General features: G+C 59.2%; 49 protein-coding genes, 1 tRNA gene and 2 pseudogenes. 16 read left to right on the top strand and 36 right to left on the bottom strand.

Features of this window, described 5'->3' with window-relative positions:
• Positions 1 to 113 precede the first annotated feature (113 nt).
• The 7 genes from VLA07_RS05780 (at position 114) to cmoB (ending at position 9,830) form a co-directional block, all read left to right on the top strand.
• Positions 114 to 2,525: a glucose/quinate/shikimate family membrane-bound PQQ-dependent dehydrogenase gene (locus VLA07_RS05780; protein WP_333988583.1), complete on the top strand. Its 2,412-nt coding sequence runs from the start codon at positions 114 to 116 to the stop codon at positions 2,523 to 2,525.
• Positions 2,526 to 3,031: 506 nt separating this feature from the next.
• Complete coding sequence (locus VLA07_RS05775; protein ID WP_027612112.1) at positions 3,032 to 3,397, top strand: DUF6124 family protein; 366 nt, start codon at positions 3,032 to 3,034, stop codon at positions 3,395 to 3,397.
• A gap of 826 nt (positions 3,398 to 4,223) precedes the next feature.
• Positions 4,224 to 6,641, top strand: a complete 2,418-nt coding sequence (gene lon / locus VLA07_RS05770; protein WP_027612113.1) for an endopeptidase La — start codon at positions 4,224 to 4,226, stop codon at positions 6,639 to 6,641.
• Between the two features lie 218 nt (positions 6,642 to 6,859).
• The gene (locus VLA07_RS05765; RefSeq protein ID WP_098965453.1) at positions 6,860 to 7,252 is read left to right on the top strand and encodes a protease inhibitor I42 family protein; all 393 of its coding nucleotides are present in this window, start codon (positions 6,860 to 6,862) and stop codon (positions 7,250 to 7,252) included.
• 2 nt (positions 7,253 to 7,254) lie between these two features.
• Positions 7,255 to 7,890 carry a lysoplasmalogenase gene (locus tag VLA07_RS05760; protein ID WP_247268050.1) on the top strand — a complete coding sequence of 212 codons (636 nt, stop codon included), beginning with the start codon at positions 7,255 to 7,257 and terminating at the stop codon, positions 7,888 to 7,890.
• 279 nt (positions 7,891 to 8,169) lie between these two features.
• Entirely contained in the window at positions 8,170 to 8,877 is a 708-nt protein-coding gene (gene cmoA, locus VLA07_RS05755; RefSeq protein ID WP_208101786.1) for a carboxy-S-adenosyl-L-methionine synthase CmoA, read from the top strand.
• On the top strand, positions 8,874 to 9,830 hold the full coding sequence (gene cmoB, locus VLA07_RS05750) for a tRNA 5-methoxyuridine(34)/uridine 5-oxyacetic acid(34) synthase CmoB (protein ID WP_333988582.1): 957 nt from the start codon (positions 8,874 to 8,876) through the stop codon (positions 9,828 to 9,830). Before cmoA ends, cmoB begins: the two co-directional genes overlap by 4 nt.
• 126 nt (positions 9,831 to 9,956) lie before the next feature.
• Here cmoB and tadA read toward each other — a convergent pair whose 3' ends face one another.
• Together tadA and VLA07_RS05740 are read right to left on the bottom strand one after the other, a co-directional pair.
• Positions 9,957 to 10,454, bottom strand: coding sequence for a tRNA adenosine(34) deaminase TadA (gene tadA, locus VLA07_RS05745; RefSeq protein WP_027612119.1), 498 nt, complete (start codon positions 10,452 to 10,454; stop codon positions 9,957 to 9,959).
• Positions 10,454 to 11,830 carry a multicopper oxidase family protein gene (locus VLA07_RS05740; RefSeq protein WP_333988581.1) on the bottom strand — a complete coding sequence of 459 codons (1,377 nt, stop codon included), beginning with the start codon at positions 11,828 to 11,830 and terminating at the stop codon, positions 10,454 to 10,456. Before VLA07_RS05740 ends, tadA begins: the two co-directional genes overlap by 1 nt.
• Before the next feature lie 226 nt (positions 11,831 to 12,056).
• Between VLA07_RS05740 and VLA07_RS05735 the strand changes: the two genes are divergently transcribed.
• Positions 12,057 to 14,996: a membrane-targeted effector domain-containing toxin gene (locus tag VLA07_RS05735; protein ID WP_333988580.1), complete on the top strand. Its 2,940-nt coding sequence runs from the start codon at positions 12,057 to 12,059 to the stop codon at positions 14,994 to 14,996.
• A gap of 82 nt (positions 14,997 to 15,078) precedes the next feature.
• Here the strand turns inward: VLA07_RS05735 and guaA are convergent, their stop codons facing one another.
• From guaA to VLA07_RS05720, 3 genes and pseudogenes are all read right to left on the bottom strand, one after another.
• On the bottom strand, positions 15,079 to 16,656 hold the full coding sequence (gene guaA, locus VLA07_RS05730) for a glutamine-hydrolyzing GMP synthase (protein WP_003227864.1): 1,578 nt from the start codon (positions 16,654 to 16,656) through the stop codon (positions 15,079 to 15,081).
• Between the two features lie 99 nt (positions 16,657 to 16,755).
• Complete coding sequence (guaB, locus tag VLA07_RS05725) at positions 16,756 to 18,225, bottom strand: IMP dehydrogenase (RefSeq protein ID WP_027612123.1); 1,470 nt, start codon at positions 18,223 to 18,225, stop codon at positions 16,756 to 16,758.
• Between the two features lie 116 nt (positions 18,226 to 18,341).
• Positions 18,342 to 18,650 (bottom strand): annotated as a pseudogene (locus VLA07_RS05720) (sugar ABC transporter ATPase); the annotation flags it as partial.
• Positions 18,651 to 18,652: 2 nt separating this feature from the next.
• On the opposite strand from VLA07_RS05720, the pseudogene VLA07_RS05715 reads away from it, so the two are divergent.
• Positions 18,653 to 18,961, top strand: a pseudogene (locus VLA07_RS05715) (TSUP family transporter); the annotation flags it as partial.
• A 187-nt stretch (positions 18,962 to 19,148) separates the two neighbouring features.
• Here VLA07_RS05715 and VLA07_RS05710 read toward each other — a convergent pair.
• Entirely contained in the window at positions 19,149 to 19,922 is a 774-nt protein-coding gene (locus VLA07_RS05710; protein WP_333988579.1) for a sulfite exporter TauE/SafE family protein, read from the bottom strand.
• A gap of 100 nt (positions 19,923 to 20,022) precedes the next feature.
• Between VLA07_RS05710 and VLA07_RS05705 the strand changes: the two genes are divergently transcribed.
• From VLA07_RS05705 to leuA, 4 genes are all read left to right on the top strand, one after another.
• Positions 20,023 to 20,952, top strand: coding sequence for a LysR family transcriptional regulator (locus VLA07_RS05705; protein ID WP_333988578.1), 930 nt, complete (start codon positions 20,023 to 20,025; stop codon positions 20,950 to 20,952).
• 99 nt (positions 20,953 to 21,051) lie between these two features.
• The gene (gene xseA / locus VLA07_RS05700) at positions 21,052 to 22,431 is read left to right on the top strand and encodes an exodeoxyribonuclease VII large subunit (protein ID WP_096795525.1); all 1,380 of its coding nucleotides are present in this window, start codon (positions 21,052 to 21,054) and stop codon (positions 22,429 to 22,431) included.
• A gap of 3 nt (positions 22,432 to 22,434) precedes the next feature.
• Positions 22,435 to 23,259, top strand: a complete 825-nt coding sequence (locus tag VLA07_RS05695; protein ID WP_247268054.1) for a peptidoglycan DD-metalloendopeptidase family protein — start codon at positions 22,435 to 22,437, stop codon at positions 23,257 to 23,259.
• A 464-nt stretch (positions 23,260 to 23,723) separates the two neighbouring features.
• Complete coding sequence (leuA, locus tag VLA07_RS05690; RefSeq protein ID WP_333988577.1) at positions 23,724 to 25,403, top strand: 2-isopropylmalate synthase; 1,680 nt, start codon at positions 23,724 to 23,726, stop codon at positions 25,401 to 25,403.
• Positions 25,404 to 25,557: 154 nt separating this feature from the next.
• Here leuA and VLA07_RS05685 read toward each other — a convergent pair whose 3' ends face one another.
• From VLA07_RS05685 to trmJ, 21 genes are all read right to left on the bottom strand, one after another.
• Complete coding sequence (locus tag VLA07_RS05685) at positions 25,558 to 26,349, bottom strand: amidohydrolase (protein WP_247268055.1); 792 nt, start codon at positions 26,347 to 26,349, stop codon at positions 25,558 to 25,560.
• Positions 26,337 to 27,485 (bottom strand): pyridoxal phosphate-dependent aminotransferase, encoded by a 1,149-nt coding sequence (locus VLA07_RS05680; RefSeq protein WP_333988576.1) that lies wholly within the window; start codon positions 27,483 to 27,485, stop codon positions 26,337 to 26,339. Before VLA07_RS05680 ends, VLA07_RS05685 begins: the two co-directional genes overlap by 13 nt.
• Before the next feature lie 237 nt (positions 27,486 to 27,722).
• Positions 27,723 to 29,195: a ribosome biogenesis GTPase Der gene (gene der, locus VLA07_RS05675; protein WP_041071834.1), complete on the bottom strand. Its 1,473-nt coding sequence runs from the start codon at positions 29,193 to 29,195 to the stop codon at positions 27,723 to 27,725.
• A 212-nt stretch (positions 29,196 to 29,407) separates the two neighbouring features.
• Positions 29,408 to 30,559 (bottom strand): outer membrane protein assembly factor BamB, encoded by a 1,152-nt coding sequence (gene bamB / locus VLA07_RS05670; protein ID WP_095136893.1) that lies wholly within the window; start codon positions 30,557 to 30,559, stop codon positions 29,408 to 29,410.
• The gene (locus VLA07_RS05665; RefSeq protein ID WP_007964436.1) at positions 30,552 to 31,193 is read right to left on the bottom strand and encodes a tetratricopeptide repeat protein; all 642 of its coding nucleotides are present in this window, start codon (positions 31,191 to 31,193) and stop codon (positions 30,552 to 30,554) included. Before VLA07_RS05665 ends, bamB begins: the two co-directional genes overlap by 8 nt.
• A gap of 41 nt (positions 31,194 to 31,234) precedes the next feature.
• Positions 31,235 to 32,524, bottom strand: coding sequence for a histidine--tRNA ligase (gene hisS, locus VLA07_RS05660; protein ID WP_027612134.1), 1,290 nt, complete (start codon positions 32,522 to 32,524; stop codon positions 31,235 to 31,237).
• Positions 32,525 to 32,560: 36 nt separating this feature from the next.
• Entirely contained in the window at positions 32,561 to 33,670 is a 1,110-nt protein-coding gene (gene ispG / locus VLA07_RS05655; protein ID WP_007964434.1) for a flavodoxin-dependent (E)-4-hydroxy-3-methylbut-2-enyl-diphosphate synthase, read from the bottom strand.
• Positions 33,671 to 33,673: 3 nt separating this feature from the next.
• A complete protein-coding gene (locus VLA07_RS05650) occupies positions 33,674 to 34,711 on the bottom strand; it encodes a RodZ family helix-turn-helix domain-containing protein (protein WP_333988575.1) in 1,038 nt (345 codons plus the stop codon).
• The gene (gene pilW, locus VLA07_RS05645; protein WP_007964430.1) at positions 34,711 to 35,469 is read right to left on the bottom strand and encodes a type IV pilus biogenesis/stability protein PilW; all 759 of its coding nucleotides are present in this window, start codon (positions 35,467 to 35,469) and stop codon (positions 34,711 to 34,713) included. The genes VLA07_RS05650 and pilW overlap by 1 nt, the downstream gene beginning before the upstream one ends.
• Positions 35,470 to 35,481: 12 nt before the next feature.
• Positions 35,482 to 36,630 (bottom strand): 23S rRNA (adenine(2503)-C(2))-methyltransferase RlmN, encoded by a 1,149-nt coding sequence (gene rlmN, locus VLA07_RS05640; RefSeq protein ID WP_003227893.1) that lies wholly within the window; start codon positions 36,628 to 36,630, stop codon positions 35,482 to 35,484.
• A 28-nt stretch (positions 36,631 to 36,658) separates the two neighbouring features.
• Positions 36,659 to 37,084, bottom strand: coding sequence for a nucleoside-diphosphate kinase (gene ndk, locus VLA07_RS05635; RefSeq protein WP_007964426.1), 426 nt, complete (start codon positions 37,082 to 37,084; stop codon positions 36,659 to 36,661).
• A gap of 88 nt (positions 37,085 to 37,172) precedes the next feature.
• The gene (gene iscX / locus VLA07_RS05630; protein WP_103367342.1) at positions 37,173 to 37,373 is read right to left on the bottom strand and encodes a Fe-S cluster assembly protein IscX; all 201 of its coding nucleotides are present in this window, start codon (positions 37,371 to 37,373) and stop codon (positions 37,173 to 37,175) included.
• Positions 37,374 to 37,387: 14 nt separating this feature from the next.
• Positions 37,388 to 37,729 (bottom strand): ISC system 2Fe-2S type ferredoxin, encoded by a 342-nt coding sequence (gene fdx / locus VLA07_RS05625; protein WP_007964424.1) that lies wholly within the window; start codon positions 37,727 to 37,729, stop codon positions 37,388 to 37,390.
• Positions 37,729 to 39,594: a Fe-S protein assembly chaperone HscA gene (gene hscA / locus VLA07_RS05620; RefSeq protein ID WP_103367341.1), complete on the bottom strand. Its 1,866-nt coding sequence runs from the start codon at positions 39,592 to 39,594 to the stop codon at positions 37,729 to 37,731. Before hscA ends, fdx begins: the two co-directional genes overlap by 1 nt.
• A 51-nt stretch (positions 39,595 to 39,645) precedes the next feature.
• Positions 39,646 to 40,167: a co-chaperone HscB gene (gene hscB / locus VLA07_RS05615; protein ID WP_003227901.1), complete on the bottom strand. Its 522-nt coding sequence runs from the start codon at positions 40,165 to 40,167 to the stop codon at positions 39,646 to 39,648.
• An 8-nt stretch (positions 40,168 to 40,175) separates the two neighbouring features.
• Positions 40,176 to 40,499, bottom strand: a complete 324-nt coding sequence (gene iscA, locus VLA07_RS05610; protein WP_003227904.1) for an iron-sulfur cluster assembly protein IscA — start codon at positions 40,497 to 40,499, stop codon at positions 40,176 to 40,178.
• A gap of 28 nt (positions 40,500 to 40,527) precedes the next feature.
• Complete coding sequence (gene iscU, locus VLA07_RS05605; RefSeq protein WP_003227907.1) at positions 40,528 to 40,914, bottom strand: Fe-S cluster assembly scaffold IscU; 387 nt, start codon at positions 40,912 to 40,914, stop codon at positions 40,528 to 40,530.
• Positions 40,915 to 40,997: 83 nt separating this feature from the next.
• Positions 40,998 to 42,212, bottom strand: coding sequence for an IscS subfamily cysteine desulfurase (locus VLA07_RS05600; RefSeq protein ID WP_007964423.1), 1,215 nt, complete (start codon positions 42,210 to 42,212; stop codon positions 40,998 to 41,000).
• A 50-nt stretch (positions 42,213 to 42,262) separates the two neighbouring features.
• On the bottom strand, positions 42,263 to 42,754 hold the full coding sequence (iscR, locus tag VLA07_RS05595) for a Fe-S cluster assembly transcriptional regulator IscR (RefSeq protein WP_007956690.1): 492 nt from the start codon (positions 42,752 to 42,754) through the stop codon (positions 42,263 to 42,265).
• Positions 42,755 to 43,003: 249 nt separating this feature from the next.
• On the bottom strand, positions 43,004 to 43,780 hold the full coding sequence (cysE, locus tag VLA07_RS05590) for a serine O-acetyltransferase (RefSeq protein WP_258603539.1): 777 nt from the start codon (positions 43,778 to 43,780) through the stop codon (positions 43,004 to 43,006).
• A gap of 3 nt (positions 43,781 to 43,783) precedes the next feature.
• Positions 43,784 to 44,554, bottom strand: a complete 771-nt coding sequence (gene trmJ, locus VLA07_RS05585) for a tRNA (cytosine(32)/uridine(32)-2'-O)-methyltransferase TrmJ (RefSeq protein WP_330207606.1) — start codon at positions 44,552 to 44,554, stop codon at positions 43,784 to 43,786.
• A gap of 145 nt (positions 44,555 to 44,699) precedes the next feature.
• Here trmJ and suhB point away from each other — a divergent pair, with 145 nt between their 5' ends.
• Positions 44,700 to 45,518, top strand: coding sequence for a type III secretion system regulator SuhB (suhB, locus tag VLA07_RS05580; RefSeq protein ID WP_003227916.1), 819 nt, complete (start codon positions 44,700 to 44,702; stop codon positions 45,516 to 45,518).
• A 245-nt stretch (positions 45,519 to 45,763) separates the two neighbouring features.
• Here the strand turns inward: suhB and VLA07_RS05575 are convergent, their stop codons facing one another.
• From VLA07_RS05575 to queA, 6 genes are all read right to left on the bottom strand, one after another.
• Positions 45,764 to 46,312 (bottom strand): glycine zipper 2TM domain-containing protein, encoded by a 549-nt coding sequence (locus VLA07_RS05575; protein WP_041071808.1) that lies wholly within the window; start codon positions 46,310 to 46,312, stop codon positions 45,764 to 45,766.
• Positions 46,313 to 46,433: 121 nt separating this feature from the next.
• The gene (gene secF / locus VLA07_RS05570; RefSeq protein ID WP_047599292.1) at positions 46,434 to 47,348 is read right to left on the bottom strand and encodes a protein translocase subunit SecF; all 915 of its coding nucleotides are present in this window, start codon (positions 47,346 to 47,348) and stop codon (positions 46,434 to 46,436) included.
• Positions 47,349 to 47,357: 9 nt separating this feature from the next.
• Positions 47,358 to 49,226, bottom strand: coding sequence for a protein translocase subunit SecD (gene secD / locus VLA07_RS05565; RefSeq protein WP_103367340.1), 1,869 nt, complete (start codon positions 49,224 to 49,226; stop codon positions 47,358 to 47,360).
• Between the two features lie 64 nt (positions 49,227 to 49,290).
• On the bottom strand, positions 49,291 to 49,629 hold the full coding sequence (gene yajC, locus VLA07_RS05560; protein ID WP_003227923.1) for a preprotein translocase subunit YajC: 339 nt from the start codon (positions 49,627 to 49,629) through the stop codon (positions 49,291 to 49,293).
• Positions 49,630 to 49,672: 43 nt separating this feature from the next.
• Positions 49,673 to 50,788, bottom strand: a complete 1,116-nt coding sequence (tgt, locus tag VLA07_RS05555) for a tRNA guanosine(34) transglycosylase Tgt (RefSeq protein WP_161794909.1) — start codon at positions 50,786 to 50,788, stop codon at positions 49,673 to 49,675.
• Positions 50,789 to 50,802: 14 nt separating this feature from the next.
• Positions 50,803 to 51,867: a tRNA preQ1(34) S-adenosylmethionine ribosyltransferase-isomerase QueA gene (gene queA / locus VLA07_RS05550; protein WP_333988574.1), complete on the bottom strand. Its 1,065-nt coding sequence runs from the start codon at positions 51,865 to 51,867 to the stop codon at positions 50,803 to 50,805.
• A gap of 108 nt (positions 51,868 to 51,975) precedes the next feature.
• On the opposite strand from queA, the gene VLA07_RS05545 reads away from it, so the two are divergent.
• Positions 51,976 to 52,060, top strand: a tRNA-Leu gene (locus VLA07_RS05545).
• A 110-nt stretch (positions 52,061 to 52,170) separates the two neighbouring features.
• On the opposite strand, the gene VLA07_RS05540 is transcribed toward VLA07_RS05545, so the two are convergent.
• From VLA07_RS05540 to VLA07_RS05530, 3 genes are all read right to left on the bottom strand, one after another.
• Positions 52,171 to 52,464 (bottom strand): hypothetical protein, encoded by a 294-nt coding sequence (locus tag VLA07_RS05540; RefSeq protein ID WP_333988573.1) that lies wholly within the window; start codon positions 52,462 to 52,464, stop codon positions 52,171 to 52,173.
• A gap of 736 nt (positions 52,465 to 53,200) precedes the next feature.
• Positions 53,201 to 53,914: a peptidoglycan recognition protein family protein gene (locus VLA07_RS05535; RefSeq protein WP_333988572.1), complete on the bottom strand. Its 714-nt coding sequence runs from the start codon at positions 53,912 to 53,914 to the stop codon at positions 53,201 to 53,203.
• Positions 53,915 to 53,960: 46 nt separating this feature from the next.
• Positions 53,961 to 54,494, bottom strand: a complete 534-nt coding sequence (locus VLA07_RS05530) for a PAAR domain-containing protein (RefSeq protein ID WP_333988571.1) — start codon at positions 54,492 to 54,494, stop codon at positions 53,961 to 53,963.
• A gap of 396 nt (positions 54,495 to 54,890) precedes the next feature.
• On the opposite strand from VLA07_RS05530, the gene VLA07_RS05525 reads away from it, so the two are divergent.
• The gene (locus VLA07_RS05525) at positions 54,891 to 56,618 is read left to right on the top strand and encodes a hypothetical protein (RefSeq protein ID WP_333988570.1); all 1,728 of its coding nucleotides are present in this window, start codon (positions 54,891 to 54,893) and stop codon (positions 56,616 to 56,618) included.
• The last annotated feature ends 1,053 nt before the right edge of the window (positions 56,619 to 57,671 follow it).

Raw genomic sequence — 57,671 nt, 5'->3', positions numbered from 1 at the left:
TACAGAAGAAATTCGTTAGCTAGACAAGTTTTTATCTGAACCATACCTGCGCCCAATCGTCATCTAGAGTGACTAAAGCGCGGGACTAAATAAACGTCACGGAGAATCACACTATGAGCACCGAAAGTGCTTCGAGTCGGGGCCGTCTGCTACCGAGCCTGCTCGGCATTCTGCTTCTACTGATGGGCCTGGCCATGTTGGCCGGGGGAGTCAAGCTGAGCATGCTCGGCGGCTCGCTGTACTACCTGCTGGCCGGTATCGGCATTGCGCTGAGCGGCATTCTGTTGCTGCTGCGTCGTCGTGCAGCGCTGGGCCTGTACGCCATCGTGCTGTTCGCCAGCACGGTCTGGGCCTTGTGGGAAGTCGGTCTGGACTGGTGGCAACTGGTGCCGCGTCTGGCCCTGTGGTTCGTTCTCGGCATCGTGATGTTGCTGCCGTGGTTCCGTCGTCCCCTGCTGCTCAATGGCCCGGCGCCGATGGGCACGGGTGGCCTGACCGTGGCCGTGGTGCTGGCCGGCGTCACTGCCCTGGCCAGCCTGTTCACCCACCCGGGCGAAACCTTTGGCGAACTGGGCCGCGACACCGCAGACATGACCAGCACCGCGCCGCAAATGCCTGATGGCGACTGGCAGGCCTATGGCCGCACCGAATTCGGTGACCGCTACTCGCCGCTGAAGCAGATCACTCCGGCCAACGTCGGCAAGCTGCAAGAAGCCTGGCGCATCCAGACCGGCGACCTGCCGACTGCGGATGACCCGGTCGAGCTGACCAACGAAAACACCCCGCTCAAAGCCAACGGCATGCTCTATGCCTGCACCGCGCACAGCAAAGTGCTGGCGCTGGATCCGGACACCGGCAAGGAACTGTGGCGCTTCGACCCGCAGATCAAGAGCCCGGAGGGTTTCAAGGGCTTCGCCCACATGACCTGCCGTGGCGTGTCGTACTACGACGAAGCCGCTTACGCCAAGTCTGAGAACGCCGCTTCCGCCGTTATCTCCGAAGCTGGTAAAGCTGTCGCTCAGGCCTGCCCGCGTCGCCTGTACCTGCCAACCGCCGATGCCCGTCTGATCGCTCTGAACGCCGACACCGGCAAGATCTGCGAAGGCTTCGGCAAAAACGGCGTGGTCGACCTGACCCAAGGCATCGGCCCATTCACCGCCGGTGGCTACTACTCCACCTCGCCAGCGGCGATTACCCGTGATCTGGTGATCATGGGCGGTCACGTCACCGACAACGAGTCGACCAACGAGCCATCGGGCGTGATCCGCGCCTTCGACGTGCACGACGGCCACCTCGTGTGGAACTGGGACAGCGACAAGCCGGACGCCACCGAGCCGTTGGCGCCGGGCGAAACTTACAGCCGCAACTCGGCCAACATGTGGTCGCTGGCCAGCGTCGACGAAAAACTCGGCATGGTCTTCCTGCCACTGGGCAACCAGACTCCAGACCAGTGGGGCGCAGACCGCACTCCAGGCGCCGAGAAATTCAGCGCCGGCATCGTTGCCCTCGACCTGGCCACCGGTAAAGTGCGCTGGAACTACCAGTTCACCCACCACGACCTGTGGGACATGGACGTTGGCAGCCAGCCAACCCTGCTCGACATGAAAACCGCCGACGGCGTGAAACCGGCGCTGATCGCCCCGACCAAACAGGGCAGCCTGTACGTCCTCGACCGTCGTGACGGCACGCCGATCATCCCGATCAAGGAAATCCCGGTTCCGCAAGGCGCCGTGAAAGGCGACCACACCGCACCGACCCAGGCCCGTTCGGACCTCAACCTGCTGGCCCCGGAACTGACCGAAAAAGCCATGTGGGGCGCGAGCCCGTTCGACCAGATGCTGTGCCGCATCCAGTTCAAGGAACTGCGCTACGAAGGCCAATACACGCCTCCGTCGGAACAGGGCAGCCTGATCTATCCGGGTAACGTCGGCGTGTTCAACTGGGGCGGCGTCTCGGTCGACCCGGTTCGCCAAATGCTCTTCACCAGCCCGAACTACATGGCCTTCGTTTCGAAAATGGTGCCACGCGAGAAAGTCGCCGCCGGCAGCAAACGCGAGAGCGAAACCGCTGGCGTGCAGCCAAACACCGGCGCGCCATACGCGGTGATCATGCACCCGTTCATGTCGCCACTGGGCGTACCGTGCCAGGCCCCGGCCTGGGGCTACGTTGCCGGTATCGACCTGACCACTGGCAAAGTCGTGTGGAAACGCAAGAACGGCACCAGCCGCGACAGCTCGCCAATCCCGATCGGCTTCACCCTGGGCGTGCCAAGCATGGGCGGCTCGATGGTCACTGCAGGCGGCGTCGGCTTCCTCAGCGGCACCCTCGACCAGTACCTGCGCGCCTACGACGTGAACACCGGTAAAGAACTGTGGAAATCGCGTCTGCCTGCCGGCGGCCAAGCGACCCCGATGACCTACACCGGCAAGGACGGCAAGCAATACGTGCTGCTCGTTGTCGGCGGTCACGGCTCGCTGGGCACCAAGATGGGTGACTATGTGATTGCGTACAAACTGCCGGAATAAGCTTTAGCGGCGGTAAAGGAAAGGCGATGTTCCGTGAGGGGCATCGCCTTTTTTGTGCACATCGATGTTGAATTCACCCCAAACACTGTAGGAGTGAGCCTGCTCGCGATAGCGGTATTTCAGTCAATACTTTCGGTGACTGATTTACCGCTATCGCGAGCAGGCTCACTCCTACAAAGGAAGGTGTTCCTCCTACAGAAGCGCGTTGTGAGCGGGAGATTTCCGACAGGATGCGTCGGTTGTGCCTCGGAAGTCGGGTGGATAGGCTTTGGTGGTCGCTGGAAATTCAGCGGCCGGGCGTCGCGGCCTGATAACTGATGCATAATCGCCAACCTGACAGCATCTCGGATGCCTGTTGGTTGTGTCATGGCGGCTGTGCGCGGGATACCTTCTTTGGGGGTATGCCGATTCCTCAGTTATCGGTCCGCGAACCCGCGTACAGCTGCCACCTCATATTGCGTCGCGGCAATTGAATGTAGCTCCACTTCACCAACTGAGAATTCACCATGATCAAACCCACACCCAATCCCCCCGAAACCTCCCCCTACGAATCTCTCGATTCCAGAAAACTCCACGACGCCGCCGAGCGTGCGCTGGATCACTACCTGAAGCCCTCCGCCGCCGCGGTGAGATTCCACAAACCCAGCAGCATGTTCCAGGTCGCCCCGGACATGGACAACGAAAGCCTGCTGGTCCACGCCTGCGAATCGCTGGCCCAAGCCAGCCTCATGACCAGCGACATCGCCGCGTACATCGACATCCCGCAGCGCCGGACGATACTGGCCATTCAGCAAATCATCATGCTCGCCGAACTGGCGGTGAACCGAGTGCTGGATAATGTGGAAATCACCCAATCTGCGGCACACAGCTGAGCCATAGTGGGAGCGGGCTTGCTCGCGAAAGCGTCAGCACATCCAACACTTGCGGTGACTGACACACCGCTTTCGCGAGCAAGCCCGCTCCCACAGTGGAATTGGTTGAGTCAGTTAGAGATTGGTCGGCTCGTAGGCCGCCATCGCGAGCAGGCTCACTCCTACAGTTGGAATCGGTGTGGTCAGTTGGAGATCGGTCGGCTGTCAGGCCGCCATCGCGAGCAGGCTCACTCCTACAGTTGGAATCGGTGTGGTCAGTTGGAGATCGGTCGGCTGTCAGGCCGCCATCGCCGGCAAGCCAGCTCCCACAGTTTTGATTTGTGTATGCCCCATGCGGCGCAGCCGCCCCACTCAAAACAATGAGCGCAAGCTCGAGTACCGCTCTTGATTTTGATCCACGGGCGACGTCGGAAGGCTGAGTGGAGGGATTGATCCGGGGGTGGGAGCGCAGCGACCGTTTGGCGCAGCCAAACACAGCGAGAGGAGGTGCAGCGAAGCAAACCGGAGGCGCTGCCCCACGGATCAGTCCCGGAGCGAAGGAACCCCGAGCCCCAGCGAGCGGGCCGAACGCAGGAGCAAGCCTTTTCGGTTACCTTTTCGGCGTCTGGAAAAGGTGACTCGCCGTAAGGGCGAAACCGCCAGCCGCCACACCCAAAAAAACGGATATACCCCCAAAACCCCAAGAACCTGGTCGGCCCAAAGGCCGCCAAGCCCAAAGCGTGACGCCTGTCAAAACCCTGAACGCACAAGCAGAAACACCGCCCCCCATTGAAACCACCCAAAGCCTGCCCCATCTAAGACCCATACCCCATTGCGCAGGTGCCCCATGAGCGACCAGCAAGAATTCCCGGACAACCCAGACGACTACACCGAAGCAGAACACATCGAACACACCTCATCCGGCAAAGGCCTGGCCCTGCCCGGCCAGAACCTGCCGGACAAGGTCTACGTCATCCCGATCCACAACCGCCCGTTCTTCCCGGCCCAAGTGCTGCCGGTCATCGTCAACGAAGAACCCTGGGCCGAAACCCTCGATCTGGTGAGCAAATCCGACCACCACTCCCTGGCCCTGTTCTTCATGGACACGCCCCAGGAAGACCCGCGCCACTTCAACACCGGCGCCCTTCCCGAATACGGCACGCTGGTCAAAGTCCATCACGCCAGCCGCGAAAACGGCAAATTGCAGTTCGTCGCCCAAGGCCTGAGCCGCGTGCGCATCAAGACCTGGCTCAAACACCACCGCCCGCCGTACCTGGTCGAAGTCGAATACCCGCACCAGCCGACCGAGCCGACCGACGAGGTCAAGGCCTACGGCATGGCGCTGATCAACGCGATCAAGGAACTGCTGCCGCTCAACCCGCTGTACAGCGAAGAGCTGAAGAACTACCTCAACCGCTTCAGCCCCAACGATCCGTCGCCGCTGACCGACTTCGCCGCCGCCCTCACGTCGGCGACAGGTAATGAGCTGCAGGAAGTGCTCGACTGCGTTCCAATGCTCAAGCGCATGGAAAAAGTCCTGCCGATGCTGCGCAAGGAAGTCGAAGTCGCGCGCCTGCAGAAAGAGATCTCCGCCGAGGTCAATCGCAAGATCGGCGAGCATCAGCGCGAGTTCTTCCTCAAGGAACAACTCAAGGTCATCCAGCAGGAGCTCGGCCTGACCAAGGACGACCGCAGCGCCGACCTCGAACAGTTCGAGCAACGCCTGGAAGGCAAGGTTCTGCCGGCGCAGGTGCAGAAACGCCTCGAAGAGGAAATGAACAAACTGTCGATCCTCGAAACCGGCTCGCCAGAGTACGCGGTCACCCGCAACTACCTCGACTGGGCGACCTCGGTGCCGTGGGGCGTGTACGGCGAGGACAAACTCGATCTCAAGTACGCGCGCAAGGTACTCGACAAACACCACGCCGGCCTCGACGACATCAAGGATCGCATCCTCGAATTCCTTGCGGTCGGTGCCTATAAAGGCGAAATCAGCGGCTCCATCGTATTGCTGGTCGGCCCGCCGGGCGTGGGTAAAACCAGCGTTGGCAAATCCATCGCCGAATCCCTCGGCCGGCCGTTCTACCGCTTCAGCCTCGGCGGCATGCGTGACGAAGCCGAGATCAAGGGCCACCGCCGCACCTACATCGGCGCGCAACCGGGCAAACTGGTGCAGGCGCTGAAAGACGTCGAAGTGATGAACCCGGTGATCATGCTCGACGAGATCGACAAGATGGGCCAGAGCTACCAGGGCGATCCGGCGTCGGCGCTGCTGGAAACCCTCGATCCGGAACAGAACGTCGAATTCCTCGATCACTATCTCGACCTGCGCATGGACCTGTCGAAAGTGCTGTTCGTATGCACCGCCAACACCCTGGATTCGATTCCCGGGCCGTTGCTGGACCGCATGGAGGTGATTCGCCTGTCGGGCTACATCACCGAAGAAAAAGTCGCCATCGCCAAGCGCCACCTGTGGCCGAAGCTGCTGGAAAAGGCCGGCGTGTCCAAAGGCAGCCTGAGCATCAGCGACAGCGCGCTCAAGGCCTTGATCGACGGTTACGCCCGCGAAGCCGGGGTGCGCCAGCTGGAAAAACAGATGGGCAAACTGGTGCGCAAAGCCGTGATGAAACTGATCGACGACCCGAAAGCGGTGATCAAGCTTGGCCCGAAAGACCTCGAAGCCTCGCTGGGCCATCCAGTGTTCCGCAATGAACAAGTGCTGTCAGGCACCGGTGTGATCACCGGTCTGGCCTGGACCAGCATGGGCGGCGCGACCCTGCCGATCGAAGCCACGCGGATTCACACGCTCAACCGTGGTTTCAAACTCACCGGACAACTGGGCGATGTAATGAAAGAGTCGGCGGAGATCGCCTACAGCTACGTCAGCTCGCACCTGAAACAGTTTGGCGGCGATGCGAAATTCTTCGATGAAGCCTTCGTCCACCTGCACGTACCCGAAGGTGCCACACCGAAAGACGGCCCGAGCGCCGGCGTGACCATGGCCAGCGCCCTGCTCTCGCTCGCCCGCAATCAGCCGCCGAAAAAAGGCGTGGCGATGACCGGCGAACTGACGCTGACCGGGCATGTGCTGCCGATTGGCGGAGTGCGCGAGAAGGTGATTGCGGCGAGAAGGCAGAAGATCTTCGAACTGATCCTGCCGGAGCCGAACCGGGGCAACTTTGAGGAGTTGCCGGATTATCTGAAGGAAGGCATTACCGTGCACTTCGCCAAGCGCTTTGCGGATGTGGCGAAAGTGTTGTTCTGACAGTTATCCAGAGCCTGACACGCCGCCTTCGCGAGCAAGCCCGCTCCCACAGGGTTCTGTAGTGAACACAGCATTTGTGGTCACCACACAACTACTGTGGGAGCGGGCTTGCTCGCGAAGGCGTCTGTGGCAACACCACAGAACCGCCTGACCGTCACACTTTGTCTCATCTTCAGTTATGCTCGCCGTTCGTCGTCAATGCCGGAGCCACTGAGCCTATGTCCGCCACTCGCCTGTTTGTCCCTCTCGCCCTCTCTTTGCTGGCCGCCTGCGCCACGCAGCCAAAACAGAACGTGACCGTGGAAAACCAGAGCGAATGCCCCGTGCAGTTGACCAACGGACAAAACCTGATCGTGATGCTGCCGAGCAACCCGACCACGGGCTATCGCTGGGCAATTCAGGATTCGGCCGGTGGCGTGCTACATGCACTCAGCCCTGAGGTTTACAGCAGTCCGAAAGATTCCGGCATGGTCGGTGCGGGCGGTTTCTCCACCTGGCGCTTTCAGGCCTTCGCCACCGGCAACGGCCGCCTGCGCCTGACCTCGCAGCAGCCGTGGGAACCGGAAGTTGAACCGGCAGAAACCTTCGACTGCGCCATTTCGGTGAACTGATCGTGGGCTGGCTGATTCTGGCGCTGATGGGCGCGGTGACCTTTCTCTACGGTGTGAGCACGCATGCGGCGTTGCTCTGCCTGTTGGTCAAACCGTTACCGGTGCTGGCGTTGCTCGGCTGGCTGCACGATGCGCCACCCAGCGACTATCGGCGCTGGATCAGTCTGGGGCTGATTTTCTCTGTGCTCGGTGACGTGCTGCTGGCGTGGCCGGGGGATTTGTTTGTGTTTGGCCTCGGTGCGTTTCTGGTGGCGCATCTGGCGTACCTCAAGGCTTACCTCAGCGATTGCAAGCGTTTGGCGCTCTTGCCGCTGGTGCTCGCGCTCGGCGTCGGCGCGGTGCTGCTGGGGATTTTGATTTCCAGTGGCCTCGGGCCGTTGCTAGTGCCAGTGCTCGTCTATGGCACCGCGATCAGCGCCATGCTCTGGCGCGCCCTCGCCCGCCTCGGCACCGATGTGCCCAAGCGTTCGGCGCTGCTGGCGGCGGCGGGTGCGCTGGCGTTCGTGTTCTCCGACAGTGTGATTGGCATTGATCGCTTCGTATCGCCATTCCACGCCGCGCCGTACGTAATCATCCTCAGTTACTGGCTGGGGCAGTGGGGGATCACGGCCTCCGCGTTCTCCAAAAACCCCCACTAACCCCTGTGGCGAGGGAGCTTGCTCCCGCTGGGTTGCGAAGCGACCCCAAAATCGCCACACGAGATACTGCAGGTATATCCGGTAATCAGGTTTTGCGACTGCTGCGCAGCCGAGCGGGAGCAAGCTCCCTCGCCACAGGTGTGTGCTTAAGGTTTGCTTGATGCGCTTTATCAGACAACCCAAGCATCCCAGCGTCACTTTGGCTAAAATGCCGGCCTTTTCATCAACACCGCCGGAACCGCCGTGAGCAAAGAACCCGATCGCATTTTCGCCCAGCCGATGGCCCAGGTGCCTGACTTCGCCTTCAACGAGGACGTGGTGCGGGTGTTCCCGGACATGATCAAGCGCTCGGTGCCGGGTTACCCGACCATCGTCGAAAACCTCGGCGTACTCGCGGCGCAATTCGCTCAACCGAACAGCGTTCTGTACGACCTCGGTGCTTCGCTCGGCGCCGTGACTCAAGCCTTGCGCCGTCACGTGCGCACCGACGGTTGCCGGGTGATCGCGGTGGATAACTCGGCGGCGATGGTCGAACGCTGCCGCGAGTACCTGAACGGTCAGGATTCGATGTTCCAGGAGCTGCTCCCGGTCGAAGTGATCGAAGGCGACATTCTCGCGCTCGAATTCAAACCTGCCTCGGTGGTAGCGCTGAACTTCACCCTGCAATTCATCGCCCCGGAGCAGCGCACCGCGTTGCTCTCGCGTATTCGTCAGTCGCTGCTGCCCGGCGGCGCGCTGATTCTGTCGGAGAAACTGCGCTTCAACGATGCGCAAGAGCACGCGCTGCTCACCGACCTGCACGTCGCGTTCAAACGCGCCAACGGCTACAGCGAACTGGAAATTGCCCAGAAGCGCAGCGCCATCGAAAACGTCATGAAGCCCGACAGCCTCGAAGAACACCGCGAACGCCTGTTGGCCGCCGGGTTCTCGAAAGTCGTGCCGTGGTTCCAGTGTCTTAACTTTGCCTCGTTGATTGCCTTGCCATGATTGATCTGTCCCCCCTCGCCCGCCGTCTGGCCGGCACCCCGCTGGCCGACTGGGCCAACACCCTGCAAGGGCAACTCGACAAGAAAATGGAGAAAGGTCACGGCGATCTGGAGCGCTGGCAGAGCGCGCTGGACGCATTGCCGAAACTCCAGCCGACTGAAGTCGATCTGCTCAACGGCCTGAAACTCGACACCGACTGCGACGACGAAACCCGCGCACAAATGCGCACCGCGCTGATGGGCCTGTCGCCGTGGCGCAAGGGGCCGTTCGACCTGTTCGGCGTACACGTCGACACCGAATGGCGCTCGGACTGGAAGTGGTCGCGGCTCGCCCCGCATCTGGACCTGAAGGGCAAACGCATCCTCGACGTCGGTTGCGGCAACGGCTATTACATGTGGCGCATGCTCGGCGCCGGTGCCGACAGCGTGATCGGCGTCGATCCGAACTGGCTGTTCTTCTGCCAGTTCCAGGCCGTGCAGCGTTATCTGTCCGAGCCGAATGCCTGGCACCTGCCGTTCCCGTTCGAAGACCTGCCGCCGAACCTTGAAGGCTTCGACACAGTGTTTTCGATGGGTGTGTTCTACCACCGACGTTCGCCGATCGAGCATTTGCTGGCGCTGAAGGATTGCCTGGTCAAGGGCGGCGAACTGGTGCTGGAAACGCTGGTGGTTGAAGGCGACAAGCATCAAGTGCTGGTGCCGGAAGATCGCTACGCGCAGATGCGCAACGTGTGGTTCCTGCCATCGGTACCGGCGCTGGAATTGTGGCTGCGTCGGGCCGGGTTCACCGATGTGAAGTGTGTGGACGTCAGCACCACCACCGTTGAAGAACAACGCGGTACCGAGTGGATGAAGTATCAGTCGTTGAGCGACTTCCTTGATCCCGAGGATCACAGCAAGACTATCGAAGGGCTGCCGGCGCCGATGCGCGCGGTGATTGTGGCCCGTAAGTAACCCTCTCAAACACCGCATAACCTTGTAGGAGTGAGCCTGCTCGCGATAGCGGTCTGACAGTCAAAGCAATGTTGAATGTCAGACCGCTATCGCGAGCAGGCTCACTCCTACAGTTGGGGGTTGTGTTTATTCAGATGGTTTTGCGCGACGGGCTCTGAAGAATTCGGTCAGCACTGCTCCACATTCTTCGGCCAGCACCCCACCTTCATACAACACCCGGTGATTCAAAAAGCCCTGGGTAAAGAACTGCCCCTGACTCTGCACAATCCCGGCCTTCGGCTCCAGCGCGCCATACACCACCCGCGCAATGCGTGAATGCACGATCAGCCCTGCGCACATGCTGCACGGTTCCAGCGTCACGTACAGCGTGCTGCCCGGCAGGCGATAGTTGTTGATGGCCTGGGCAGCAGCGCGGATCGCGACCATTTCCGCGTGGGCACTCGGGTCGCTGGTGGTGATCGGGCAGTTGTAGCCACGCCCGATGATCTCGCCGTTCTGCACCAGCACCGCGCCCACCGGCACTTCGCCGAGGGCTGCGCCTTGGGCGGCGAGATCCAGGGCTTCGCGCATGAAGTCGCGGTCACGGCTGCGGTCGATGATCGCGGCGGGGCGAATCTGGCGCATCACTTCACCTCGATGGCGGCCATCAGGCCGGTTTCCATGTGGTCGATGACATGGCAGTGGAACATCCACACCCCCGGGTTATCCGCCACCAGCGCCACTTGCGCACGCTCGTTCTTGCCCAGCAGATAGGTGTCGGTGAAGTACGGGGTGATCTTGTGCCGGTTCGACGCAATCACCTTGAAGCTCATGCCGTGCAGGTGAATCGGGTGCTGGTACTGGGTCATGTTCTTCAATTCGAAGATGTAGCTCTGGCCCAGCTTCAGGCTGGCAATCGGCCGATCGGCGCAGGTCTTGTCAGTGATGTCCCAGGCCTTGCCGTTGATCTGCCACAGGCTCGGTGGCTTGCCGTTGTCGACATTCACCGACACCGAACCGACCCATTCGAAATTGAAGTTGAGTTTCTCGGCATTCGCCAGATCCGGCTCGGCCACCGGGTTGGCGGGCAAGGCTTTCGGCCACGTGGTCGGCGCATCGTTATTGGCCACCGAACGCAATGTGCCCAACCGCACCGGGCCATTGCGCAGCGACAACTCTTCACCAGCCGGCGGCGCCTTGATCGCCAGACAAATACGCATGCCCGGGCCGAGCCAGTATTCCTTGCCCAGCGGCCGCGGCTCGATCGGGTTGCCGTCCAGCGCATAGATCTGCGCCTCAACGCCGGGGATGTTGATGCGATACGTCAGGGTGTTGTCGAGGTTGAGCAAACGCACCCGGGTAATCTGCCCCGCCGGCAACTCGATCACCGGCGTTGGCACGCCGTTGATGGTCGACAAGCGCCCCGCCGTACCGCCACGGGCCGCTTCACGGGGAATGCTGAACTCGACGAAATTGCCTTGCTCGTCAATGTGCCAGTTCTTCAGGCTCAGGGTTTTTTCGTACTTGAAACCGGTCGGCTCGCGCTCTTCGACAATCAACGGCCCGACCAGCCCGCGCCCCAGCTCTTCGCTGCTGCTGACGTGCGGGTGATACCAGTAGCTGCCGGCGTCCGGCACGCGGAATTTGTAATCGAAGTATTCACCGGGCAGCACCGGCAATTGCGAGACGTAAGGCACGCCGTCCATCTCCAGCGGCAGACGAATGCCGTGCCAGTGAATGGTGGTCGCCACCGGCAGGTGGTTGATGAAGCGCACCCGCAACCACTCGCCCTGACGCACACGCAATTCAGTGCCCGGCGCCGATGGGCCGAACGCCCAGGCCTCGGTCTTGTGCCCCGGCACCAGCTCAACGTCCAGTGGCGCCGCGATCAGCTCGTAGTCGTGGCCCGCGTCAGCATCGGCCAACTTGCCCAGCCAGTAGCGCGACGCGCCTCCCGCCCCGACACCAACGACAACAAGACCGGCCAGGCCACCGAGGATTTGGCGACGGGTAAAGGACATGAACTCAACTACCTCACGTATCTGCGTCGGGCACCGGGCCCGCAAAAGGCAAATACGATACACCTGCAATTGCGAAACAGTAAGGGCAGCGCGGCGGATGGACGCAGTTGCGCCTCGCGCGTACACGATTTCGATCGATCAAGTGACATAACTATGTAGTGCACATGCATCGAACAGCCGGGCCATCCTGTGCCACCCGTTTCTCAAGGAAAGAGAGCCCAAACACATGCCCAACCCGATGCCCAATGCCGCCGACAAGGCCGCGCTCAAGGCGATTGCCGCCACCGTCATCCAGACCTGCCCGAGCCTGCAGGACGCTGCTCGACAGGTCGCCAGCGACTTGTTGATCAAATACCAGGTCCACGGCCTCGACCCGGATCAGGTGTATTTCCACCGCTTCGACGCCTCGCAAAGCAGCTCGAATGCCTTCACCGGCTGGGAGCACGTGCACGCCACGCCCACGTCAAGCATGACCCTGACCCAGTTGGTGATTCACCGTTTCCGCGTCGCCGATCAGGATAACGCCGACCTGCTCGACGTCTATGGCGGCTTCTACACTGCCGGCCCCGATGCCCGCACCTTCGATGAACGCAATGAAGTGCGCCTGCATGGCAACGATGTGCTCAAGGACTTCTGGAGCATCGACTTCAGCGCGCTGTACGACGCTCAGCTGAACGCTTTCTGGAACACCAGCGGCAGCGACTTTCGTACCCTGGCCAAATGCAATTTCCTGATCAAAGCGCTGCAGGCGCGGGACAAACGTCAGCTGAGTGGCGAGGATTTCCAGTTCGTCACGCAAGCGGCGATCGGCCCGCTGACGTGGCCAGTCAGCCTGCCATTGCTGCAGACCAGCCACCCTTGCCCGGACAGTGTGCGCACGCTGGACATTGCCGGTTACGCCGCTACCAACGTCCTGCGTTTCGTCATGCCCCAGGGTCGGCAGATCCTCTACCTGCCCGGCGACAGCGATGCATTCCATGTACTGGAAAGCGCCACCGACCTGCACTTCTGGATCCTGCAGCGGATGAACACACCTGCGGCGCGCGAGACATTCCTTGCGCATTTCTCGCTGGCCGACCGGCAGCAGATCAACGCCAACCTCGGTGACCTGATGAATCGCCTGGTGGCGACGTGGGGCCGCTACGACCATTCGCTGATCAATCAGGACAACCGCGCGGTCAGTGGCGACGCCTTCACCTGGCTGAGTGACTCGACCCGCGCGGCGATGTTTGCCGAAGCCAGCCTGTCCCTGACCTCTAACGGTGACCTGCGCAAGAAGCTGTGGATCGGCTACCTCAGCGCCGGGGTCAAGGTGTTCGGGCCAATGGCGGTGGTCGGCTGGCCAGTCGCATTGCCGGTGATCGGCGCCAGCATTGCCAACATGGGGCTGAACATCGATCAGGCGGTCAATGGCAAAACCGCGGCCGAGCGCAAGGCCGGGATTGTCGGGGCGGTGCTCAACGGCATCGACATGCTGTTCAATCTGCTGGCACTCAAGGGTCCGGGATCGCTGGCCGAGGTCGGCCCCGAGGTGGATGCCGCCGAAGCGGCGGAGATGAGCGACCTGACCGATAAAGGCGGGACGCCGATGGGTGGGCCTGAGCCGATTGCCACAACACTGATTGAAGACACCCCGCGACCGGTCATTCCGCCGAGCTGGCAAGCCAATGAGTTGCTCGACGGCGTTACGCCGGTGAGCGAACCCGGAAAATTCCAGGGCATTTATCTGCTCGATTCGAACCCGTCGACCGCCATCATGATGGACGACACCGCCTATTACGTCCGCTACGAAGCCGATATCAACGGCAGCGGACACTGGGCGGTCATCGATCCCGAGCACCCCCACGGCTTTACTCGCTCGATCCCGGTACGCCTGAACCCTGAGGGTGAATGGGAAGCCATGCCTCGCGCAGGACTCAGCGGCGGCGGCAAGTCTTCGGGTCTGGCCGGTTCAAGCAGCCGCAGCACCGTGGCCGCCCTGCCCGCCTCGCAATACGACGTACCTGCCCCACTCAAGGCGCACCTTGAAGAAGGCGCGGCCGGGCTGAATGACGAGGCCTTGCGCGATTTCTACGACAGCCTGAACGAGTTCGATGCCTACCGCGACTTCAAGGTCATCCGCAAACGCCTGTATCACGATGCACTGGATTTTTTCAGCACGCTGCGCCTGCCCGATCGTCCTCCGGTGCCCGCCCTGGCGGCAGACGCGACCGCCGAAGAAATTATCGAGAAAATCCTCGAACATGCCCGGGGCCTGGTGCTCGGCGAGAGCCACACGGCCATCGGCAGCAAGCAATGGCTGATCGAGAACATGCCATTGCTCGCCAGCAAACAGGTGAAGAGCCTGTACATGGAGCACCTGCTGACCGACTTCCATCAAGCCGCGCTGGATGAATTCTTCCGCACCGGCAACATGCCGCAAAAACTCGAGGCCTATCTCAAGGCACTCGACGTCGGCAACATGACCGATCCGCTGGAGCGCTACACGTTCCTGGAACTGGTCAAGGAAGCCAGAAAGCAAGGGATCCATGTACAAGCCATCGATTGCATGGCGAGTTACCGACTCAACGGCATGGACTTGCCATTGGGCAACAACACCGCGCGGCAGAAAATGATGAATTACTTCGCGCGTCTGATGATCCGTGCCGATCAGTCCGCACGCGGCGCGCACAAATGGGTGGCGCTGATGGGCAACTCTCACTCCAACACTTTTGACGGGGTTGCCGGCGTCAGCGAACTGGAAGAGGCGATCGGCATTCGCGTCGAGGATGTCGCCGAAGGGACTTCACGGGGCATTGAAGTCGATCCCGGGAGAATCCTGCCCTTGGGCGGTACGGCGCACGATCGTTCCGCGCTGGTCAGAGGCGACTTGCGCCTGCAAATCGAAACACCCTGGACCGCGCACACCATGACCGAATTCGAAACCCTGCTGCCTCGCTACGGCATGTACTCCCTGAAGCAGCAACCCAACCTGACGTTCATTGTCCATCGCAGCCGCACCCGAGAACTGGTACGGACCGTCATCGACACAGACGGCAAGCACTTCTACATCGAACGCCCCGGCTGGCCTTCGGTGAGCGGTAAACGCTACCCGAGCATGAAAGCCCTGCTGCAAGCTCTGGATGACATGGGCATGCAACTGGGTGGCTGGTCAAAACCGCTGTAACGCAAAAACAGAAAAGCCGTGTGAAACGGATTTCACACGGCTTTTCGGTTGCGGCGATCAAGCCTTTACGGCTTGCGCGGGATCACTCCCACTCAATGGTCGCCGGCGGCTTGCTCGACACGTCGTAAGTGACGCGCGAAATACCTTCGATTTCATTGATGATGCGGCCGGAGACGGTTTCCAGCAATTCGTAAGGCAGGTGTGCCCAACGTGCTGTCATGAAGTCGATGGTTTCCACGGCACGCAGGGCCACGACCCAGGCGTAACGACGGCCGTCGCCGACCACGCCAACCGATTTCACTGGCTGGAACACCACGAAGGCCTGGCTGACTTTGTGGTACCAGTCGGCTTTGCGCAGTTCTTCGATGAAGATATGGTCGGCGCGACGCAGCAGGTCGGCGTATTCCTTCTTCACTTCACCGAGGATGCGCACGCCCAGACCCGGGCCCGGGAACGGGTGACGGTAGACCATGTCGTACGGCAGGCCCAGTTCCAGACCCAGACGACGGACTTCGTCCTTGAACAGTTCGCGCAGGGGCTCGACCAGTTTCAGGTTCATTTCTTCCGGCAGGCCGCCCACGTTGTGGTGCGACTTGATCACGTGCGCCTTGCCGCTTTTCGCGCCAGCCGACTCGATCACGTCCGGGTAGATGGTGCCTTGCGCCAGGTACTTGATGTTGTCCAGCTTGCAGGATTCGGCATCGAACACGTCGATGAAGGTACGGCCGATGATCTTGCGCTTCTTCTCCGGGTCGGCTTCGCCGGCCAGGTTGTTCAGGAACTGCTCTTCAGCGTTGGCGCGGATCACCTTGACGCCCATGTTCTCGGCGAACATGGCCATCACTTGCTCGCCTTCGTGCAGACGCAGCAGGCCGTTGTCGACGAAGACGCAGGTCAGTTGATCGCCGATGGCTTTGTGCAGCAGCGCCGCAACCACCGAGGAGTCAACGCCGCCGGACAGACCCAGCAGCACGTTGTCGGTGCCGACCTGTGCGCGGATGTTGGCGATGGCGTCTTCAGCGATCTTCGACGGAGTCCACAGGGCTTCACAGCCGCAGATGTCGAGCACGAAGCGCGAGAGGATGCGACCGCCCTGCTTGGTATGGGTCACTTCCGGGTGGAACTGCACGCCGTAGTAAGCGCGTTCGTCGTTGAACATGCCGGCGATCGGGCAGCTTGGGGTGCTGGCGAGGATGTGGAAGTCTTCCGGCATCTTGGTGACCTTGTCACCGTGGCTCATCCACACGTCGAGACCGAACAGGCCGTCGGCGTCGATGTGGTCCTCGATGCCGTCAAGCAAGCGGCTCTTGCCGACTACGTCAACGCGAGCGTAACCGAACTCACGCAGCTCGGAACCTTCAACCTTGCCGCCCAGTTGCTCGGCCATGGTCTGCATGCCGTAGCAGATACCGAAGACCGGCACGCCCAGGTCAAACACCGCTTGCGGGCAGCGCGGGCTGTTGGCTTCGTGCACGGACTCGGGGCCGCCGGCGAGGATGACGCCTTTAGGCGCGAATTCGCGGATCGCTTCTTCGTCCATGTCGAACGGGTGCAGCTCGCAGTACACACCGATCTCGCGCACGCGGCGGGCAATCAGCTGGGTGTATTGCGAACCGAAGTCGAGGATCAGGATGCGGTGAGCGTGAATGTCGAGGGCCATGATTCAGTCTCGTCTAAGTAATTCAGAAACAGTCGTGATTCAGAAACAACTCGGGGCTGAATAAAACAGCCCCGGTTGCTTAACGATTTGCTTGAAGCATCAACCTACGCGGTAGTTTGGCGCTTCTTTGGTGATCTGCACGTCGTGAACGTGGGATTCGGCCATACCGGCACCGGTGATCCGCACGAACTCAGGCTTGGTGCGCATTTCTTCGATGTTGGCGCTGCCGGTGTAACCCATCGAGGAACGCAGACCGCCCATCAACTGGTGGATGATCGCCGTCAGGGTGCCTTTGTACGGCACACGACCTTCGATCCCTTCCGGAACGAGCTTCTCGGCGCCTGCCGAGGAGTCCTGGAAGTAACGGTCGGAAGAACCTTGCGCCTGAGACATGGCGCCCAGCGAACCCATGCCGCGATAAGCCTTGTACGAACGGCCCTGGAACAGTTCGATCTCGCCCGGGGCTTCTTCAGTACCGGCGAACATCGAACCCATCATCACGCAGGACGCACCGGCCACGATGGCCTTGGACAGGTCACCGGAGAAACGGATGCCGCCGTCGGCGATCAACGGCACGCCAGTGCCTTCAAGGGCAGCGGCGACGTTGGCGATGGCACTGATTTGCGGCACGCCGACACCGGCGACGATACGGGTGGTGCAGATCGAGCCAGGGCCGATACCGACCTTGACCGCATCGGCACCCGCTTCGGCCAGGGCCTTGGCGGCTGCGCCGGTGGCGATGTTGCCGCCGATCACCTGCACTTCAGGGAAATTCTCTTTGACCCAGCGAACGCGGTCGATCACGCCCTTGGAGTGACCGTGTGCGGTGTCGACCACCACCACGTCCACACCGGCGTTGACCAGCGCGGCAACGCGGTCACCGGTGTCTTTACCGGTACCGACGGCAGCGCCAACGCGCAGACGACCTTGATCGTCCTTGCTGGCCAGCGGGTAGGCTTTGGCTTTTTCGATGTCTTTGACGGTCATCATGCCTTTGAGGGCAAACTTGTCGTCGACGATCAGGACTTTTTCCAGGCGGTGCTTGTGCAGCAACTCGCGGACTTCGTTCTTGTCGGCGCCTTCACGCACGGTGACCAGACGCTCTTTAGGCGTCATCACTTCACGTACGGTGGCTTCCAGACGGGTTTCGAAGCGGACGTCACGGGAGGTGACGATGCCGACCAGGTCGCCATCGTGCAGCACCGGAACGCCGGAAATGTTGTGCATGCGGGTCAGTTCGAACAGGTCACGCACCGTGGCATCAGCCTCGATGGTGATCGGATCCTTCACGACGCCGGCTTCGAACTTCTTGACCTTACGCACTTCGGCAGCTTGCTGCTCGATGGTCATGTTCTTGTGGATGATACCGATACCACCTTCCTGAGCCATGGCGATTGCCAGACGGGCTTCAGTGACGGTGTCCATGGCGGCAGAAACCAGAGGAATATTCAGCTCGATGCCACGGGTAAGGCGGGTCTTGAGACTGACTTCGTTAGGAAGCACCTCGGAATAACCGGGCACTAGGAGAATGTCGTCGAATGTCAGAGCTTCTTGGCTGATACGCAGCATCGCGGGGGCTCCCGAGCGGGAAAATGGAAGCGCGCCATTATAGTCAGACACCCCCTGCTGTTCAATGTAAAACTCAGCTTAATATCAATGTTGCTGATATACGGAGACCCCCGCCGCTACAGCTCCACCTTGACCCAAGAGACAGGTTGATCGAGCCAATCGGCGAACTCATCGATAAAACTCTGCTTGAAGCCTGCTTCCAGCCAGTTGTTGAAGATGAAGCCGAGGTTGGAAAACGCACATTCCTGCAAGAACAGAAAGCCGTTGATGTCGTCTTCATGCCCGCATTCCGGGCAGGTGAAGTTGTCCGTGCGGCCTGGAAACCAGTCTTCCAGGCTTTCGAACAGCGCTTCGCCAACTTCGCGGCGGCACTCGGCGCACCCGGCTTCTTCGAGAAAGCCCTTGGCCGGCGTGTAGATGCAGCGCNGGCGGCTTTCTATATGCGATCTATCTCAACAGCCGCCTGCCCAAGGACGCGGCGCGGGCCACGCAAAGTGCGCTGATCAGTTGCAGCACTGTGGTGCGTTTGAGCCTGTTCGCCATCGCCGGGGTGTATGCCGAGCTACCCTTGTTGATGCTGGCGGTGTGTCTGTTGCCGGCCATGGCGCTGGGGCTGTGGATCGGACGGCGGTTGACGATGCGCTTGTCGCGCGAGGCGTTTGTCCGATTGGTGACCTGGCTGGTGCTGGCGAGCGGGATTGCGTTGATCGGACGCTACATTATTAGTATGGCGTGAGCACTTGACCGGATTTCGTCAGGGATTAAGCTGCCGGCCGCAATTCTTTTGTAGGAGTGAGCCTGCTCGCGATAGCGGTGGGTCAGACACATCAAGATCAACTGATACACCGCTATCGCGAGCAGGCTCACTCCTACAAAAGAATTGCGGCCGGCAGCTTAATCCCTGACGAAATCCGGTCAAGTGCTCACGCCATACTAATAATGTAGCGTCCGATCAACGCAATCCCGCTCGCCAGCACCAGCCAGGTCACCAATCGGACAAACGCCTCGCGCGACAAGCGCATCGTCAACCGCCGTCCGATCCACAGCCCCAGCGCCATGGCCGGCAACAGACACACCGCCAGCATCAACAAGGGTAGCTCGGCATACACCCCGGCGATGGCGAACAGGCTCAAACGCACCACAGTGCTGCAACTGATCAGCGCACTTTGCGTGGCCCGCGCCGCGTCCTTGGGCAGGCGGCTGTTGAGATAGATCGCATATAGAAAGCCGCCACTGCCAAACAGCGCGCCAAACAGGCCGCCTACCGTGCCCATCGGCAGCGCCCATGCGGCAGACAACTGCGTCGGCCGGGTTTTCACCCACAGGCTGTAAACCGCATAAGTGCTGATGAACAGCCCCATCAACAGCAGCAACAGGTCGGATTTGAGGTTGAGCAGGAAAATCACCCCCAACGTGCACCCCACCGCCATGCATGGCAGCAGCCGCAACAACTCGGGCTTGGCCACATCCCGGCGCGAGGGCAGCAGGTTGCCGAACGCCGCGACGAAATCCAGCAGCACCAGCAGCGGCACGATTTTCGACAACGGCATGAACAGAATCAGAATCGGCCCCGCGACCAGTGCGGTACCGAACCCGGCAATCCCGAACACGATATAGGCCAGCGCGATTCCCGAGCCGATCACTACCCAGCCGCCCGCGCCCCATGTCCATTCACTCAACAACCCCGCCATACTCATCGGTCTACTTCCTTTATAAGCCTGTGATGACTTTAGCCAGCACCAAGCCTTGCGACTAATATGTTCAAAGCCGCTCACCCATCTCGAAAAGGCATGCCTGATGCTTTCAACCCGTCAACTGCGCTACTTCGTGGAAATCGCCGAATGTGGCAGCTTCAGTGCAGCGGCTGAACGCCTGTTCATCGCGCAGTCGGCGCTGAGCCGGCAGATCAAGGACATGGAAGCGCGCCTGCAAACCTCGCTGTTCGAACGCACCGCACGCCAGCCCCGGCTCACGGCGGCGGGTGAGGCGTTTCTGCCGCGGGCCAGAAACCTGCTCAATGAACTGAGCAAAGCCAGCGCGATGGCGACCGAAGTCGGTAACGGACAACTGGGCACGCTGCGCCTGAGTCATTCCAGCACCGTGTCGATCAGCGGGCATTTATTACGTCGGATCAGCGCTTATCTCGATCAGCAGCACGGCGTGTCGCTGGACATCGGCAAGCTTTCCTCCGAGGCGCAGCTTGAGGAACTCGCGGAAGGACGCCTCGACATTGGCCTGTTGCGCCTGCCGGTGTTGCGTCAGCGTGAAGGTATTCAGGTTGTGCCATTGTTCACCGAGCGCCTGCTGCTGGCGGTGCCGAACGATCATCGACTGGCCGATTCATCCTCCGTCGAACTGGCGCAACTGCAGGACGAAGCCTTTATATCGATCCCGCATCCACAGCGCGGCGGCCTCAGCTATCTGTGTGCCGACCTGTGCATGCGCCAGGGCTTTTTCCCAAAAGCAGCGCGGGTGATGTCGCGCAAAACTACGCAGTTGCAGTTGATCCAGGCTGGATTCGGCATCGCCCTGCTGCCCGAATCAATGCAGGACATCGCCCCCGGCGGCGTACGATTCTTACCGCTGAGTGATCCCGATTGCCAAAGCACCGTCGCCCTCGCCTATCGGCAAACCCCCACGTCACTGGTGCAACACTTCATCAATATGTTCACAAAACCCTGTGGGAGCGGGCTTGCTCGCGAAAGCGGAGTGTCAGTCGAAACTTGATTTGCCTGCCACACCGCTTTCGCGAGCAAGCCCGCTCCCACAAGGGGTTTTGTGTTGGGTCATGGTGATCGGTAGGCGAATGCCTTTAAACTGCGCCCCATGATTAAAGATCCCTTTGCAAGACTTGGCCTGGACCGTGAAGTCCTGACCGTCAGCCAGCTCAACGGCCGCGCGCGGGTGTTGCTCGAAGACGTGTTCAGCAACATCTGGGTCGAAGGCGAAATCTCCAACCTCGCGCGCCCGGCGTCCGGTCACGTGTATTTCACCCTCAAGGACAGCGGTGCGCAGGTGCGTTGCGCGCTGTTCCGCAATAATGCGGCGCGGGTGCGTCAGGCGCTGAAGGACGGTCTGGCCGTGAAGGTACGCGGCAAGGTCTCGCTGTTCGAAGGACGTGGCGACTACCAACTGATTCTCGACACCGTGGAGCCGGCCGGTGACGGCGCGCTACGCCTGGCCTTCGATGCACTGAAGGAAAAGCTCAGCGCCGAAGGTCTGTTCAGTGCCGAACGCAAAGTGCCGTTGCCGGCGCATCCGCAACGCATCGGCATCATCAGCTCGCCGACCGGCGCGGTGATTCGCGACATCATCAGCGTGTTCCGCCGGCGGGCGCCGCAGGTGCAACTGACGCTGATCCCGACTGCCGTGCAGGGCCGTGAAGCCACGGCGCAAATCGTCCGCGCGCTGAAAATGGCCGACGCCCGTGGTTTCGACGCGCTGATCCTCGCCCGTGGCGGTGGTTCGCTGGAAGACCTCTGGTGCTTCAACGAAGAAGCCGTGGCCCGCGCGGTCGATGCCTGCGTGACGCCGATTGTCAGCGCCGTCGGGCATGAAACCGACGTGTCGATCAGTGATTTCGTGGCTGACGTGCGCGCACCAACGCCCTCTGCTGCCGCTGAGCTGTTGGCCCCGGATTCGAGCCACCTGATCCGTCAGGTCGAAAGCCTGCACCGGCGTCTGGTGATGCGCATGCGCGACCGGCTGATGCGCGATCGTCTGCGCCTGGAAGGCATGGCCCGCCGTCTGCGCCACCCCGGCGAACGCCTGCGCCAGCAAGCGCAACGCCTGGATGACCTGGACATGCGCATGCGCCGGGCGTTCGAACGCCAACTGAATACCCGCCGCGAGCGCCTGATCCGCCTGGAAACCCGCCTCGCCGGGCAACATCCGGGACGCCAATTGGCGATGCTCCGTCAGCGCCTCGACAGCCTCGCCGAACGCCTGCCGCGAGCCATGCGCGAAGGTCTGAAAAGCCGTCGCCTGCAACTGCACAGCCAGATGCAGACGCTGCATGTGGTCAGTCCGCTGGCGACCCTCGGCAGGGGTTACAGCATTCTGCTCGATGAGCGCGGGCACGCCATTCGCAACGCCGCGCAGACCCACACCGGCCAACGCCTGAAAGCCAAGCTGGGCGAAGGCGAACTGCAAGTGCGCGTCGAGGACAACCACCTGACGCCTGTCACCCTTTCTTTACTGGACTGATCCATGCCGCGTTTTTTTGCTCCGTTATTGTTGCTGTGCCTGACCTCCTTCAACGCCCACGCCGACAGCTACATCACCCGTTTGCTGAACAAACCGGTGCCGGGCGGCGTCGCGGTGGTCGATCTGGGCAGCGCCGCGCAGGCACCAAAAGCCACCTATCAGGGCAAACCGGTGCTGGTGGTGAAAGAACAGAACAACTGGCTGGCGATTGTCGGTGTGCCGCTGACGGTCAAACCCGGCAGCCAGCAGATCAGCAGCGGTGAGCGCAATCTGCCGTTCACGGTTGGCAACAAGAAATACCCGGAACAGCACATCACCCTGAAGAACACTCAACAGGTCAACCCGAACCCGGCCAACCTCAAGCGCATCGAGGGTGAACTGGCCGAGCAGATCAAGGCCTACCGCAGCTTCAGTCCGAACACCCCGAGCAACCTGCTGCTGGACAAACCGGTCAACGGACCATTGTCGAGCAAGTTCGGTGTGCGCCGTTTCTTCAATGGCGAAGAGCGCAACCCCCATGCCGGCCTCGACTTTGCAGTGCCCGCCGGCACGCCGATCAAGACCCCGGCGGCGGGCAAAGTGATTCTGACCGGCAACTACTTCTTCAACGGCAACACGGTGTTTGTCGATCACGGACAGGGCTTTATCAGCATGTTCTGCCACATGTCGAAAATCGACGTGAAGGTCGGCGATCAACTGGCCCGTGGCGCGGTGGTGGGCAAGGTCGGCTCGACCGGCCGGGCGACCGGGCCGCACATGCACTGGAACATCAGCTTGAACGATGCGCGGGTGGATCCGGCGATTTTCATTGGTGCGTTCCAACCGTAATTCCTGATTGAGGCTACCGGCCCCTTCGGGAGCAAGCCCCCTCCCACACTGGATTTGTGTGGTGAACACGATCAACTGTGGGAGCGGGCTTGCTCGCGAAGGCGGCCCATCCCACAGCGTAAACCCTGCTGACACCCCACCAGTTTCAATTGCGCCCCAATCAAGCCCCGCGCAAACATCAACACGATCATTCGCCTGAAGCACAATAAAATCGCGCTAATCCCCGCTTTTCGAGTATTCCTCTCAATTTTTTTCGACTGCTTGCCATCCTCTCCCCTCGCGGTTAGGGTTGAAGGCATGAAAACCTCTCACACCCTTATTCAGCTTCGCCAGCACCGCAGTCTGTGCCTCGTCAGCGCACGACTGCCGGGCTGAATCGCTGCGCCTCGTCCCAAGCGTTTTCCCGAACATTCGTTCCACCGGCAGGCCGCCTCTTTTCGGCCCAGACAATAAGGAATTTCCCGATGAGCATGCTCAAAGACCCGTCTTCGAAATACCGCGCGTTCCCCGTCATCAATCTGCCGGATCGCACCTGGCCGTCGAAAACCATCGACGCCGCGCCGATCTGGTGCAGCTCCGACCTGCGGGACGGCAACCAGTCGCTGATCGAGCCGATGGACGCGGTGAAGAAGCTGCGCTTCTGGAAAACCCTCGTTCAGGTGGGTGTGAAGGAAATCGAAGCCTCGTTCCCGGCCGCTTCGCAAACCGACTTCGACTTCGTGCGTACCCTGATCGAAGAAGGCCACATCCCGGACGACACCACCATTCAGGTGCTGACCCAGGGCCGTGAAGACCTGATCGAGCGCACCTTCGAATCCCTGCGCGGGGCGAAGAAAGCCATCGTTCACCTGTACAACGCCACCTCGCCGTCCTTTCGTCGCATCGTCTTCAACCAGGACAAGGACGGCATCAAGGCGATCGCGGTCAACGCTGCCAAGCTGTTCGTCAAATACGCGGCGATGCAGCCGGACACCGAGTGGACTTTCGAATACTCCCCGGAAACCTTCAGCGCCACCGAGCTGGAGTTCGCCAAGGAAGTCTGTGACGCGGTGATCGAGGTCTGGAATCCGACGCCTGAGCACAAGATGATCCTCAACCTGCCGGCCACCGTCGAATGCGCAACGCCGAACGTCTACGCCGACCAGATCGAATGGTTCGGCCGCAACATCAATCGTCGTGACAGCGTGATCATCAGCCTGCACACCCACAACGACCGTGGCACTGGCGTCGCCGCCACCGAGCTGGGCCTGATGGCTGGCGCGGATCGCGTCGAAGGCTGCCTGTTCGGCAACGGCGAGCGTACCGGTAACGTTGACCTCGTCACTGTGGCACTGAACATGTACACCCAGGGCGTCGACCCTGAGCTGGACTTCTCCGATATCGACGGCGTGCGCAAAGTCGTAGAAGAGTGCAACCAGATTCAGGTGCACCCGCGTCACCCGTACGTCGGCGACCTGGTCCACACCGCATTCTCCGGCTCGCACCAGGACGCGATCCGCAAGGGCTTCGCCCAGCAGAAGCCGGACACCCTGTGGGAAGTGCCGTACCTGCCGATCGACCCGGCCGACATCGGTCGCAGCTACGAGGCGGTGATTCGTGTGAACAGCCAGTCGGGCAAGGGCGGTATCGCCTACTTGCTGGAGCAGGAATACGGCATCAGCCTGCCGCGTCGCATGCAGATCGAGTTCAGCCAGGTCGTGCAGCGGGAAACCGATCGCCTCGGCCTGGAAATGACCGCCAAGCAGATCCACTCGTTGTTGATCAGCGAATACCTGCAAGCCAACACCCCGTACGCGCTGGTCAGCCATCGCCTGCAGGAAGAAAACGGTAACAGCACCGTCGAAGTGGAAGTGGCAAGCAAGGGTCAGGGCGAAACCAACCTGCACTGGCGCGGCAAGGGCAACGGTGCGCTGGAAGCCCTGGTGGCCGGCCTGCCGATTCCGGTGGAGATCATGGACTACAACGAACACGCGATCGGCGCGGGCACCAACGCCAAGGCCGCCGCGTACATCGAGCTGCGCGTGAATGGCGAGCGTGCGGTGCACGGCGTGGGTATCGATGAAAACATCACTACCGCCAGCTTCAAGGCGCTGTTCAGTGCGCTGAATCGTTCGTTGAGTCAGCCGGAAGCGAAAGCGGCTTAAGCCTTCGCTGACATGCAAAAGGCCCCGGAATGTAAGTTCCGGGGCCTTTTTTATGCCTGCTGGTTTTGTGTTGCCTGATCTGGCCTCTTCGCGAGCAAGCCCGCTCCCACAGGGTATTGCGCTCTACCTGTGGGAGCGGGCTTGCTCGCGAATATCAAGTGAGTTCGAAGGTATCCGCATCCAGATTGGCCGGAAAGCGCTCCCGATACGCCGCCAATGGCGCGGCCTCCAGCACAACCTTGAACACGCCGTCGGCCTCCCCCGCCGCCAGCAATGTCTCGCCCTGGAAATCCAGCACCTGACTGTCGCCGGTATAGGCAAAGCCCTTGCCGTCGGTGCCGATCCGGTTCACTGCCGCCACGTAGCACAGGTTTTCAATCGCCCGCGCCGGCAACAAGCGGTTCCAGTGCAGACGCCGCGCACCCGGCCAGTTGGCGGTGTACAGCAGCAGATCGGTGTCCTGCGCGTCGCGACTCCACACCGGGAAGCGCAGGTCGTAGCAAATCAGCGGCCGGATGCGCCAGCCCTTGAGTTCGAACTGCACTTGGCGCTCTCCGGGGGTGTAGTGGTTGTGCTCACCGGCCATGCGGAACAGGTGGCGCTTGTCGTAATGCCAGACTTCGCCGTCCGGGCGTGCCCACAGCAGGCGATTGCGATGGCTGCCGTCAGCCGCCTGAATGATCACGCTGCCGGTGACCACGGCATTCAGTTTCGCGGCCTGCTCCTTCATCCATTTGCTGGTCGGGCCATGCTCGGCTTCGGCGAGGGTTTCCGACGCCATGGAGAAACCGGTGGTGAACATCTCCGGCAGGATGATCAGGTCAGCGCCTCGGGCCTGCTCCAGCAGCACCTCGAAGTGCTCGAGGTTGGCCTGACGATCATGCCAGGCCAGGCTGGTCTGGATCAGCGCGAGATTGAGATCGGGCAACGCACTCAGATCACGCATAGTTTTGCCGCTGCCTCGCGCAGCGTCTCCTCGCGTTTGGCGAAGCACAGGCGCACCAGGCGCTGGCCTTCGGGTGGATTCTGATAGAACACCGACACCGGAATACTCGCCACGCCGTGTTCACGGGTCATCCAGATCGCCATGTCGACGTCGTTCAAGTCAGGGCGGATCTGCGAGTAGTCGACCAACTGGAAATACGTGCCGGTGACGCGGGTGAAGGTAAAGCGCGACGGCGCCAGCAAATCGCAGAACAGGTCGCGTTTGGCCTGATAGAAACCCGGCAGCTCTTCGACGTGTTCCGGGTGCTCGGCCATGTAATCGGCCAGGGCGTATTGCAGTGGCGTGACCCCGCAGAAACTGACGTACTGGTGCACTTTGCGCAGCTCGGCGGTCAGCGCCGGGGGCGCAACCACGTAACCGGTTTTCCAGCCGGTGACGTGGTAGGTCTTGCCGAACGAGCTGACCACGAAGGCGCGCTGATACAGCTCTTCGTGAGCCAACACGCTGACATGTGGCACACCGTCGAACACCAGGTGTTCGTACACCTCGTCGCTGATCAGATAGATGTCGCGACCACGGATCAACTCCGCCAGTTGATCCAGTTCGGCACGGCTGATCAGTGCACCGCTCGGGTTGTGCGGTGTGTTGATGACGATCATTTTCGTGCGCGGGCTGAGGGCCGCGGCGAGCTTGTCGAAATCGATGGAGAAATCGTGCGGGTTCAGTTGCACATGCACGCAGCGGCCGCCCGCCAACTGCGTCGCCGGGTCATAGCTGTCGTAGCACGGGTCGAACACGATGACTTCATCGCCGCTGTGGATAACCGCCTGAATCGCACTGAAGATCGCCTGGGTCGCGCCCGGCGTCACGGTCACTTCGCTGTCGGCATCGACTTTCACGCCATAGCTGCGCGCGATCTTCGCCGCGATCTGCTCGCGCAGCGCCGGCAGGCCGGTCATCGGTGAATACTGGTTATGGCCGCTGGCGATATGCCGACCGACCGCGTCACGCAGGGACTGCGGGCCGTCGAAATCAGGAAAACCCTGGGACAGGTTGATCGCTGCGGTCTGCGCCGCGAGCTGAGACATCTGCGTGAAAATCGTGATGCCGACATTCGGCAGCTTACTGGTGATCATCGAGGGGTTCCCTGCTCTACACCCGGCTCTGACGGCGGCGCGGGAGAGCCCGAGAATAGCCCATCCGGCGCCCATAAAAAAAGGGCGCCCAACTGAGCACCCTTCTTTCATTTATAGCGCAGCAACCTTGTGGCGAGGGGATTTATCCCCGATCGGCTGCGAAGCAGTCGCAAACCCTATGACAGGTATTTGGGGTCGCTTCGCAACCCGTCGGGGATAAATCCCCTCACCACAGGATCACTTCTTGTCGCGGCGCTTCTTGCTGGCTTTCTTGTTGTGCGACATCAAGCGACGCTTCTTGTTGACCTGGCGGTCGGTCAGCGTGTTCTTGTTGCCTTCGTACGGGTTCTCGCCACCTTTGAACTCGATGCGGATCGGCGTACCGACCAGCTTCAGCACACGGCGGTAAGTGTTCTCCAGATAGCGCACATACGACTTCGGCACCTTTTCGATCTGGTTACCGTGGATCACGATGATCGGCGGGTTCGCACCACCCAGGTGAGCGTAACGCAGCTTGATCCGGCGGCTGTTGACCATCGGCGGCTGGTGCTCGCTGACCGCGTCTTCGAGAATCTGCGTCAGGCGGCTGGTCGGCCAGCGGGTGACCGCGGACTTGAACGAGTTCTGCACCGAGGCGTAGAGGTTGCCCACGCCAGTACCGTGCAGCGCCGAGATGAAGTGAATGTCGGCGAAGTCGACGAAGAACAGCCGACGCTGCAGCTCGACCTTGACGAAGTCACGCTCGCTCGGGGTCATGCCGTCCCATTTGTTGATTGCGATCACCAGCGCACGGCCGGCTTCGAGGGCAAAGCCCAGCAGGTTGAGGTCGTGATCGACCACACCTTCGCGGGCGTCCATCACGAAGATCACCACGTTGGCGTCTTTGATCGCCTGCAGGGTTTTGACCACGGAGAATTTCTCGACTTCTTCGTGAATCTTGCCGCGCTTGCGCACACCGGCGGTGTCGATCAGCGTGTACTTCTCGTCGTTACGCTCGAACGGGATGTAGATACTGTCGCGGGTGGTGCCGGGCTGGTCGTAGACGATTACCCGGTCTTCACCGAGCATGCGGTTGACCAGGGTCGACTTGCCGACGTTCGGACGGCCGATGATGGCGATCTTGATCCCGTCTTTTTCGCTCGGGCCAGGAATGCGCTTGGCTTCCTCACCCTCGGCGACGATCTCTTCCTCTTCGCCTTCCTGCGGCTCGTCTTCGTCACGCGGGAAATCGCTCAGTGCCGCTTCCAGCAGTTGAGTGATACCACGGCCATGAGCACCGGCGATCGGGATCGCGTGGCCCATGCCCAGCGGGGCGAATTCAGCGCGGGCCATTTCCGGGTCGATGTTGTCGACCTTGTTGGCCACCACGTGGGAACGCTTGTTACGCTTGCGCAAGTGTTCGGCGATCATCTGGTCGGCGGCGGTGAAACCGGCCTTGGCATCTACCAGGAACAGCACAACATCCGCTTCTTCAATGGCCAGCAGCGACTGCTCGGCCATTTTTTCGTCCATACCGTGTTCGTCACCGGAGATACCGCCGGTGTCGATCAGAATGTAGGAACGCCCTTGCCACTTGGCCTCACCGTACTGGCGATCACGGGTCAGACCGGACAAGTCGCCAACGATGGCGTCACGCGTCCTGGTCAGGCGGTTGAACAAGGTGGATTTGCCGACGTTCGGTCGGCCCACCAGGGCGATTACGGGAACCATGCGGCTCTCCACTTCGTTATTTCAGAAAATACAAAAGCCGCTGCGAGGCAGCGGCTGGTGCTCGGGGCAACACTGTGGGAGCGGGCTTGCTCGCGAAAAACCGTAGCAGCACCGCGTTTATTCAGGCTGTACGCGTCTTCGTTGACGCTCTTCGCGAGCAAGCCCGCTCCCACAAATGAAGCTGCCTGGGGCGTTAACCCCAAGCATAGTTGTTACTTGATGGTCAGGGCTTCCAGTTTGCCGCTGTTGCCATACACATAGATCGTGTTGCCCACCACCAGCGGACGGGCACGCAGGCCGTCACTGTCGATACGCTCACGACCCACAAAACGACCGTCCACCTGGCTCAACAGGTGCAGGTAACCTTCCATGTCACCAACGGCTACGTAGCTGGAGAACACTTCCGGCGCCGACAGCTGGCGACGAGCCAGCGAGTCGTTGCTCCACAGTGCAGTGGTCGAACGCTCGTCAACGCCTTCAACGGTGCCCGAAGACAGGCTCACGTATACGTTGCCGAAACCCTGGGCGACACCGGCATAGCTCGATGCATCGCGCTGCCACAATTGGCGACCGCTTTGCAGATCGAGTGCCGCAACGCGACCCTGGTAGCTGGCAACGTACAGCGTTTCGCCGGACAGCAGCAGACCGCCGTCGATGTCGACCACGCGCTCCAGTTCCGAACGACCGGTTGGAATCGCGACCCGTTGTTCCCAGACCGGCACGCCGTTGGAAATGTCCAGGGCGACCACTTTACCGGTCGACAGGCCAGCCACCGCGAGGCGGTTGGTCACGACGGGGGCGCTGGTGCCGCGCAGGGTCAGTACCGCAGGGGTGCTGTCGTAGGTCCAGCGACGGTCGCCGGTAGCAGCGTCCAGACCGATCAGACGATCGTCCTGAGTCTGTACCACTACGACGTCACCGTTGTTGGCCGGTGGCGCGAGGACTTCGCTGGAAACCCGGGCGCGCCACTTCTCTTCGCCGTTGATGGCGTCGAGGGCAACGATTTCACCCTTCAAGGTACCGATCGTGACCAGACCGTAACCTACGCCAACGGCACCGGAGACAGGCAGTTCAAGATCCTTTTTCCACTTCACGTCGCCATTGCTGCGATCCATGGCCATCAACACGCCGGTCACATCGGCCGCGTAGATGGTGTCACCATCGATCGCCGGCACCAGCATGTTGTAGGTTTCGCCCTGACCGTCACCGATCGAACGGCTCCACTGCTTTTGCAGAACCACTTCTTCTTTGAAGTCGGTCAGCTCGGCCGGTGGCAGTTCTTTTTTGCTGTTGCTGCTGCAACCCGCGGCCAGAATGGCCAGAGCCAGCAATGCTGCATGCTTCCAACGGATCACGTCACGCATCCCCTTTGGCCAGGTCGTCGAGCTTGATTTGAAGGCCACCGACTGCCGCTTCATCCGACAGTGCCGCCTTGGCTTTTTGATACGCGGTGTTCGCCTCGTCGGTACGACCCAGCTGAACCAGCAGATCACCCTTGAGTTCTTCGCGAGTGGCCAGGAACGCCTTGTCGGCATCGCCGTCGAGCAGCTTCAGGGCTTCATCGGCCTTGTTCTGCGCACCCAGCACCTGCGCCAGACGCTGACGGGCGATTTCGCCCAGCGCCGGGTTGGCCGGTTTGGCAACGATGGCTTTGAGTTCAGTCGCAGCGTCGTCCAGCTTGCCGCTGTCGACCGCTACTTTGGCCACGAACAGGCTGCCGTACTGCGCGTACGCGGTGCCGCCGAATTCGCTGTTGAGCTTGCCGGCCAGATCCGCAACGCGGGCAGCGTCAGGCTTGCCGTCCGGGGTCAGCGTGGTTTCCAGCAGTTGCTGATAGAGCACCGAGGCGCCTTGCGACTGGTTGCTCTGATACTTGTGAAAAGCCTGCCAGCCGAACACGATGACCAGCGCCAACAGGCCGCCAGTGACCAGAGGTTTGCCGTTGCGTGTCCACCAGTCCTTCAAATCCGCCAACTGTTCGTCTTCGGTACTCGACACCCCAATACTCCTTAATCGCTAAATCGGCTGTTTAGACAGCTTCAACCCTGCACGACGCAGGTGGCCAGGTGAGCGGCAAGCGCATCCCAGGCAATGCTTTGTTGTTCGCCCTGGCCACGCAGGGGTTTGAAACCTACCACTTGCTGGGCCATTTCGTCGTCACCCAGGATCAGTGCGTACAGCGCACCGCTCTTGTCGGCTTTCTTGAACTGGCTTTTGAAGCTGCCGGCGCCGGCATTGACTTGCAGACGCAGGTTTGGAAGCTGGTCACGCACACGCTCGGCCAGGGCCAGACCGGCCAGTTCGGCCTCCTCGCCAAAGGCGCAGAGGTAAACGTCGACCTGACGGGAGATTTCTTCCGGGATCTGCTCCAGGGTTTCGAGCATCAACACCAGACGCTCGATGCCCATGGCGAAACCCACGCCTGTAGTCGGCTTGCCGCCCATCTGCTCGACCAGACCGTCGTAACGACCGCCCGCGCAGACAGTGCCCTGGGCGCCGAGCTTGTCGGTGACCCATTCGAATACGGTTTTGCTGTAGTAATCGAGGCCGCGCACCAGTTTCGGGTTGAGCACGTACGGGATGCCAACCGCGTCCAGACGCGCCTTCAGACCTTCGAAGTGCGCACGGGATTCGTCGTCCAGGTAGTCGGCCATCTTCGGCGCATCGACCAGTACGGCTTGAGTGTCGGCATTTTTGGTGTCGAGCACGCGCAGCGGGTTGGTTTTCAGGCGACGCTGGCTGTCTTCGTCGAGCTTGTCGTGGTGCGCCGAGAGGTACTCGACCAGCGCTTCACGATAGCGACCACGGGACTCGCTGGTGCCCAGGCTGTTGAGTTCGAGCTTGACCGCATCACGGATACCCAGCTCGCCCCACAGGCGCCAGGTCATGATGATCAGTTCGGCGTCGATGTCCGGACCGTCGAGGTTGAACACCTCCAGACCGATCTGGTGGAACTGGCGATAACGGCCTTTCTGCGGACGCTCGTGGCGGAACATCGGGCCGATGTACCAGAGTTTCTGCACCTGACCACCGCCGGTGATGCCGTGTTCGAGCACCGCACGCACACACGCCGCTGTGCCTTCCGGACGCAGGGTCAGAGAGTCGCCGTTGCGATCTTCGAAGGTGTACATCTCTTTTTCGACGATGTCGGTCACTTCACCGATCGAGCGTTTGAACAGCTCGGTGAATTCGACGATCGGCATGCGGATCTGCTTGTAACCGTAGTTATCCAGCAGACGCGCGACAGTGCCCTCGAAATAACGCCACAGCGGGGTCTGTTCGGGCAGGATGTCGTTCATGCCACGAATGGCTTGCAGAGACTTGCTCACTTTAAATCCTTAAATTCGTTCGGCTTTCAGTCAGGCTCAGCCGCGCGCGATGACCGCTGCGTCAGCTTCGACCTTCTCGGCCGCTTTCTCGCGGATCAGCTTTTCCAGCTCGTCCACCAGATTGTCATTCGTCAGTTTCTGCGACGGCTTGCCGTCGATGTAAATCAGGTTTGGCGTGCCGCCGGTCAAGCCGATATGGGCTTCCTTGGCTTCGCCGGGGCCGTTGACCACGCAACCGATCACCGCGACATCCAGCGGCACCAGCAGGTCTTCAAGGCGCCCTTCCAGCTCGTTCATGGTCTTGACCACATCGAAGTTCTGCCGCGAGCAGCTCGGGCAGGCGATGAAGTTGATGCCACGGGAACGCAGATGCAAAGACTTGAGAATGTCGTAACCGACCTTCACTTCCTCGACCGGATCGGCCGCCAGCGAGATGCGGATAGTATCGCCAATCCCCTCGGCGAGCAGCATACCTAGGCCCACGGCGGATTTCACTGTGCCCGAACGCAATCCACCGGCTTCGGTGATGCCCAGGTGCAGCGGCTGGACGATTTCTTTCGCCAGCAGACGGTAGGCTTCGACGGCCATGAACACGTCGGAGGCTTTCACGCTGACCTTGAAGTCCTGGAAATTCAGGCGTTCGAGGTGCTCGACGTGACGCAGCGCGGACTCGACCAGTGCAGCCGGGGTCGGTTCGCCGTATTTCTTCTGCAGGTCTTTTTCCAGCGAGCCGGCGTTGACGCCGATACGGATCGGAATCCCGCGGTCACGGGCGGCATCGACCACGGCACGCACCCGGTCTTCACGACCGATGTTGCCCGGGTTGATGCGCAGGCAGTCCACACCCAGTTCGGCGACGCGCAGAGCGATCTTGTAGTCGAAGTGGATGTCGGCAACCAGCGGCACCTTGACCAGTTGCTTGATCCTGCCGAACGCCTCGGCGGCGTCCATGTCCGGTACCGAAACACGGACGATGTCGACGCCGGCCGCTTCCAGACGATTGATCTGGGCGACGGTGGCAGCCACATCATTGGTGTCGCTGTTGGTCATGCTCTGCACAGCGATGGGCGCATCGCCGCCAACAGGTACGTTACCGACCCAGATCTTGCGCGAAACGCGACGTTTGATTGGAGATTCGCCGTGCATGACTTATTGACCCAACTTCAGGCGAGCAGTCTCGCCACTGGTGAACGGAGCGATATCGACCGGTTGGCCGTTGTAGCTGACCTGTGCGGCGCGAGCCACACCCAGACGCACCGCCAGTGGCGGCTTGCCGGAAACTGAAACGCTGTCGCCTTTATGTTTCAGACCGCTGAACAGCACTTTGCCGCGACCATCGGTGACCTGTGCCCAGCAATCGGCGGTGAACTGCAGTTGCACCTGGCCGTCGCCAGCCGCTGGGACAGCTGCTTCTGCGGTCGGCGCAGAGGTAGCCGCTACCACTGGTGCGGTGACCATCGGCGCTGGTGTGGCCGGGGCATTCGGTGCCGGAGTCGCCGGAGCCGCCACAACCGGGGCCGGTGTATGAACCGGTGCGGCTGGCGTGGTTGCAGCCGGGACGGCGGGTGCGGTGGCCGGAGCAACCGGCTCGGCACCGGTCGATTCAGCGGTGGTTTCCGATTGCGGCAGTGCCAGCGCGGTTGCGCCCTCGGCCTGACCTTCGGCAACGGCCTGGTCTTCCGGCTCGTCGATCGGGTGAATCTGTGTGGTGCCGTCGGCGCCTTCGACTTCAACGTGCTCCGGGGCCAGGCTGGTCACGTCCTTGCTGCGCTGCGAGGTCTGATCCTGCCACCAGACGAAACCGCCGCCGATGACCGCGACCAGCAACAGCAGGCTGACAATACGCAAAATAGTGTGTGAAACCCGCACCGGCTCTTCGATACGGCCCAGCGCATGCACATTGCTGCCTTGGGAGTCGGTACCGGTGGACTGGTCGAATTGCTGAACCAGAACGGTCTGGTCCATGCCAAGCAACTTGGCGTAAGCGCGAATGTAACCGCGAGCGAAGGTGTGCCCTGGCAGCTTGTCGAAAGCGCCAGCTTCAAGATTGCTCAGGGAAGTCACGGTGAGGTTGAGCTTGAGGGCCACTTCGGCCAGCGACCAGCCATTGCTTTCGCGGGCCTGGCGCAAAGTCTCACCGGGATTAACGCGAGTCGCTGCTACAACTTCGGGATGCGCCGCTTTCATCATTGCTCCGACAGGTATTGCTGATATTCCGGCGTACCGGGATAGAGTCGTTTTAATTGCAGGCCATAACTGGCGGCCTTGTCGCGATCTTCAAACACTTTTGCCAGCCGAACGCCGAGCAATAGACTACGTGCATTTTGCTCGGTTAGCAGGCTGAAACGGTCGTAATAGTCACGCGCGGGCACATAATGCCTGTCTTCGAAGGACAACTCAGCCATTTCCAGCAAAGCGCGCGGTTGTTGACGGTTCAGCCGCAGGGCTTTTTCCAGTTGCTGCTGTGCCAGATCCCGCTGACCGAGTTTCGAGGCGGTCATGCCGAGGTTCTCGAAGACTCGCGAACGCTCAGGATACAGGGTATCGGCGGCTGCCTGCTCAAAACGCTCGTAGGCTTCCTTGTAACGCTGTTCTTCGTAGAGAAAACTGCCGTAGTTATTAAGGATTCGTGCATCGGTGGGACGCGAGGACAGGGCTTTGCGGAAATGTTCGTCGGCCAGCTTCGGCTCCATTTCGGCCTGGAACACCAGGCCGAGGGCAGCGTTGGCATCAGGATCGGAGCCGTCCAGCTCCAGCGCCTTCTTCAGCGGCACCTTGGCGCGCTCGGTCATCCCTTGCTGCAAGTATCCCAGTCCCAGCTGCACGTAGGCGGCACGCGCTTCGTCGCGGCCCTTGCTGGTCTTCATCGGGTTGTAGTCACCCGACAGGACACAACCAGCACACAGGCTGGCCATCAGCAACAGCAGCGCAAAGCGCAGGGACATAGAGATCCTCTCTTAGTTAGTGTTCGCGGCGTTCTGTGCCAGATCGCTGTCGGCGCTCAACTCGCGCACGGCGATGTAACGTTCACTGCGACGGGTGCGATCCAGCACCTGCCCTACCAATTGACCACACGCAGCGTCGATGTCTTCACCACGGGTGGTGCGGACAGTGACGTTAAAGCCGGCCTGATGCAACTGATCCTGGAACCGACGAATGGCGTTGTTGCTCGGCCGCTCGTAACCGGAATGCGGGAACGGGTTGAACGGAATCAGGTTGATCTTGCACGGAATGTCTTTGAGCAGCTCGATCATTTCCACGGCGTGCTCAAGCTTGTCGTTGACGTCCTTGAGCAAGGTGTACTCGATGGTCAGCACGCGTTTCTCGCCCAGGGCGGACATGTAGCGCTGGCACGACTCGAGCAGCATCTTAAGCGGATATTTCTTGTTGATCGGCACCAATTGGTTACGCAATGCGTCATTCGGTGCGTGCAGGGACAACGCCAGGGAGACGTCGATGTGCTTGGCCAGCTCATCGATCATCGGCACCACGCCCGAAGTGGACAGGGTCACGCGGCGCTTGGAGATCCCGTAACCGAGGTCATCCATCATCAGATGCATGGCGGCCACGACGTTGTCGAAGTTCAGCAGCGGTTCGCCCATGCCCATCATCACCACGTTGGTGATGGCGCGGTCGATGGTGGCGGGAACACTGCCGAAGGATTTGTTGGCAATCCACACCTGACCGATGACTTCGGCGGCGGTGAGGTTGCTGTTGAAGCCTTGCTTGCCGGTGGAGCAGAAACTGCAGTCCAGGGCACAGCCTGCCTGGGACGAAACGCACAGCGTGCCGCGTTTGCCCTGGGGAATGTAGACGGTCTCGACACAGCTGCCGGACGCCACGCGCACCACCCACTTGCGGGTGCCGTCGCTGGAAATGTCCTCGCTGACCACTTCGGGACCACGGACCTCAGCAATAGCCTTGAGCTTGTCGCGCAAGGCCTTGCTGACGTTCGTCATGGCGTCGAAATCATCGACGCCAAAGTGGTGAATCCATTTCATTACCTGACCGGCACGGAAACGCTTCTCCCCGATTGAGTCGAAGAATTTTTCCATTTCCGGCTGGGTCAGACCCAGCAGGTTTGTTTTAACAGTCGATGTAGTCATGGATTCACCTTCACTCTTAAAGCAATGCTTAGCGAGTGGTTACTTCAGTAGCTGCGAAGAAGTACGAGATTTCGCGAGCAGCAGCGGCTTCGGAGTCCGAACCGTGAACGGCGTTGGCGTCGATCGACTCAGCGAAGTCAGCACGGATGGTGCCGGCAGCAGCTTCTTTAGGGTTGGTAGCGCCCATCAGCTCACGGTTCAGAGCGATAGCGTTTTCGCCTTCCAGAACCTGAACAACAACAGGACCGGAGATCATGAAAGCAACCAGGTCGCCGAAGAAACCGCGCTCTTTGTGCTCAGCGTAGAAGCCTTCAGCTTCGGCTTTGGACAGCTGCTTCAGTTTCGAAGCTACAACGCGCAGGCCTGCTTTTTCGAAACGAGTGGTGATCTCGCCGATGACGTTTTTTGCAACAGCGTCAGGCTTGATGATGGAGAAAGTACGTTGAACAGCCATGGTGTAACTCCAGAAACGGTAATTTGCGAAAAATTAAACCCGCGAATTATACGCGGGTTCTTGGGTATTGCCTAACCTGCGAGGACGATCAGTCGACTTCATCGATCCAGAGTGCCTGAACCGCTTCCAACACCTTCTCGCCGACACGGCCAGAGGTGTTGTCGAAGTCAGGCAATTCCATGATCCATCGCTGCAGGTCGACGAAATTGACAGAAAGCGGATCTACATCCGGCTTGGCTTCGGCCAATTCTTCTGCAATGCGTTGAACATCATTCCAACCGTAGCTCATGACAGTCTTACCAGTCAGTGCGGCGCTTCGGCCGCATGGTTAAGCGAATATTTCGGAATCTCGACGGTGATGTCTTCTTCACCAACGATAGCCTGACAGGCCAGACGCGATTGCGCCTCCAGACCCCAGGCGCGATCGAGGAAGTCTTCTTCCAGCTCGTCCGCCTCTTCCAGCGAGTCGAAACCCTCGCGGATGATGCAGTGGCAAGTGGTGCAGGCGCAGACGCCACCGCAGGCGCTTTCCATCTCGATGTGGTGTTCGTGAGCCAGCTCGAGAATCGAAGTGCCGGGTTCGGCCTCGACGACCATGCCTTCAGGGCAGAACTTCTCGTGGGGCAGAAAAATGACCTGCGGCATCAGATATCCTCGATTTCATTCAGATTGCGCCCCGACAGAGCGGCTTTCACCGTCAGATCCATGCGGCGGGCGGCAAAAGCATCGGTCACTTGCGACAGACGCTTGGTCTGCTGCTCGATAGCGTAACCATCGGTGCCTTTCATCAGTTCGGCCAGTTCCTGCATCTGCAGCTCGATGACCATGCGCTCCTCGGAGTCGAGCAAACGCTCGCCATCAGCCTCCAGAGCACCCTGCACCGCTTCGATCAGGCGCTGGGCATCGACTTGCTGCTCGCGCAGGACGCGGGCGACCTTGTCGTCGTTGGCGTGCTGGAACGAATCCTTGAGCATCTTGGCGATTTCACCGTCGGTCAGACCGTAGGACGGCTTGACCTGAATGCTCGCCTCGACGCCCGAACCCAGTTCACGGGCAGACACGCTGAGCAGACCGTCGGCATCGACCTGGAAGGTCACGCGAATCTTCGCCGCACCGGCCACCATCGCCGGAATGCCGCGCAGTTCGAAGCGTGCCAGGGAGCGGCAGTCGCTGATCAGCTCGCGCTCACCCTGCAGCACATGGATCGCCATGGCCGACTGGCCGTCTTTATAAGTAGTGAAGTCCTGCGCACGGGCGACCGGGATGGTGGTGTTGCGCGGAATCACCTTCTCCATCAGCCCGCCCATGGTTTCCAGCCCAAGGGACAGTGGAATCACGTCGAGCAGCAGCAGTTCGCCGCCATCGCGCTTGTTGCCAGCCAGCGTATCCGCCTGGATCGCGGCCCCGATGGCCACCACTTGATCCGGGTCGATTTCCGTCAATGGCTGACGACCGAAGGCTTCGGCGACCGCTTCACGAACGCGCGGCACACGAGTCGAACCACCGACCATGACCACGGCATGCACGTCTTCCAGTTCGATACCGGAATCACGCACGGCGCGGCGGCAGGCTTTCAGGCTGCGAGCAACCATCGGCTCGATCAGCGCATCGAAGGCTTCGCGGGTCAGCTGCGCTTTCCAGTCACCGTAGGCGACTTCAACGCTGGCCGCATCGGTCAGGGCTTCTTTGGCCGCACAGGCGGTTTGCAGCAGATTGCGTTGTGCGCCCGGGTCGAGGTCGGCGGACAGGCCGGCGCTCTCAATGATCCAGCCGGCAATCGCATGATCGAAGTCATCGCCGCCCAGCGCGCTGTCGCCGCCAGTGGCCAGCACTTCGAAAACACCGCCAGTCAAACGCAGAATCGAAATATCGAACGTACCGCCGCCCAAGTCGTAGATTGCGACCAGACCTTCGGCGTGTTGATCCAGACCATACGCCACGGCAGCAGCGGTCGGCTCGTTGAGCAGACGCAGCACATTCAGACCGGCGAGTTTCGCCGCATCCTTGGTGGCTTGGCGCTGCGCATCGTCGAAATACGCCGGAACGGTGATCACCGCACCGACCAGCTCGCCACCCAGGGTCGCTTCAGCACGCTGACGCAGGACCTTGAGGATATCGGCGGAGACTTCGACCGGGCTTTTCGGGCCTTGTACGGTGTCGATGAACGGCATGTGCGATTCGCCGCCGACAAAGCGGTATGGCAGTTGCTCGCCCAATTGCTTGACGTCGGACAAACCACGCCCCATCAGGCGCTTGACCGACAGCACAGTATTCAAGGGATCGGAGGACGCGGCCAGTTTGGCCGATTCGCCAACCTCGACGCGGTCGGCGTGATAACGCACGGCGGACGGCAGGATGACCTGCCCGTCAGCGTCGGCCAGTGGCTCGGAAAGACCACTGCGCAACGCAGCGACCAGCGAATTGGTAGTGCCCAAGTCGATTCCCACAGCCAGACGACGCTGGTGCGGTTGAGGACTTTGGCCGGGTTCGGCGATCTGCAGTAGGGCCATCGTGATCAGGACTTATCTGTATATCAGGCGTGCGACCGGAGCGGCACTGGGTTAATCGTCGAGGCGCTCTTCTAACTGGCGCACTTCGTAGGTGAGCTTGTCGAGGAACTGCATGCGCCGCATCAGGCGTTCGGCCTGTTCGCGTTGCGCTGCATCATCCCAACAGGCTGCGAAGCTTTCGTTCAACTGTTCCTGAGCCACCTTCAGGCGACGCTTGAATACCGCGACACCGTCGAGATCGGCGCTGTCCTGGAGGTCTTCGAGCTCTTCGCGCCATTGCATCTGCTGCAAGAGAAACTCGGGGTCATGGACCGTGACTTCCATCGGCACTTCATGCCCGCTGATGGTCAGCAGGTAGCGTGCACGCTGGGCAGGACTCTTGAGCGTCTGATACGCGTCGTTAAGCCGCGCAGACTGCTCGAGCGCTGAGCGCTGCTCGCGCTCGGAAGCGTCGGCAAAGCGGTCAGGATGAACACCGCGCGCCAACTCACGGTAGCGCGTGGCCAACTGCTCGAGATCCAGGCGAAAGCTCGGCTGCAGCTCGAATAAAGCGAAATGACAAGGAATACCCACGACAAGCCTCAGATGTTGAAGCTTTCGCCGCAGCCACATTCACCGCGTACGTTGGGATTGTTGAACTTGAAGCCTTCGTTCAACCCTTCCTTGACGAAATCGAGCTCGGTGCCGTCCAGGTAAGCCAGGCTTTTCGGGTCGATGATCACTTTCTCGCCGTGACTTTCGAACACCTGATCCTCGGCAACCACCTCGTCGACAAACTCCAGCACGTAGGCAAGGCCGGAACAGCCCGTGGTGCGAACACCCAGACGAATCCCTTCACCTTTGCCGCGCCCGTCGAGGGAGCGTCGCACGTGTCGAGCAGCCGCTTCTGTCATGCTGATAGCCATCGTTGACTCCTTACTCGTCGCGCAATGCTTAGATCAAGCCTTTCTTCTGCTTGTAGTCGCGAACAGCCGCTTTGATAGCGTCTTCAGCGAGTACCGAGCAGTGGATTTTCACTGGCGGCAGAGCCAGTTCTTCGGCCAGCTGAGTGTTCTTGATGGTCTCGGCTTCGTCCAGCGTCTTGCCCTTCATCCACTCGGTGGCCAGGGAGCTGGAAGCGATTGCCGAACCGCAGCCGTAAGTCTTGAACTTGGCGTCTTCGATAACGCCCTGATCGTTTACCTTGATCTGCAGACGCATCACGTCGCCGCACGCCGGAGCGCCGACCATGCCGGTGCCGACATCCGGGTCTTCCGCGTTCATCTTGCCGACGTTGCGCGGGTTTTCGTAGTGGTCGATGACCTTTTCGCTGTAAGCCATGGTGCTTAATCCTCACTCATCAGAGAGTCGCTCTTTAAGCCCTGCAACCTGGGGTCGCAGGGCCGGTTCGCGGCGACTTGAAATCAGTGTGCCGCCCACTCGATTTTCGAAATGTCGACACCGTCTTTGTACATGTCCCACAGCGGCGACAGAGCGCGCAGCTTGGTAACGGCCTCGCAGACTTTCTGCGCGGCGTAGTCGATTTCTTCTTCGGTGGTGAAACGGCCGAAGGTGAAACGGATCGAGCTGTGTGCCAGTTCGTCGTTGCGGCCGAGGGCACGCAGCACGTACGAAGGCTCCAGGGACGCCGAGGTGCAGGCCGAACCGGACGATACCGCCAGATCCTTGAGCGCCATGATCAGCGACTCGCCTTCAACGTAGTTGAAGCTCAGGTTCAGGTTGTGCGGAACGCGGGCGGTCAGGCTGCCGTTGACGTACAGCTCTTCCAGATGCTCGACCTGCTTGTAGAAGCGGTCGCTCAGGGCTTTGATGCGCACGTTTTCGGCAGCCATGTCTTCCTTGGCTACACGGAACGCTTCGCCCATGCCGACGATCTGGTGGGTCGCCAGCGTGCCGGAACGCATGCCGCGCTCGTGACCGCCGCCGTGCATGGTCGCTTCGATGCGCACACGCGGCTTGCGGCTGACGTACAGCGCGCCGATGCCTTTAGGGCCGTAGGTTTTGTGGGCGGAGAACGACATCATGTCGACTTTCAGCTTCTGCAGGTCAATGTCGACCTTGCCAGTGGACTGAGCCGCGTCAACATGCAGCAGAACGCCCTTGGAGCGGGTCAGTTCGCCGATGGCAGCGATGTCATTGATGGTGCCGATTTCGTTGTTCACGTGCATCACCGACACCAGAATGGTGTCTTCGCGCAGTGCCGCTTCGATCATCGCCGGGGTGATCAGACCGTCTTCGGTCGGCTCGAGGTAGGTCACTTCGAAACCTTCACGCTCCAGTTGGCGCATGGTGTCGAGAACGGCCTTGTGTTCGATCTTGCTGGTGATCAGGTGCTTGCCTTTGGAGCCATAGAAATGCGCCGCACCCTTGATCGCCAGGTTGTCGGATTCGGTGGCGCCGGACGTCCAGACGATTTCACGCGGGTCGGCGTTGACCAGATCGGCCACCTGACGACGGGCGTTTTCGACGGACTCTTCAGCTTTCCAGCCGAACACGTGGGAACGGGACGCCGGGTTACCGAAGTTTCCGTCGACCAGCAGGCATTCACTCATCTTTTGCGCAACGCGCGGATCGACCGGGGTGGTCGCAGAGTAATCAAGGTAAATCGGCAATTTCATGGACTATCTCCTAAATCAGGCTGGCTGGCGTGCCGCTAGCTCTTTGGCTGTCATTCGACGGCGGACGCTTCAATCTTGTCCAGGCGCGGCGCCTTGCCATTGCAACGACGCTGATCCTGACGCTGGGCCACTTCCTGCACCTCACGGCGAGTTACGAGGTCGGCCAAGCTGATACCGCTGAGAAATTCGTGAATCTGCAGGCTCAGGTCGCACCACAGGTGATGAGTCAGGCAGGTGTCGCCGGAATGGCAGTCGCCCTGGCCCTGGCACTTTGTAGCATCGACCGATTCGTTGACCGCATCGATCACCTGAGCCACCTGGATGCCCTGCATGTCGCGCGACAGCTGGTAACCACCGCCTGGACCGCGAACACTGGAAACCAGGTTACTGCGGCGCAGCTTGGCGAAAAGCTGTTCGAGATAGGACAGGGAGATGCCTTGGCGCTCGGAGATATCGGCCAGGGACACCGGCCCGTGCTGCGCGTGCAACGCCAGGTCAAGCATGGCGGTCACGGCGTATCGGCCTTTTGTAGTCAGTCGCATGGACAATTACCACGGAGTTCGGAATGGGCGGGAGTATGCAATTCCCGAGCATTTAAGTCAACTATAAGACCTAGTGCTTTAGTCGGGTTTACCCGCAAAAGAGCGCGCGAATGATAGCAGGGTCTGCGGCTTAATGGCACACCACCCTGCCGATGGAACCTGTAGGAGCTGCCGCAGGCTGCGATCTTTTGATTTTGCCGCTTATAAGATCAAAAGATCGCAGCCTTCGGCAGCTCCTACAAAAGCGTGTCAGCCGGCTTTGGATTCGTCTTTGCCTTTGACGCAGGCGAAGTCTTCTTCGCGCAGCGAAGGCAGATCTTTCGCACAATAATTACTGCCCAGATCCTTCAGCGCGCCGCACATCCCTTCCAGCCGTCCATCCACCGCTTGCAGGTGATCGAGCAACTGACCGATGGCTCGGGCCACCGGATCGGGCATGTCTTCGCTGACACCATAAGCATCGAAGCCGATCTTCTCAGCCATCGCTTTGCGCTTGGCGTCCTGCTCTTCATCGGTTTTGACGATGATCCGCCCCGGAATCCCCACCACTGTGGCGCCCGGCGGCACTTCCTTGGTGACCACTGCATTGGAGCCGACTTTCGCGCCAGCCCCCACCGTGAATGGACCGAGCACTTTGGCACCAGCACCCACGACAACTCCATCACCCAGCGTCGGGTGGCGCTTGCCCTTGTTCCAACTGGTGCCGCCGAGGGTCACGCCCTGATAAATAGTCACGTCATCGCCGATCTCGGCGGTTTCACCAATAACGATGCCCATGCCGTGGTCAATGAAAAAGCGCCGACCAACTTTGGCACCCGGATGAATCTCGATCCCGGTCAGCCAGCGACCGAAATTCGATACCAGCCGCGCCAGCCATTTCAGCTCGTTGCGCCACAGCATCCCGGCCAACCGATGAATCCAGATCGCGTGCATACCGGGGTAGCAGGTCAGGACTTCAAAAGCGTTACGCGCCGCCGGGTCTCGATGGAATACGCTCTGGATATCTTCACGCAAACGCTCAAACATCATTCAGTCCTTCCGCTTAAGAAGCTCACCACGGGCCGCTTTCTGGGTTTCCGTGAGGATGCCACGCAAAATATTCATTTCCGCCCGGCTGACCGAGCTGCGTCCGTACAATCGGCGCAGACGCGCCATCAAGTGCCGCGGCTTTTCCGGATCAAGAAATTCGATGGCGACCAGCGTCTGCTCCAGATGCTCGTAAAAGCGCTCCAGCTCATCCATGGTCGCGAGCTCGGCGCTTTTCACCGAGGCCACTTCTTCTTTCTCGATCTTGGTCGGCTGCCCTTGAGCGGCCAGCCAGGCCATGCGCACTTCGTAGCTCAACACCTGCACCGCCGCCCCGAGGTTCAACGAGCTGAACTCAGGATCGGAGGGGATGTGCACGTGAAAGTGACATCGCTGCAGCTCCTCGTTGGTCAGGCCGGAGTCTTCACGACCGAACACCAACGCGATTTGTGCGCCCTGCCCCGCTTCCTCGACCACTTTGCTCCCGCATTCGCGGGGATCGAGCAGCGGCCAGGGAATGCGCCGGTCACGGGCGCTGGTGCCGAGCACCAGATTGCAGCCGACCAGGGCGTCTTCCAGAGTGGCGACGACTTGCGCGCTTTCAAGGATGTCACCGGCACCGGAAGCACGCGCATCGGCTTCATGATGCGGAAACAGGCGCGGTTCGACCAGCACCAGCCGCGACAGACCCATGTTTTTCATGGCGCGCGCGGCCCCGCCGATGTTGCCGGGGTGGCTGGTATTGACCAGGACGACACGGATGTTCTGCAGCAAGGGAGGCGCTCTCGGACACAGGAAAGGGGTGCAAATCTTACAGAACAGCCTACCGTTAAGCTATGAAAGCGAACAGCGACCTTCACCTGAAGAAAAGTTCTGATAGAATGCGCGGCTTTCTTTAACAACCTTAGGTGACACATCCATGCAGCCCATGCTGAATATCGCGCTGCGCGCCGCCCGCAGCGCCAGTGAACTGATCTTCCGCTCCATCGAGCGCCTGGATACCATCAAGGTCGACGAAAAAGACGCCAAGGATTATGTATCCGAGGTCGATCGCGCCGCCGAACAGAAAATCATCGATGCTCTGCGCAAGGCTTACCCGAATCACTCGATCCAGGGTGAAGAGACCGGCATGCACGTCGGTAACGGCATCGAAGGCGAAGAGTACCTGTGGATCATCGATCCACTGGACGGCACCACCAACTTCCTGCGTGGCATTCCTCACTTTGCTGTCAGCATTGCCTGCAAATACCGTGGTCGCCTGGAGCACGCAGTGGTTCTGGACCCGGTTCGCCAGGAAGAATTCACCGCCAGCCGTGGTCGCGGCGCTCAACTGAACGGTCGTCGTCTGCGCGTCAGCGGTCGCACCAGCCTCGACGGCGCTCTGCTGGGCACTGGCTTCCCGTTCCGTGACGACCAGATGGACAACCTCGATAACTACCTGGGCATGTTCCGCGCCCTGGTTGGCCAGACTGCCGGCATCCGCCGCGCCGGCTCCGCCAGCCTGGACCTGGCCTACGTGGCTGCCGGTCGTTTCGATGCATTTTGGGAATCGGGCCTGTCCGAGTGGGACATGGCTGCCGGCGCCCTGCTGATTCAAGAAGCTGGCGGCTTGGTGAGCGACTTCACCGGCGGTCACGATTTCCTTGAAAAAGGCCACATCGTTGCCGGCAACACCAAATGCTTCAAGGCAGTACTGACGGCGATCCAGCCGCACCTGCCGGCTTCGCTGAAGCGCTAAGCTTCCTGCGAAACGCAAAAAGCACCCTTCGGGGTGCTTTTTTTATGCCTGCGATTTCAGCCTCCACTCAAATCCACTGTGGGAGCGGACTTGCTCGCGAAGGCGGCGCGTCAGCCAACATTAATTCTGGATGGTAGACCGCATTCGCGAGCAAGCCCGCTCCCACAGGGTCTTTGTGGTGAGGCTTGAATCGCAGGCACAAAAAAGCACCCCGCAGGGTGCTTCTTTTTTAAACAGTCGGACTGTTATTGACCCGGCTGATTCTGCGACAGAATCAACTTGCCTTCCTTGTCGACCGGAATCTGGTTGCCCGGATCGCGATCCATCCGCACTTTGCCTTCCTTGCCATCCAGCGAGTAACGCACGTCGTAACCGACAACCTTGTCGCTGATGTCATTCACGGTGTTACAGCGAGTCTGAGTGGTGGTGTAGGTGTCTCGGTTCTGCATGCCTTCCTGCACCTTGTTACCGGCATAACCGCCACCAACCGCGCCAGCGACCGTGGCAATCTTCTTGCCGGTACCGCCGCCAATCTGGTTACCCAGCAAACCACCCGCTACCGCACCAATCGCGGTACCGAGGATCTGGTGTTGATCCTTGACCGGCGCCTGGCGGGTTACAGCAACATCCTTGCACACTTCACGTGGAGTCTTGATCTGTGTTTTGACCGGCTCAACGGCCAGCACTTGCGCATACTCAGGGCCGCTTTTAACCAGGCTGTAGGTGGCAACAGCACCCCCGGCAGTCACACCGACAGCACCCAATACCGCACCAACCAGCAACGACTTGTTCACATGAACCTCCTGACCATCACATGCGGGACACGCCCGCGCTTCTCCCAGCCTTGGAGCATAAAAAAAGGCGCGAGTTCAACTCGCGCCTTTTTCGGGCTGACAACCGGTGAAGCGATGGCCGTTATGGACGGTCGTCGACTTCCTTCTCGGTGTTGGCCGGAGGAATCAGATCCTCGGTGCTCAGGTTCAGCCAGATCAGTACCACGTTAGCGATGTAGATCGACGAGTAGGTACCCGCCAGCACACCGATGAACAGGGCGATGGAGAAGCCGAACAGGTTGTCGCCACCGAAGAACAGCAGCGCAGCGATCGCCAGCAAAGTGGAGATCGACGTCGCCATGGTCCGCAGCAAGGTCTGGGTGGTCGAGATGTTGATGTTCTCGATCAGCGAAGCCTTGCGTAGCACACGGAAGTTCTCACGAACCCGGTCGAACACGACGATGGTGTCGTTCAGCGAGTAACCGATGATCGCCAGTACTGCCGCCAGCACCGTCAGGTCGAAGGTGATCTGGAAGAACGACAGGATACCGACAGTCACGATCACGTCGTGAATCAGCGAAACGATGGCGCCGACCGCGAATTTCCACTGAAAGCGGAAAGCCAGGTAGATCAGGATGCCGCCGAGCGCCAGGAGCATGCCGAGGCCGCCCTGGTCGCGCAGTTCTTCACCGACCTGCGGGCCGACGAACTCGACACGCTTGACCGTCGCCGGGTTGTCGCCGCCGACTTTCTGCAGCGCGTCTGCTACCTGATGGCCCAGCTGCGGATCTTCACCCGGCATGCGCACCAGCAGGTCAGTGGTCGCACCGAAGTTCTGCACGATGGCTTCGTGGTAACCGGACGTCACCAGTTGCTCGCGCACTTTGGTGACGTCAGCCGGACGCTCGTAGGTCAGCTCGATGAGCGTACCGCCGGTGAAGTCCAGACCCCAGTTCATGCCCTTGTGGAAAACGCTGAACAAGGCCAGAACGGTGAGAAACACAGTGACGCCGAACGCAAAGTTGCGAACGCCCATGAAGTTGATTGTACGTAACATGGCAGCCCCTTAAATCCACAACTTCTTGAAGTCACGTCCGCCGAAGATCAGGTTGACCATTGCGCGGGTCACCATGATGGCCGTGAACATCGAGGTAAAGATCCCGAGGGACATGGTCACTGCGAAGCCCTTCACCGGGCCGGTGCCCATGGCAAAGAGGATGCCGCCGACCAGCAGAGTGGTCAGGTTGGCGTCGAGAATCGCGGTGAATGCCCGGCCGAAGCCTTCGTTGATTGCACGTTGCACGGTCATGCCGGCGGCGATCTCTTCACGGATCCGCGAGAAGATCAGCACGTTGGCGTCGACCGCCATACCCATGGTCAGGACGATACCGGCGATACCCGGCAGGGTCAGCGTTGCACCCAGCAGCGACATCAGCGCCAGCAGCAGCACCATGTTCACCGCCAGCGCGACCGTGGCGATCACGCCGAAGAAGCGGTAGATGGCGATAATGAACAGCGAGACGAACAGCATGCCCCACAGCGACGCATCGATACCTTTGGTGATGTTGTCAGCACCCAGGCTCGGACCGATTGTGCGCTCTTCAGCGAAGTACATCGGAGCGGCCAGACCACCGGCACGCAGCAGCAGCGCCAGCTCGGACGATTCGCCCTGGCCGTTCAGGCCGGTGATGCGGAACTGCGCACCCAGCGGCGACTGAATGGTCGCCAGACTGATGATCTTCTTCTCTTCCTTGAAGGTCTGAACCGGCACGTCTTTCTCGACGCCGTCGACAACCTGCTTGGTGTAAGTGGTCACCGGACGTTGTTCGATGAAGATCACCGCCATGCTGCGACCGACGTTCGAACGGGTCGCGCGGCTCATCAGCTCGCCACCGTGACCGTCCAGACGGATGTTCACTTCTGGTGTGCCGTGCTCGCCGAAACCAGCCTTGGCGTCGGTTACCTGGTCACCGGTGATGATCAGGCCACGCTCGATCTGCGCAGGAGGACGCTTGCCTTCACGGAACTCGAAGGTTTCGGAAGTGGCTTTCGAAGCACCCGGCTCTGCAGCCAGACGGAACTCAAGGTTGGCCGTCTTGCCGAGAATACGCTTGGCTTCGGCAGTGTCCTGCACGCCCGGCAGCTCAACCACGATGCGGTTGGCGCCCTGACGCTGAACGATCGGTTCGGCAACACCCAGCTCGTTGACGCGGTTACGTACCGTGGTCAAGTTCTGCTTGATGGAGTATTCACGGATTTCCGCCAGCTTGGCCGGGGTCATCGCCAGACGCAGCACCGGTTGACCGTTGAGGTCGGCCGGAACAATGTCGAAATCGTTGAAGTTCTTGCGGATCAGCGCACGGGCCTGTTCGCGGGAGTCAGCATCGCTGAAGCCCAACTGAATGGCGCCGCCCAGTTGTGGCAGGCTGCGATAGCGCAGCTTCTCTTTGCGCAGCAGGCTCTTGACGTCGCCTTCGTAGACTTTCAGGCGGGCGTCGAGGGCTTTGTCCATGTCCACTTCCAGCAGGAAGTGCACACCACCGGACAAGTCCAGACCCAGCTTCATCGGGTGCGCGCCGAGGTTGCGCAGCCATTGCGGGGTGGTTTGTGCCAGGTTCAGTGCGACGACGTAGTCATCACCCAATGCCTTGCGCACAACGTCTTTGGCCGGCAGCTGGTCTTCAGCCTTGGCCAGACGGATCAGACCGCCCTTGCCGTTGGCGGCCAGCGAAGCTGCCTTGACGTTGATCCCGGACTCACGCAGCGCGGTGCTGACGCGATCCAGATCGGCCTGATTGACCTGCAGTGCCGTGCTGGCGCCGCTGATCTGAATGGCCGGGTCATCGGGGTATAGATTGGGAGCGGAATAAATCAGACCGACCGCCAGCACCGCCAGGATCAGAATGTATTTCCACAGAGGATATTTGTTCAGCATCACGCCGCCCGTTATGAACGCGGGGCGCCTTGCGCGCCCCGTCGATTGAGTAGAAGTTGGAACCTTAGATCGCTTTCAGCGTGCCTTTTGGCAGCGTGGCGGCGATGGCGCCCTTCTGGAACTTCATTTCCACGGTGTCGGAAACTTCCAGAACCACGAAGTCATCGGCCACTTTGGTGATCTTGCCGGCGATGCCGCCGGTGGTGACCACTTCGTCACCCTTCGCAAGGCTGCTCAGCAGGTTCTTCTGCTCTTTGGCGCGCTTGGCCTGTGGACGCCAGATCATCAGGTAGAAGATGACCAGGAAGCCGACCAGGAAAATCCACTCGAAGCCGCCGCCCATTGGGCCTGCAGCAGCCGGTGCAGCTGCGTCAGCCATGGCGTTAGAGATAAAAAAGCTCATTTAGCACTCCAGTTGCAAATGTTGAATCTTGGGGTCAGAAAACTCAGTCCAAAGGCGGAACGGGGAGCCCGCGTTTGGCGTAGAAGGCATCGACAAAGGCGGCCAATGTACCCTGTTGAATAGCCTCGCGCAAACCAGCCATCAGCACCTGATAATGGCGCAAGTTATGGATGGTATTGAGCATGCTGCCGAGCATTTCGCCGCACTTGTCCAGGTGATGCAGATAAGCGCGGGAGAAGTTCTGGCAGGTATAGCAATCGCAGGTCGGATCCAGCGGCGAATCATCATGGCGATGGAACGCGTTACGGATCTTCAGCACGCCTGTGTCAATGAACAGATGCCCATTGCGGGCATTACGGGTTGGCATCACGCAATCGAACATGTCCACACCGCGGCGCACACCCTCAACCAGATCTTCCGGTTTGCCAACGCCCATAAGGTAACGAGGTTTGTCAGCCGGCATCATGCCCGGCAGATAATCCAGCACCTTGATCATCTCGTGCTTCGGCTCGCCCACCGACAGACCGCCGATGGCCAGGCCGTCAAAGCCGATCTTGTCGAGGCCTTCCAGCGAGCGCATGCGCAGATCCTGGTGCATGCCGCCCTGAACGATACCGAACAGCGCCGCGGTGTTGTCGCCATGGGCGTTTTTCGAGCGCTGGGCCCAACGCAGCGACAGCTCCATGGATACGCGGGCGACGTCTTCGTCAGCCGGATACGGCGTGCACTCGTCGAAAATCATCACGATGTCCGAACCGAGATCGCGCTGTACCTGCATCGACTCTTCCGGGCCCATGAACACTTTCGAGCCGTCGACCGGGGAAGCGAAGGTCACGCCCTCCTCCTTGATCTTGCGCATCGCGCCCAGGCTGAACACCTGGAAACCGCCGGAGTCGGTGAGGATCGGGCCTTTCCACTGCATGAAGTCGTGCAGGTCGCCGTGCTCCTTGATCACCTCGGTGCCCGGACGCAGCCACAGGTGGAAGGTGTTGCCCAGAATGATTTCCGCGCCAGTGGCGACGATGTCACGCGGCAACATGCCCTTGACCGTGCCGTAGGTGCCCACCGGCATGAACGCCGGGGTCTCGACGGTGCCACGCGGGAAGGTCAGCCGACCACGACGAGCCTTGCCATCGGTGGCAAGCAGTTCAAAGGACATGCGACATTCGCGACTCATTCTGTTTCCTCTGGGCCTGTGTGTTCAGGGGCAGTCGGGGCGGGATTACGGGTGATGAACATCGCATCACCGTAGCTGAAAAAGCGGTAGCCGTTGTCGACGGCGGCTTTATAAGCGGCCATGGTTTCGGGATAACCGGCGAACGCCGAAACCAGCATCAACAGCGTGGATTCGGGCAAATGGAAGTTGGTGACCAGGGCGTCGACCACATGGAACGGCCGGCCCGGGTAGATAAAGATGTCGGTGTCGCCACTGAACGGCTTGAGCACGCCATCGCGCGCGGCACTTTCCAGCGAACGCACGCTGGTGGTGCCCACGGCAATCACCCGCCCGCCACGCTCACGGCACGCGGCAACGGCGTCGACCACGTCCTGGCCGACTTCCAGCCACTCACTGTGCATGTGGTGATCTTCGATCTTGTCGACGCGCACCGGCTGGAACGTCCCCGCACCGACGTGCAGCGTGACGAACGCGGTCTCGACGCCCTTGGCGGCAATCGCCTCCATCAGCGGCTGATCGAAATGCAGCCCCGCCGTCGGCGCCGCCACCGCCCCCAGGCGCTGGGCGTACACGGTCTGATAGCGCTCGCGATCCGAGCCTTCATCCGGGCGGTCTATATAAGGAGGCAACGGCATGTGCCCGACGCGATCGAGCAGCGGCAGCACTTCTTCAGCAAAGCCCAGCTCGAACAGCGCATCGTGACGCGCGAGCATCTCGGCTTCGCCTCCGCCGTCGATGAGGATCTTCGAACCCGGCTTCGGCGACTTGCTGGAACGCACATGGGCCAGCACGCGATGCGTATCGAGCACGCGTTCGATGAGAATTTCCAGCTTGCCGCCCGAAGCTTTCTGCCCAAACAGCCGCGCCGGAATCACCCGGGTATTGTTGAATACCATCAAATCGCCCGGGCGCAAATGCTCAAGCAAATCAGTGAATTGACGGTGTGCAAGGTCGCCGCTCGGCCCATCAAGGGTCAGCAGGCGACTACCGCGACGCTCGGCCAAAGGGTGGCGGGCGATCAGCGAATCAGGAAGCTCGAAGGTAAAGTCAGCAACGCGCATGATGGGGTTCGTCTAGCAGGGCCGGAAAGTCTAGCGGAATTATCAAAAATTGACCATGAAACGTGATTGACCAACGGTAATCACCTCTCTATACTTCGCCGCCATTGAGCCCTGATGGCGGAATTGGTAGACGCGGCGGATTCAAAATCCGTTTTCGAAAGGAGTGGGAGTTCGAGTCTCCCTCGGGGCACCAAAATTAAGAAAGGTCTTGCTTGGCGAGGCCTTTTTTTTCGCCCATAAAAAAGTGGTCAGCGCCCGATGAGAAAAGGCCTCTACTGAGGCCTTTTCCTGTATCCCAATCAGCTATTTCTTCCTGCAAATTTCTACGTCATTTTGTGTTTTCAGATCGATGTCGATGCCGAGCCGATAACTGCAGTAATCAATGATCCACTTACGCTCCTGCTCCGTGAGTCGTTCGACTTGACGAATCTCACCGTCATTGGCGTGGATATTGTAAAACTTCATCTGAAACGTCGAATGCTTCTTGATGAACAGGATCGTATCGATGTCCCCATCCTCAAGCGCTTGGTAATACCCAACGTAAAGCACTGTCACCAGAACCAGAACCAGAACTATCAGGGCAATCAGTTTCTTCACTGCTGCGGCGCCGGAGGTGGGAGTAGTTTAGTTTGTGCTCTGAGATTCCGAAACTGGGTATTCCCGGTGCCCGCCAGATTGTTTGAACAAAAACACACTCTTCAGGGCGCCGATCAAATGCATGAAACCACTTTAGCCAAAAATGTATAAGCAGTCGTCAATATATTCCAATTCTTGCTGTGTGTATCGGGCGTTGCAATATTGTCGAATATCCTCCAGCACTCCCCTGATAGGAACTTGCTGCGATGGGTCTTCAATCAACTCAATTAAGAGCTGATAATCAGGGGCTACCCCTTTTAGGTACTTTACTACTAACTCTTTGACTGCTACTCGAGCTTGCTGGTCGGTTAGCATTGTTTATCCGGCAAAACAGCCGCCCCCCTTCGTCGCAATCGGTAATAGTAGTCAGATGTGTTTCAGAGACATCTCCGGTTTACATGGACGACTTACGATTACCTTTGCTTGCATCTTTCAAGCTCGCTTTGACTTTTCAATGTCGTATCTAAGCCAAGCCGATACTTGCAATAATTAATGACCAAGCTTCGCTCTGCCTCGCTTAGCTCACTCAAATTTTTATCATCTGATTCGTACGCGAAAATATTTTCAAACTCTATCTGAAATGTGGGGTTCTTTTTAATAAAGAATACTTTTTCCGGATAAGCGTCCTCCATCTTTTCGTAAAATCCTATATAAAGTATGGCGACAATCGTGGTTGATAATATGATTAGCAGCGATTTCATGATGAAGGCGGTCGCAAAAGTTTGGTTTTAATCCGAAGGTTTCTAACAAGCTCCATGCCAATATTACCAGGGCAAATTTTTCCTTCGCCGGCTTGCATGGGGAATTCACGGTGCCCACCTAACGTTGTCACCCTGAAAACGCTGGTCAGGGCTTGAATCAACGTCAGAAGGGTATCAATTTGTATGGCAGGAATTTTCTGGTCCATATTGCCGTTGATGCTTTCGAGGGCTTGGCGAGCAAAAGCGACCATATCGCCACCCTCTTCGGCGGTTGTCAGGTTTTCTAACAAAACGATACCAATCACACCAGTATTGTAGTTGTGTACGCTTGATCCCTTGAATCGTATATCACGTCCTTCAAAGACTTTACCCGTGCAATCGATGCCATAGTGATAGCCGATATCATCGAACTTAGCCTGATGCTCACTCTGAATCGCGCGCATTTGTCCCGCACCAGCACCGCAGCCTACACTTCGTCCTGCGTGGTGAAGGGCGATCATCGAGTAGTCCCAATCATCCACCATTTCACCTTTTGCTTTATGCGCTCCCCATGATGAGCGTTTTACGAATTCGCACTTGTTTTTGCTGAGCAGTCTGATGATCGCTTCTCTAGTGGCAGCTCTATCGTTGACAGTGATAATAGTGGGAGCAACTGGCACACCGGGTTTGGCTTCAGTCGCTTTTGCTTCAGTAGTAAATTGTTCAGCCATTCCGGGTCAGTCCGTTAGTTCGTTAGTTCGTTAGTTCGTTAGTTCGTTAGTTCGTTAGTTCGTTAAGCGTCCGAGCTGGAGAAGTGAAATCAATGCTTATGGAAATATTGGCATCTTTGACTGGAGTTTTGATCTTCGCCATTCCAGCGCTGTCGGTAACACCTGTAATCTTTTGACCATTGACCGTGGCAGTGAAATTTCTTCCGACTAGAGGTTGGCCAGTCTCGCTATCAACGATGCTGAAAGTATGTCCATAGGCTTTCTGCAGTAGAAGCGGGAGTGGAGGCGTGAACGGTGCAGGAGTATGGGAGTCGCCGATGATCACCGTACTCGAGCCACCAATAACTACGTCGCCGTGTGTGCCGACGGTTCCCACCAGAGCGGCATTCTTGCCATTGATGAACACCGTCGCAGACACTGCCGAGTCCAAAGCGCTGCCGCAGGTGCAAGTGTCTCCTTTCGTCGCAGCTGCGAGCCCGTCGAAAAACACATCGGGAGATCCGGACGCAATGGCTTTGGGCCCGTGCCCAGGCATAGGGCAACTGGTGGGGTCAGTTATGCGTGCAGCTGGCTTTGCCATGTATGACTTCCTGTCTACGATTTTTCCAAGGGCGACTGTATCAGAGTTGCATTGAACAGTAGCTCAAGGAATCGCTCTGGTTGGCATATCGGCAGCAGCTATAAATCGCCTCTGGTTGGACAGACATCATTGAGTGTCAGCTTTCGGCCAGAAGCGGACGTTCTGGAGCGACCGTTGTCGGCCATTAGCAGTGGTTCATTAGGGACAGTTATCGACGCATTGCTACCCGACGCGAGTAACACCGATTGGCTAGAAGATGTCCACACGCCATAGGTGGACGCGCTTAACAGTTTACTAGAGATGTTCGAAGAGCATTGTTAGGGCTAGCAAAAGGCCACCACCTTCGCTAAGGTTGCTTAATTTTATTCGAAGACGCAGCTTTTAGGATGGTGGGACATGGATAACCTAGTTACGGAATGGTCGCTAGATGGTGTTCTCGATGACATGAGGCGTATTGATCTAACAATGAAAGATCGACAGTTCGCATTCATTCTAGGAGCTGGTGCCTCCCGAACATCCGGAATTCCCACTGGACAAGAGCTAGCTAAAAGATGGCTTGAGGACATTCATTTGAGGGAGTGCCTCGTTGAACGCCCCTTACGCGAGTGGCTCAACGAGACCAAGATAATTGATGAAAAATTAACGATAGAAAACTCTGGTGAATTTTACCCCGAAATTTTTGAGCATCGATTTCGCTGCGACAAGGAAGCAGGGTATGCAGAATTAGAGGCCGCCATGGAAGGAAAACTTCCAAGTCTCGGCTATTCTCTATTGGCTGAAATCATACAAAACACTAGGCACAAAGTTGTTGTAACTACAAATTTTGACAATTTGGTCGCCGATGCACTTGCGATGCACGCGCACCAATCACCATTAGTCGTAGCGCATGAGTCTCTCGCCGGTTTTGTACGTCCACAAATGCGCCGTCCATTGGTAGCTAAGATTCATAGAGATTTATATCTAAATCCTATAAATGATCCGGCTGGCGTTTCAAAAATGGAGAAAGGTTGGAAGCTCGCTTTAAAGAGGCTATTTCAATATTTCACACCCGTTGTAGTTGGTTATGGGGGTAACGACGGCAGCTTAATGGATATGCTCATGGATCTGGAACCAGGAGATATTTCTGGGCGTATGGTATGGTGTTACCGAGAAGGCTCCCCGCCACCTGAGAAGGCTCTAAATGTCCTTAAAAAGCATAATGGCTTACTCGTAAAGGTTCCTGGATTTGACCAATTTATGCTGCGATTGGCTGCGCAGTTGGTCACCGATTTCGATGTCGCTGCGATCGCTGAGCGAACTGCTGAGCTTGGGCAAGAGCGTGCACGTCGCTATCGCGAACAAGCAATTCAACTTCGTGATACCTCTATCCACGGATCACCTGCCGAGAGGAGAGGTGGAGAGGTATTAAGCCAATCTGTGCGTTCCGATCAGAGCTGGTGGGCGTGGGATATGAAAGCACGGGCTGAAACGGATATCGAATCTCGGCGCAGTGTTTATCTTGAGGGCCTTAGACACTTCCCCGAAAGTGCAGACCTAATCGGGAACTACGCATTCTTTTTATCAATCGACTGCGATGAGAATGAGCAGGCTGATATTGAGTATAAGAAGGCCATTGAAATAGACCCTCACAATGCAAGTCTTCTCAGTGATTACGCCAATCACTTAAGTTCAACTACAGAGAATTACGACCTCGCAGAGGAATACTACAAAGAATCTATTCGACTGGATCCTGAAAACCAAGTTCATGTCGGCACTTACGCCCGCTTTCTAGCAGATATCAGAGGCGATCTCGTCGAGGCCGAACAGCTATTTAAGCAGTTGATGAGTGAACATTCAGACAGCGGATGGCTTAGCTGCACCTATGCAAATTTTATTCGCGATCACTTAGATCAAAAAGAGAACCATGACCTACTAGGGTCTCTATATGCAAGAGCCCTAAAGTGCGAACCTGAGAATCACTGGATAATGGTTAATTATGCTATATATCTCGGAGAAATAAGTAATAGACGCGATGAGGCCGTTAAAATGTTCGAGAGGGCGATTAGCCTAGAGCCAGACGATGAAGGGTGGCCAAGAGAACGCTATCAAGAGTTCCTGCGCCTAGAGTCCGAAGCGGATCTGTGAAGATTTTAGTTTATATTTTATTGATAAGATTATGAACAGTCTTCCTAACTATGCTTATTAAGTAAAAAAGGGGGCTGATTTATTTTCCGAAAAATGAATTGAGAAATAAATCAGTCCCCTTTTTTTCTATCCCTTTTTTCTTGTTGAGTCTGGTCAGCCTGATCAAGTCCAAATGGCCGCGCTGAACAATGCGTACGATTCCAGCAGCTCCTAAAATAAGAATTATGCCGATGAACGTTCCGCAACATGGGAAGCCTTTCATTAGTATCACGTCGAGTATGTGAAGATGGTGATTCGGAAATTAAAAATTATCGGTGAGCAGCCCCCCCCTTTAATGATATGCAATTCGTAGAGTTCTAGGACTTACAGAGAAGATTGAGATCCTAAAAAAGCCTCTAGACTCACAATGGAAAAAAATGGAAGAAGTCGTCAATGAGTCTCTGGATTTAATTTCAAAGGATAGATAGGTCTATGAACAAGCTTGGGAAATATAATTTCATTTTTTGTGAATTAACTCCGATTTAATAGGTGCATTGAAATCCAATCCTTGTTCGAGCGACGAACCTCGGTTCAGATGTCCGTTTTTGGCCGACAGCTGCCTGTTGCAACTGTCGGCAAATCTGCTGATATAGCTGACGGATTAATGCTGATGCCCCGTGAATCGCACCTAGTGGGCAGACAGGGTGTAGGAGTATCTCCCCTCCTCATCTATTTCCCTTTCATACATCAGAAGCGTTACACCAGATGGACGCGTTACACGCCTCAAAATTGATGTGCAAATCATGTGTAACATCAATAAAAACTAATAAATACAGATACTGAGAATAAATTTTTACACCAGTTACATGCGTTACACCACATTTGGGGGAGGTATATCCCCCGCACCCCGTGAGCATCAATCCCACCAGCGAATGTCCAGGTGCATCTCCCTCCGTGTGCCTGGAGCCCCTGAGGCTTTCTTTTAGACACGGGGTCGGAAACCCGCGGAGCCTTGTTAGCGGGAGAACTCCCAACTTATTGAACAGGTGAACTCGGTGAACGGCCTGTTCACCT

This window comes from Pseudomonas sp. S3(2024) (assembly GCF_036861315.1).
Lineage (GTDB): Bacteria > Pseudomonadota > Gammaproteobacteria > Pseudomonadales > Pseudomonadaceae > Aquipseudomonas > Aquipseudomonas putida_A.
Note: the sequence above shows the minus strand (reverse complement) of the source record. Positions and strands in the feature narration are given on the sequence as shown.

Bases quoted from the DNA above. Each gene is read 5' to 3' on its own strand.
- VLA07_RS05780 (WP_333988583.1), top strand. From the start codon at position 114: ATGAGCACCGAAAGTGCTTCGAGTCGGGGCCGTCTGCTACCGAGCCTG.
- VLA07_RS05775 (WP_027612112.1), top strand. From the start codon at position 3,032: ATGATCAAACCCACACCCAATCCCCCCGAAACCTCCCCCTACGAATCT.
- lon (WP_027612113.1), top strand. From the start codon at position 4,224: ATGAGCGACCAGCAAGAATTCCCGGACAACCCAGACGACTACACCGAA.
- VLA07_RS05765 (WP_098965453.1), top strand. From the start codon at position 6,860: ATGTCCGCCACTCGCCTGTTTGTCCCTCTCGCCCTCTCTTTGCTGGCC.
- cmoA (WP_208101786.1), top strand. From the start codon at position 8,170: ATGGCCCAGGTGCCTGACTTCGCCTTCAACGAGGACGTGGTGCGGGTG.
- cmoB (WP_333988582.1), top strand. From the start codon at position 8,874: ATGATTGATCTGTCCCCCCTCGCCCGCCGTCTGGCCGGCACCCCGCTG.
- tadA (WP_027612119.1), bottom strand. From the start codon at position 10,454: ATGCGCCAGATTCGCCCCGCCGCGATCATCGACCGCAGCCGTGACCGC.
- VLA07_RS05740 (WP_333988581.1), bottom strand. From the start codon at position 11,830: ATGTCCTTTACCCGTCGCCAAATCCTCGGTGGCCTGGCCGGTCTTGTT.
- VLA07_RS05735 (WP_333988580.1), top strand. From the start codon at position 12,057: ATGCCCAACCCGATGCCCAATGCCGCCGACAAGGCCGCGCTCAAGGCG.
- guaA (WP_003227864.1), bottom strand. From the start codon at position 16,656: ATGGCCCTCGACATTCACGCTCACCGCATCCTGATCCTCGACTTCGGT.
- guaB (WP_027612123.1), bottom strand. From the start codon at position 18,225: ATGCTGCGTATCAGCCAAGAAGCTCTGACATTCGACGACATTCTCCTA.
- VLA07_RS05710 (WP_333988579.1), bottom strand. From the start codon at position 19,922: ATGAGTATGGCGGGGTTGTTGAGTGAATGGACATGGGGCGCGGGCGGC.
- VLA07_RS05705 (WP_333988578.1), top strand. From the start codon at position 20,023: ATGCTTTCAACCCGTCAACTGCGCTACTTCGTGGAAATCGCCGAATGT.
- xseA (WP_096795525.1), top strand. From the start codon at position 21,052: ATGATTAAAGATCCCTTTGCAAGACTTGGCCTGGACCGTGAAGTCCTG.
- VLA07_RS05695 (WP_247268054.1), top strand. From the start codon at position 22,435: ATGCCGCGTTTTTTTGCTCCGTTATTGTTGCTGTGCCTGACCTCCTTC.
- leuA (WP_333988577.1), top strand. From the start codon at position 23,724: ATGAGCATGCTCAAAGACCCGTCTTCGAAATACCGCGCGTTCCCCGTC.
- VLA07_RS05685 (WP_247268055.1), bottom strand. From the start codon at position 26,349: ATGCGTGATCTGAGTGCGTTGCCCGATCTCAATCTCGCGCTGATCCAG.
- VLA07_RS05680 (WP_333988576.1), bottom strand. From the start codon at position 27,485: ATGATCACCAGTAAGCTGCCGAATGTCGGCATCACGATTTTCACGCAG.
- der (WP_041071834.1), bottom strand. From the start codon at position 29,195: ATGGTTCCCGTAATCGCCCTGGTGGGCCGACCGAACGTCGGCAAATCC.
- bamB (WP_095136893.1), bottom strand. From the start codon at position 30,559: ATGCGTGACGTGATCCGTTGGAAGCATGCAGCATTGCTGGCTCTGGCC.
- ispG (WP_007964434.1), bottom strand. From the start codon at position 33,670: ATGCACGGCGAATCTCCAATCAAACGTCGCGTTTCGCGCAAGATCTGG.
- VLA07_RS05650 (WP_333988575.1), bottom strand. From the start codon at position 34,711: ATGAAAGCGGCGCATCCCGAAGTTGTAGCAGCGACTCGCGTTAATCCC.
- pilW (WP_007964430.1), bottom strand. From the start codon at position 35,469: ATGTCCCTGCGCTTTGCGCTGCTGTTGCTGATGGCCAGCCTGTGTGCT.
- rlmN (WP_003227893.1), bottom strand. From the start codon at position 36,630: ATGACTACATCGACTGTTAAAACAAACCTGCTGGGTCTGACCCAGCCG.
- ndk (WP_007964426.1), bottom strand. From the start codon at position 37,084: ATGGCTGTTCAACGTACTTTCTCCATCATCAAGCCTGACGCTGTTGCA.
- iscX (WP_103367342.1), bottom strand. From the start codon at position 37,373: ATGAGCTACGGTTGGAATGATGTTCAACGCATTGCAGAAGAATTGGCC.
- fdx (WP_007964424.1), bottom strand. From the start codon at position 37,729: ATGCCGCAGGTCATTTTTCTGCCCCACGAGAAGTTCTGCCCTGAAGGC.
- hscA (WP_103367341.1), bottom strand. From the start codon at position 39,594: ATGGCCCTACTGCAGATCGCCGAACCCGGCCAAAGTCCTCAACCGCAC.
- iscA (WP_003227904.1), bottom strand. From the start codon at position 40,499: ATGGCTATCAGCATGACAGAAGCGGCTGCTCGACACGTGCGACGCTCC.
- iscU (WP_003227907.1), bottom strand. From the start codon at position 40,914: ATGGCTTACAGCGAAAAGGTCATCGACCACTACGAAAACCCGCGCAAC.
- VLA07_RS05600 (WP_007964423.1), bottom strand. From the start codon at position 42,212: ATGAAATTGCCGATTTACCTTGATTACTCTGCGACCACCCCGGTCGAT.
- iscR (WP_007956690.1), bottom strand. From the start codon at position 42,754: ATGCGACTGACTACAAAAGGCCGATACGCCGTGACCGCCATGCTTGAC.
- cysE (WP_258603539.1), bottom strand. From the start codon at position 43,780: ATGTTTGAGCGTTTGCGTGAAGATATCCAGAGCGTATTCCATCGAGAC.
- suhB (WP_003227916.1), top strand. From the start codon at position 44,700: ATGCAGCCCATGCTGAATATCGCGCTGCGCGCCGCCCGCAGCGCCAGT.
- secF (WP_047599292.1), bottom strand. From the start codon at position 47,348: ATGTTACGTACAATCAACTTCATGGGCGTTCGCAACTTTGCGTTCGGC.
- secD (WP_103367340.1), bottom strand. From the start codon at position 49,226: ATGCTGAACAAATATCCTCTGTGGAAATACATTCTGATCCTGGCGGTG.
- yajC (WP_003227923.1), bottom strand. From the start codon at position 49,629: ATGAGCTTTTTTATCTCTAACGCCATGGCTGACGCAGCTGCACCGGCT.
- tgt (WP_161794909.1), bottom strand. From the start codon at position 50,788: ATGTCCTTTGAACTGCTTGCCACCGATGGCAAGGCTCGTCGTGGTCGG.
- queA (WP_333988574.1), bottom strand. From the start codon at position 51,867: ATGCGCGTTGCTGACTTTACCTTCGAGCTTCCTGATTCGCTGATCGCC.
- VLA07_RS05535 (WP_333988572.1), bottom strand. From the start codon at position 53,914: ATGGCTGAACAATTTACTACTGAAGCAAAAGCGACTGAAGCCAAACCC.
- VLA07_RS05530 (WP_333988571.1), bottom strand. From the start codon at position 54,494: ATGGCAAAGCCAGCTGCACGCATAACTGACCCCACCAGTTGCCCTATG.
- VLA07_RS05525 (WP_333988570.1), top strand. From the start codon at position 54,891: ATGGATAACCTAGTTACGGAATGGTCGCTAGATGGTGTTCTCGATGAC.